The organism is Streptomyces kunmingensis (assembly GCF_039533535.1).
Taxonomy (GTDB): domain Bacteria; phylum Actinomycetota; class Actinomycetes; order Streptomycetales; family Streptomycetaceae; genus Streptomyces; species Streptomyces kunmingensis.
On sequence record NZ_BAAATS010000025.1, the window covers coordinates 44,516 to 94,334 of the forward strand.

Genomic DNA, 49,819 nt, shown 5'->3' on the forward strand with positions numbered 1-49,819 from the left:
GGCTTTTCTCGGCGGTGATGTCCGACTGCCGCCCCTGGCCCGGGCGGCGGTGGGGAGCCGGTCACCGAGGAAGGACGCTAAACCTCGGCGTCACGGGTTGGCGTTGGATTGTTCGGAAGTGGCTCGTTTGTTACGGGTGGTGGCAGAGAGTGACAGCCGGTTGCCCGGGGGCGCCCGGCGAAGAGAGGAAAGGGGCGCCCCGCTAGGCTCCGGAGCCATGGACGTACTCATCCATTTCTTCGTCGGCCTGCACATCATCGGCATCGCCGCGCTCCTCGGCGGCTTCCTCACACAGATGTCGGCGATCAAGCAGGGCAACGCCCGTTTCAACAAGGCCATGCTGCACGGCGCCCTGACGATGCTGGTGACGGGCATCGCCCTGGTTGGCCTGAATCAGGCCGACGACAACACCGTGAACAACATCAAGATCGGTGTGAAGCTGGCCGTCCTGATCGTCGTCCTCGGCATCGTGTACGTGAAGCGCGACGAGGAGACGGCGGAGAAGGGCCTGTTCGCCGCGGTCGGCGGGCTGACCATGGCCAACATCTTCATCGCGGTGCTCTGGACCTGAGCGAAGGCGGGCCGAGGGACCTGACCGCCCCGGTCGCCACGACGAGCCAGACCGTCGCCGCGATCCACAGCAGCACCTGCCCCGGCGCCTTGAGCCAGGGCGTCTCCACGGCGGTGGCCACCGTCAGCGTCGCCACCGCCGTCATCCCCATCGGGAACACCGTCGACCAGCGCCGCACGTCGTACGTGAACCGCGGCTCCAGCACCTCCGCCACCGCGAGCACCACGTACCAGGCCACGTCCAGCGTCAGCAGCACCCCGCACATGTCGCGCAGCACCCCGGTGACATCGGAGTTCCAGAGGTCGCCGGCCCGCCCCGCCAGCACCAGCTTCGCCGCGGCGAGCGCCGAGATGGCCAGCGCCCCGCCCGCGACCCAGTGGTCCCCGGCGCCCGTGAGCACCTGCCGCCGGTCGAAGCGGGCGAACGCCGCCACGTACATCACGAGCCCGAACCAGAACACCACCACCGCCGCGTAGCCGAGCCACCGCACGCCCACGGCCGCCGACAGTGTCGCCCCGAGCACGGCGAGCCCCTGCGTGGCCACGCACGCGAGGAACACCGCCCCGGGCATCCGCCGCTTCCAGTGCCGTACGACGGCGACGAGCAGCCCCGGCCAGGCGAGCGCGGCGATCACCAGCAGCGCCGAGGCGAGCCACTGCCGGCCGAGCAGCGAGAACCGGGTGCCGAGCACACACGTCGCCGCGACGGCGGTCAGCGCGGGCGGGGAGATCGCCTCGTGCCGCCAGCGGCTGCGGTCGTGCATGAGGCGGAGCGTGAAGTCGGCCGCCAGAAGCACCCAGAGTGCGACGGCGAGCACCAGGAGGATGCCGGACAGGACGTCGTGGCCGGTCAGACGGAACCCGACCGAGACGATGCCGGTCGCCATCACGGCGGCGCCCGCGGCAGGCGGGAACCGGGACCCGAAGGGCCGCGGGGTCACGTTCGGACGGGAGTGCTGCACCGCCCGAACGTAACCACGACCGGCGTCAGGCGGGGCGCACCACGCTGTGGATCGAGCCGGTGCCGTCGTAGTAGATGGATTCCTCGCGGACGTAAGCGCCCGGCTTCGGCGCGTGGATCATCATGCCGTCGCCGAGGTAGAGACCGACGTGGCTGATGTCGTCGTAGAAGAACACCAGGTCACCGGGTTGTATGGCGGAGAGCGAGACGGTCGTGCCGAACTCCACCTGGTCCCAGGTGGTGCGCGGCAGAGTGATGCCGGCCGCCTTCCACGCCGCCTGCGTGAGCCCCGAGCAGTCGTAGGAGTCCGGGCCCGTGGCGCCCCACACGTACGGTTTGCCCTCCTGGGACTTGGCGAACGCGAGCGCCTTCGCGGCCTTGGCGGCGTAGCCGGAAGAACTGCCGGACGGCGTGCCGGAAGAGCCGCCGGACGAACCGGAACCCGAGCTCTCCTGCTGCGCCGCCTCCTCGGCCGCCTGCCGCTTCTTCTCCTCCTCGGCCTTCTGCTTCTCGGCGAGCTCCGCGGCCTTCTTGCGGGCCGCCTCTTCCTTCTTCTTCTCGATCGCCGCGAGCCGCTGCTTCTCCTCGGCGGTCAGCTTGGACAGCAGTTCACGCGCGTCGGAGAGCTTCGTCTGCACGCTCTGCTTCGAGGTGCTCAGCTCGGTCTGCGAGGAGGTGAGCTGCTGCAGGTTCTCCTGAGCCTCGGTGCGCTTCTTCGCGGTGGTGAGCTGCTGCTCCTGGTAGTTGTCGACGGCCTTCTTCTGGTCGGCCGTCATCCGGCTCATCAGCCGGTTCTGCGCGAAGTAGTCCTCGGGATCGTCCGCGAGGAACATCGTCGCGGTATCGCTGATCCCGCCCGTGCGGTACTGCTGGGCGGCGAACCGGCCCAGCTCCTGGCGGGCCGAGTTCATCTTCTCGGTGCGCTGCGCGATGTCGTCGAGCAGCTTGTCGACCTGCTTCTTCTTGCTGTCGGTCTGCTCCTTGGCGGAGTTGTACTTCTGCGTGGCGACCTCGGCCTGCCGGTACAGACTGTCGACTTTCTTCTGTACCTCCTCGAGGCTCGGCCGCTGCGGCTGCGCGGGCGCTGCCTGGGCCGTCTGCGAGAGGAGGGCGACCGAGGTGAGGGCGGCGGTCGTGATCCCGACCGCGGGAGTGGTGCGAAGGCCGCCGGTCATCCGGGACCGGATGCGCGGCTTGCGGTGCGACGCCAAGGAGGCGACTCCTTCCGTGGTCCGCCTACCGGGTTAGCTGTCGGGTTCGGGCGTACGGAAGGCTGCCCTACGGTCGACTGCCCGGCGCTGCGGGCCGTCGAGGCGATTCACCCCAAGGTCGGTTGGGTCCCCGGTTCCCTGCCTCGCGGCGTACGGGACTCAGCGGGGGCTGCCCGCTCGCCGCGGTGCTCGCGGTCGTGGGGACGGACTGCCCGCGCAGCACGGTAGCCAACTCGTGTTGCTGCTGTGAAGGTTGATGTTCGAAATGCCCGATACATTTTCGTGACCTTGGCTACTCCGCAGCCACTCCGGCGGCGCCTTCACCGTACTGTCATGCGGTCGTCACTGTGTGCGACCGCTTTGTCGTACGGGTTCGAGTACCGCCCTGACCTGCGCGTACGGGCTTTGTTGTGGAGGCGGGAGCGGCGTGTCAGTGGGGCGCCCTAAACTCGTAAGGCGATGAGCAGCCTCTTTGACGACAGCTTCCTGGCGGGCCTCCAGAACCGGACCGAGGAGCCCCCGCCGCCGCCCGACAGTGAGCACGAAGGACCGGCGCCGGAGCCGATCCCGGACGACCTGTTCGGCGGGAAGTTCGACGTGCCCCCGGCCAGGGACGCGTACTACCGTGACGGCGCGCCCCGGCCTGCCCTGGACCCGGCGGCCCTGCTCGACGGGCTGAACGAGAACCAGAGAGCGGCCGTCGCGCACGGTGGCTCCCCGCTGCTCATCGTCGCCGGTGCCGGCTCCGGAAAGACCCGCGTCCTCACCCACCGCATCGCCTACCTCCTCGCCGAGCGCGGCGTGCACCCCGGCCAGATCCTCGCGATCACCTTCACGAACAAGGCCGCGGGCGAGATGAAGGAGCGCGTCGAGGCCCTCGTCGGACCGCGCGCGAACGCCATGTGGGTGTCCACCTTCCACAGCGCCTGCGTGCGCATCCTGCGCCGCGAGTCGAAGAAGCTCGGCTTCACGTCGTCGTTCTCGATCTACGACGCCGCCGACAGCAAGCGCCTCATGGCCCTGGTCTGCCGCGACCTCGACCTGGACCCCAAGAAGTTCCCGCCGAAGTCCTTCAGCGCCAAGATCTCGAACCTGAAGAACGAGCTGATCGACGAGGAGGACTTCGCGAAGACGGCCGCCGACGGGTTCGAGAAGTCCGTCGCCCAGGCCTACGCGATGTACCAGTCGCGGCTGCGCGAGGCCAACGCCCTCGACTTCGACGACCTGATCATGACGACGGTGAACCTGCTGCGCGCGTTCCCCGACGTCGCCGAGCACTACCGCCGCCGCTTCCGGCACGTCCTCGTCGACGAGTACCAGGACACCAACCACGCGCAGTACGCGCTCGTGCGCGAGCTCGTCGGGCCGGCCCGGGACGCCGAGGGCAACGACGCCGATCCGGCCGAGCTGTGCGTCGTCGGTGACGCCGACCAGTCGATCTACGCGTTCCGCGGCGCCACGATCCGCAACATCCTCCAGTTCGAGGAGGACTACACGGACGCGACGACGATCCTCCTGGAGCAGAACTACCGCTCCACGCAGACGATCCTCAGCGCCGCCAACGCGGTCATCGAGCGCAACGAGTCGCGCCGTCCGAAGAACCTGTGGACGAACGCGGGCACCGGCTCCCAGATCACCGGCTACGTCGCGGACACCGAGCACGACGAGGCCCAGTTCGTCGCCGAGGAGATCGACCGGCTCACGGACGCGGGCGAGGCGAAGGCCGGCGACGTCGCCGTCTTCTACCGGACGAACGCGCAGTCCCGTGTCTTCGAAGAGATCTTCATCCGCGTCGGCCTGCCCTACAAGGTCGTCGGCGGCGTCCGCTTCTACGAGCGCAAGGAGGTCAGGGACGTCCTCGCCTATCTGCGCGTGCTGGCGAACCCCGAGGACTCCGTCCCCCTGCGCCGCATTCTGAACGTGCCGAAGCGCGGCATCGGCGACCGCGCCGAAGCCATGATCGACGCCCTCTCCCAGCGCGAGAAGATCTCCTTCCCGCAGGCCCTGCGCCGCGTCGACGAGGCGTACGGCATGGCGGCCCGCTCCACGAACGCGGTGAAGCGGTTCAACACCCTCATGGAAGATCTGCGGACCATCGTGGAGTCGGGCGCCGGACCGGCCACGGTCCTCGAGGCCGTCCTCGAACGCACCGGGTACCTCGCCGAGTTGCAGTCCTCCACCGACCCGCAGGACGAGACCCGGATCGAGAACCTTCAGGAACTCGCCGCCGTGGCCCTGGAGTTCGAGCAGGAATCCGCCCAGGGTGCGGAGGGTGCAGAGAGTGCGGACGCGGAAGGTGAGGGTACGGCGAGCAGCGGTGATCTGTCCGCGTTCCTGGAGCGCGTCGCGCTCGTCGCCGACTCCGACCAGATCCCCGACGAGGAGGACGACGGCAGCGGCGTCATCACCCTGATGACTCTGCACACCGCCAAGGGCCTCGAATTCCCCGTGGTCTTCCTGACCGGCATGGAGGACGGCGTCTTCCCGCACATGCGCTCCCTGGGACAGACCAAGGAACTGGAGGAGGAGCGCCGCCTCGCCTACGTCGGCATCACGCGCGCGCGGGAGCGGCTGTACCTGACCCGCTCGTCCATGCGCAGCGCCTGGGGACAGCCCTCCTACAACCCGCCGTCCCGCTTCCTGGAAGAGATCCCGGACACGCATCTGGAGTGGAAGCGCAAGGGCGGCTCCGCGCCCGCGCCCTCCACCAAGGGCATCGGCGGCGGCATCGCCGCCTCGCTGTCCTCGTCCCGCTCCCGTACGACACCCGCGTTCGCCACACGCCGCGCCAACGAGAAGCCCGTGGTGTCCGTCGCCGTCGGCGACCGCGTCACGCACGACCAGTTCGGCCTCGGCACGGTGGTGGGCGTGAGCGGATCGGGCGGGAACGCGGAGGCGACGATCGACTTCGGCGACCCGAAGCCGAAGCGGTTGCTGCTGCGGTATGCGCCGGTGGAGAAGCTGTAGTCAGAAGTCGTAGCCCGCGCTCGGAGGGTCCAGGCCCTCCGAGGAGAGGCTCTACGACGGGTCGAGGCCGTGGCTGCGCAGCCACGGCAGCGGGTCGATCGCCGAACCGCCGCCGGGTCGTACCTCGAAGTGCAGGTGCGGCCCGGTCGAGTTGCCCGAGTTGCCCGAGTGCGCGATCACGTCACCGGCCTTCACCGGTCCGCTCATCACCGTGTGCGAGGACAGGTGGCAGTACCACGTCTCGGTACCGTCCTTGGCGGTGACTATCGCCATGTTCCCGTACGCGCTGTTCCACTGCGTCCGCACGGTCCCGTCCGTCGCCGCCATCACCTCGGTCCCGTACGAGACGGGGAAGTCGATGCCGCTGTGCACGGACATCCAGTTGATGCCGGCCTGACCGTAGTAGGCGCTCAGCCCGTGCCGCTTCACCGGCAGCGCGAACTTGGGGCGCAGCGCCTCCTTGCGCGCGGCCTCATCGGCGGCCTTCTTGCGGTCGGCCTCCTGCTTCGCCTTCAGGTCGATCCGCTCCTGTGTGCGGCTCGCCCGGTCGGCGAAGTCACCCGCGTCCGCGGACAGATCCTTCAGCTGCGTGTCCAGCTTGTTGTTGGCAACGGAAGGTTTCACCGCGGTCGCGTCCGGCGCCGACATCGCCTGCGTCTCCCTGCCCTCGTCGTCGCCGCCGAAGGTGCCCACGGACGCCGCCGCGATCCCGGCCACCCCGACCACACATGCCGAAGGCACGGCGACGGTCAGCAGCGCGGAGCGCTTGGCGGGGGTGCGGCGGCGGGAGCGGGTGCCTCGGGGGGCCGGGGCGGGGGCGGGGGTGGAGGAGGAGGCGAGGGGGGCGAACTCTGGGGTTTCGGCGTCGGGTTCGGGCGCGGGTTCGGGTTCGGGTTCGTGCTCGTGTTCTTCGTGGACCTGGGGGTATTCGGCGGGGCTGTACTGCTCCGGCACGTAGTCGTGCACGGCTGTCCCGTCGGAGTTCCACGCCGTGGCGTCGTACGCGCCTGTGTCGTAGGGCGTCGTCCCGAAGACCGGAGTCTCGAAGGTCTGCGTCTCGAAGCTTTGCGTCTCGAAGCTTTGTGTCGCGAAGGTCTGTGTCGCGAAGGTCTGGGCTTCGGGGGGCTGCGTCCCGTAAGTCTGCGGGTCGTATGTCTGCGGGTCGTATGTCTGCGCGGGCCATTGGCCGGTGTGCTGCTGGTCGTAACCCGCGGAGTCCGCCGCCCACATGGCGGTCGTGTCGTACGTGCCCGTGTCGTACGCGCCCATCGCGTAGGCACCGGTGTCGTACGTGCCCGTGTCGTAGGCGCCCGTGTCGTACGTGGGCATGGTGTACGGCGACGTGTCGTACTGCTGCGGGGGCTGCGTGGACCACTGGCCCGTGTCGTACGAACCCGTGTCGTAAGAAGCCGTGTTGTAGGAACCCGTTTCGTGGGCACCCGTGGCGTACGCGTCGCCGCCCGGCATGTCACCGAAGAGCGGGTCGGTGGCGAAGCCGGTCGTGGAGTAACCGTCGTGCGCCGCGTGATGCGCGGTCCCCGACGGATGACGGTCGTTCACCAACTTCTCTTTCGCCTCGACAACAGGGGCTGCCAGAGCAGTGCGGCGACTGTACCCGGCAGTACGAGCGCACGACAATCTTCGGCAGGTTTCATGCCCCGCAGAATCGGGCAATCAGCCGCCTTTCGGTGAACTGTGGGCACAGCTTTGGCGCTGAGTTCGAGGTGCGTTCGACGATTCGCCGGATTTGCCCGACGCTGCGAGCGTGGCCTTCACGCCACCGTCAGACCGCCGACCGAGTCGGCGGCGTGTGCTCCCTCCCTCGTCGGGTCGGCGTCGAGCGCCTGACGGATGCCCGTCGCGACAGCGGGATGCACCGGAAGCGCCAGATGTCCGATGCCCGTCACCCGCACGTTCTGCGCGAGCAGATCCGCGTGGTCGACACACGCCGTCTCCAGCGGCACCATCAACTGGTCCAGATCGCTCCAGAAACTCACGAACCGCGTACGGCAACCGGGCGCCGGCCTCTTCAACTCCTCCACCACCGACGATCCCGGGCGCATCTGCCGCACGATCGGATGCGCGTCCGCCAGCGGCGCGACCCGCGTGCCCGCATGCGGGGTGCCGAGCGTGACGAGCATCCGCACCCGCTGGTCCCCGCCCAGGCACTGCACGTAATAACGCGCGATCAGCCCGCCCAGACTGTGCCCCACGATGTCGATCCGCTCCTGGCCCGTCCGCTCGCACAACTCCTCGACGTGCCGCCCCAGCAGAGCCGCCGCGGTCCTTATGTCGCAGGTCAGCGGCGAATAGTTGAGGCTCTCGATCTGCTGCCTGCCGTGCTGCGCCAGAGACCTGCGCAGCAGGACGAAGATCGAACGGTTGTCGATGAAGCCGTGCAGCAGCAGTACCGGGGGCTTCTCGGGAGCCGGCAGACGCGGCGCGTCCGCCAATCCGCCCATGCCCTTCAGTTCGGCGGGGGCGTCGGGGGTGGCGTTGCGCGTGGTGTCGGGGGAGGCGTCGTGCGTGGCGTCGTGCGTGGCTTTGTGGGGGAGGGTGGGGGGTTGGGCGTGGTCGACTTGGGTGCTGTGTGTGGCGTGTGCGGCGTGTGCGGCGTGTGCGGCGTGGTCGGTGTGCCCGGCGTGGTCGCCGAGACCGTTGAGTTCCGCCAGCTCCGCCGGTGTCAGCGCCGCGTCCTGTGACGACAGCAGCGGAAGCGCCCCCGGATGCCTTCGTTCCGGGAGGATGCCCGAGGGGTAGAGCAGCAGGTGCCCCGCCAGGATCGCCAGCTCGAGTGCCGTCGCCTTCAGCAGCGCGATCGACAGCCCGGCCAGTCTGGCCGGCAGCAGATGGCAGCGCGGGCGAAAGGGCAGGGTCCTTGTGACCTTCATCGGTCAGCCTCCCGTCGGCACACAGAGGGAGTCTCTGTCCCCCGTGTGCGCTCATGGGAAGCCGAACGAAGCAGGTCCCACGGTGGGGCCGACGTGTCAGCCCGCCGGTCCGTATGACGGCCTGGCGCAACGCGCCCGGCCATCCGCCGTGCCACCGTGCCGTGCGGCCGGCCGCACGGTGGCCCGGCGTCCTCGAAGCGGCTCCCCTCGCGCCTGTCCCGGAAGCGGCTGATCAGCCGGCTGATACGGGTGCGGCGCGCAGCGAACGTGTCCCACGTGTGATTTCCCCCTCGCCGTGCACCGTGAAACGGCCGGTTGCGGGATGCTGTGGATAACGTTCGTTCACTTCGGGTATCCGCTTCGGGTATCCGGAACCCGGGCCCCGGGTACCAAGGCTCCGGGAGTCAGTCACTTCATGGAGGCAGTGATGGGTGTGGCAGCCGGTCCGATCCGCGTGGTCGTCGCGAAGCCGGGACTTGACGGCCACGATCGCGGGGCCAAGGTGATCGCGCGGGCGCTGCGCGACGCCGGCATGGAGGTCATCTACACCGGGCTGCACCAGACGCCCGAGCAGATCGTCGACACCGCGATCCAGGAGGACGCCGACGCGATCGGGCTCTCCATCCTCTCCGGCGCCCACAACACCCTCTTCGCCCGCGTCATCGAACTGCTGCGGGAGCGCGACGCCGCCGACATCCAGGTCTTCGGCGGCGGCATCATCCCCGAAGCCGACATCCCGCCCCTCAAGGAACAGGGCGTCGCGGAGATCTTCACCCCCGGCGCGACCACCGCGTCCATCGTCGACTGGGTTCGGGCCAACGTGCGGCAGCCTGCCGGGGCGTAGCCCCTGCCGGGGGGTGGGATGGATCTGGGCTGGGCCGGGCTTGACGGGGCTTGGGTTTGGGTTTGGGTTCGGGATGGGCCGGGCTTGGGTTCGGGGTGGGCCGGGCTCGGGTTCGGGGTGGGCTTGGGTGCGGGCTCTGGTTCGGGTCGGTGTCAGGCGGGCGTCAGTTCCTGACGCATCGCTCTGCGTAGCCGCAACGTGCCCACCAAGCGCTGGAACGCCTCCGCCCAGTACCCCCCGGCCCCCGGCGCCGTGTCCTCCGTCTCCTCCACCGCGGCCGTGAGTCCCTCCAGGCGCACCGCCTCCTCCGGGTCCAGGCAACGCTCGGCCAGGCCCATCACCCCGCTGAAACTCCACGGGTAACTCCCCGCGTCCCGCGCGATGTTCAGCGCATCCACCACCGCCCGGCCCAGCGGAGGCGCCCACGGCGTCGCGCACACCCCGAGCAGCTGGAACGCCTCGGACAAGCCGTGCGCCGCGATGAACCCCGCCACCCACTCCGCCCGGTCCGCCGCCGGCAACGCCGCCAGCAGCTTCGACCGCTCCGCCAGCGAGACCGCCCCCGGGCCCGCCGCGTCCGGCGCCGTCGCGGACCCCAGCAGCGCCCGCGACCAGCCGATGTCCCGCTGGCGCACCGCGGCCCGGCACCACCCCGCGTGCAACTCGCCCCGCCAGTCGTCCGCCACCGGCAGCGCCACTATCTCCTCCGGCGTACGGTCGCCGAACCTCGCCGGCCAGCGGCCCAGCGGTGCCGCCTCTGTCAACTGGCCCAGCCACCACGACCGTTCGCCCCTGCCCGCGGGCGGTTTGGCCACCACCCCGTCCCGCTCCATCGCCACATCACACTCGTGCGGGGCCTCCACCACGACCGTCCCCGTCGTACGGTCCAGCGCCACACAGGACAGCGCCCGGTCCGCCATCCGGCCCGCCAGCGCCGAGTGCGGGAGCGCGGAGAGGAGTTCGGCCGCGGTCGCCCGGACATTGCGGCTGCGGTCGGTCAGCGCTCGCTCCAGGAACGGCTCGTCCGCGTCGTTCAGTCCCGTGCGCAGGGAGTCCAGGAACATCAGGCGGTCCTCCGCCCGCTCCTTGCTCCACGTCTTCTCGAGGAGGTCCCGGGCCGTCTCCGCGTTGTGCGCTCGGACCGCCGCCAGTAGCGCTACCCGCTCCGCGAACAGGCCCTCCTCCCACAGGCGTTCCACCTCCTCCGTCTCCTCCGGCGCGGGCAGCGCCGTGCCCGCGCCCGGCGTGGCGCGCAGCGCGAACTTCCAGTCCGGGTTGAGGCGCGCCAGCCATAGGGCGCGCGGGCCCGCGAACGTCAGCGCCCCCTGGCGCAGGTCCGTGCGGCCCCGGGCCGCGTCCAGCAGGGCCGGGAGGAGTTCGGGCGGGGGAGCGTAACCGTGGTCGTTGGCCGTGGCCAGCCACTGCGGGAGCAACTCCAGGAGGTCGGGTGCGGTGCCTCTGCGGGTGGGGGTGCCGGGGCGGTCGGTGAGCAGCATCGTCAGGCGGCTGCGGGCGGCTGACGGCAGTGCGGGGCGGGGGTCCGCGGGGGCGGGCTCGGGAAGGGTGGCTGCCGGGGCCGGGCGCAGGCCCGCTCGGCGTCGTACGGTCTGGGTCGCCGCCTCGTCGAGCAGGGCCTCCGGGGTGATGGTCGAACGGCGGTCCGTGCCCAGTAGGGCGGTTGTCACCAGGTCGTCCCAGGGTGTGGAGGTCGGGCTGCCGCCTGCCGTGCTGCCTGCCATGTTCGCTCCTCTGCTCTGCTGTGGGTCCGTCTGTTGTGGGTTGGGCGGGGCCGGGTCGGTGTACCTCCTCGGCCGGTTCGGTCTCCACGCCTGTCGTCCGCCGTTGGCGGGTGGGCCGGGACTGGGTTCCTGCGGAGTCCTGCGGGGGCACACCGACCCGTCCCCGCCCGTCCGTCTCGTACGCGTCTGCACGCCGGTGTCGCTGTCCGACCGGGCCGCCGTCTCCTACGTGGCTTGCCGTGCGTGGGGTTCCGTCAAGTGAGCGGGATGATCTCCGGGTTCTTCTGTGTCCAGGTCGACAGGGGGTGGAAGCCTGCGTGGCCGCATTCGCCGAAGACCGTCACCGGGGCTCCGCCTGACAGGGCTATGAGGCGCCATAGGTTTGGGGGCAGGGGTGTGGGGGTCGGTGTGGGTGCGCGGGGGGTCAGGGGGAGGGCGTATTTGCCTGCCGCGTCTGCCAGTTGCCAGCCGGTGCCGTCGGGTGTCCGTGTCGGTATGACCTCTGCCAGTGTCACCGGCCAGGAGTCCAGCCATGGATCTGCTGTGAGGGCCTGGCCGTATGCGGTCAGGGCTGTGTGTACGTCCACCCCGGTGGGGCTGTGGGTGCCTAGTGGTGATGGCGGTTGGGGTGGTGTTCCGTGGTGGGTTGTCAGGTCTGCTCTGTGGGTTGCTCCTGGGTGTGTTTTTAGTTCCGCGTCTATGGTCAGGCCCGGTGGTAGTGCCAGGGATGGTGCTCGGCCTGCCGCTCCGAAAGAGAGGAGCAGGGCCGTGCGGTCCGACTCCGTGCCGTGCAGCCAGATGCGGCGCGTGGTGAGGTGACCGTCCGTCCTGTCGTACTGGGACAGGATCAGCCAGCTGTCCCTGAGCGGTGGCTGTGTTGGTGGTGTTGCGGGGAGGCCTATGCGGGAGCGGACCGTTGTTGCCAGGGGCTCGGGGAGCGCTGACTGGTGCTGCCAGCCCTTGTTCAGCAAGTGGATGAGGGCGCACTCCTCGAGCAGGCGCATCGGCCAGCCCGGGCCCGATGCGGGAATCGCCCCCAGTTCGCGGACCCGCGCCGCCAGTCCGGGTGCCTGCGCGTCGACCATGCGGGCCGCCGTCTCCTCCCACAGCCCGTAACCCGCCTGCTCCGCCTGCGCCAGACCGCCCCGGAGCAGATCGGTGAGGCGCTGCTCCAACTCCGTGACACCCGCGGTGACCCGCTGTGCTCGGCGCTCCGCCCTGCGCCGTGCCGCCTCCGGGTCGGCCGGGCCGCCGGCGCTGTCCGGTGCTGTTGCCTCGGTTCTTTTCTGTGCCGCTCGGTTTTTGCGGTTCTCAAGCCATTGCTCGGTCCAGTCCGGGGCCTGGGCGGTCGGTACCTGTGTGGCTCCTGAGGCCCAGAGCAGGAGCAGTCCCAGCGCGTGTTTGCACGGGAACTTCCTGCTCGGACAGGTGCATTTGTACGCCGTGCCCGTCCCCGCCGGCCCACCGCCGGTGTCCACGATCGTCTGGTACGGCTTGCTGCCGCTGCCCTTGCACAGTCCCCATACCGCCCCCTCGTCCGAACTCCCGGTCTCCGACCAGGGCCCCGCCGCTCCGAGCTTGCTTCCCGCCTTGCGTGACGCGGCGTCAGGCGCCAGTGCCAGCACCTGATCCGTCGTCCAGCGCACCCCCTGCTGAGTCATGTCTTCGACGGTAGATCCTCCCACTGACAATTCCGGTCCACAGCCGTTTGAGCTGCGGGTATGTGGTGGGCGCCGGTGATTGTCAGTGGTGTGGTGCACCGTTGGATCCATCAGCGCGACGGAGGCGTCAGCTTCTCGTCGTGATGGTTCCCGTTGGGCGAAACAGAAGGTGGGGGAGAGCCATGACCGTTTCCGTCGAGGACCGGGCCGGGGAGCACGCCGAAGGTGAGGTGCTGAGGGCCCACGCCGAAGACGCGTTCGCGGGTGAACTCGCCGCGCTGGCCGCCCAGGACGACCGGCCGCGGCCCGCCCGCTGGCGTATGTCGCCCTGGGCCGTCGCCACCTATCTGCTCGGCGGCACCCTGCCCGACGGGACGGTGATCACGCCGAAGTACGTGGGGCCGCGCCGCATCGTCGAGGTCGCCGTGACGACGCTGGCGACCGACCGTGCGCTGTTGCTGCTCGGCGTGCCGGGGACCGCCAAGACCTGGGTGTCCGAGCATCTCGCCGCCGCCGTCAGCGGCGACTCCACCCTGCTCGTGCAGGGCACGGCCGGTACACCGGAGGAAGCCATCCGGTACGGGTGGAACTATGCGCAGCTGCTGGCCCACGGGCCGAGCCGGGACGCTCTCGTGCCGAGTCCTGTCATGCGGGCGATGGCGGAAGGCATGACGGCGCGGGTCGAGGAGCTCACGCGTATCCCCGCCGACGTGCAGGACACGCTCATCACGATCCTGTCCGAGAAGACCCTGCCGATACCGGAGTTGGGGCAGGAGGTTCAGGCCGTGCGCGGCTTCAACCTCATCGCCACGGCCAACGACCGGGACCGGGGGGTCAATGATCTGTCGAGCGCGCTGCGGCGCCGGTTCAACACCGTGGTGCTGCCGCTGCCCGCGAGCGTCGAGGCCGAGGTCGACATCGTCTCCCGTCGCGTCGAACAGGTCGGCAGGTCCTTGGAGCTGCCGAGCGCTCCCGACGGGATCGACGAGATCCGGCGGGTTGTCACCGTCTTTCGTGAGCTGCGGGACGGAGTGACCGCTGACGGTCGTACGAAGGTGAAGTCGCCCAGCGGGACCCTGTCCACGGCGGAAGCGATCTCCGTGGTCACCAACGGGCTTGCGCTGTCCGCCCACTTCGGGGACGGTGTGCTGCGCCCCTCGGACATCGCCGCCGGGATCCTCGGCGCCGTCGTCCGTGATCCGGCGGCGGACCGGGTCGTGTGGCAGGAGTACCTGGAGGCCGTCGTGCGCGAGCGGGACGGGTGGAAGGACTTCTACCGGGCCTGCCGCGAGGTGAGCGCATGACCGGGCCGCTGCTGCTCGGCGTCCGGCATCACGGGCCCGGATCCGCGCGGGCCGTGCGCCGCGCCCTGGACGCGGCCGGGCCGCCGGCCGTGCTGATCGAGGGCCCGCCGGAGGCCGACGCGCTGGTGCCGCTCGCCGCCGAGGAGGACATGCGGCCGCCCGTCGCGCTGCTCGCGCACGTCGTGGACGAGCCGGGGAAGTCGGCGTTCTGGCCGTTCGCCGAGTTCTCGCCCGAATGGGTCGCCATCCGATGGGCCCTTGGGAGTGGGGTGCCGGTTCGATTCATCGATCTTCCTGCCGCTCACAGTCTGGCGATGCGGGACGGCGAAGAGGCGGCCGAGGCAGCGGAGGACGTGCGCGTCGATCCCCTGCGCGTACTCGCCGAGACCGCCGGGTACGACGACGCGGAGCGCTGGTGGGAGGACGTCGTCGAGCACCGCGCGGGCGACGCCTTCGCCGCACTCGGCGAGGCCATGGGCGCGCTGCGGGAGTCCGACGGCGACGGCGGGCACGGGAACGATCTGGTGCGCGAGGCCCATATGCGGCTCCAAGTGCGTTCTGCTGTACGGGAGTTCGGTGAGAATGTCGCTGTGGTGTGCGGTGCGTGGCATGTGCCCGCACTGCGGCGGAAGACCACCGTCGCCGCCGACCGCGCCCTGCTCAAGGGACTGCCGAAGGCGAAGGTCGACCTGACCTGGGTGCCGTGGACCCACCGCAGGCTCGCCCGCACCAGTGGATACGGGGCCGGGATCGAGTCGCCGGGCTGGTACGGGCATCTGTTCAGCGTTCCCGACCGGCCCGTGGAGCGGTGGCTGACCAAGGTCGCGGGGCTGCTGCGCGACGAGGACCGGATCGTGTCGTCCGCCCATGTCATCGAGGCCGTGCGGCTCGCCGAGAGCCTCGCCGTGATGCGCGGGCGGCCGCTCGCCGGACTCACGGAGACCACCGACGCGGTGCGGGCCGTCCTGTGCGAGGGCTCGGACGTCCCGCTCTCCCTCATCCACGACAAGCTCGTGGTCGGCGACGTCCTGGGGGAGGTGCCCGAGGCCGCGCCCGCCGTCCCGTTGCAGCGCGACCTCACCCGGCTCCAGCGCAGCCTGCGCCTCAAACCGGTCGCGGCGGAGAAGGAGTTGGACCTGGATCTGCGAGGCGACACCGACGTCGCGCGCAGCCGCCTGCTGCACCGCCTGCGCCTGCTCGGCGTCGCCTGGGGCGAGCCGGCCAGATCGTCCCGCGGCTCCACCGGCACCTTCCGCGAGACCTGGCGGCTGCGCTGGGAGCCGGAGCTGTCCGTGCGGGTCGCCGAGGCCGGTATCTGGGGGACGACCGTGCTCGCGGCGGCGACCGCCAAGGCCGAGACGGATGCCGTCGCCGCCACCGCGCTCGCCGACGTCACCGCGCTCGCCGAGCACTGCCTGCTGGCGGGGCTGCCCGACGCGTTGCCCGTCGTGATGCGGATCCTCGCCGACCGCGCCGCGCTGGACGCCGATGTCGGCCACCTCGCCCAGGCCCTGCCCGCCCTGGTCCGCGCCCTGCGCTACGGCGATGTGCGCGGCACCGACACCGGCGCTCTCGCCGAGGTGGCGATCGGGCTGGCCGAGCGGGTCTTCGTCGGGCTGCCGCCCGCGTGCGTGGGGCTCGACACGGACGCGGCCGGCCAGCTGCGCGACCACGTCGACGGAGTGCACTCCGCCGTCGGCCTCCTGGAGGACGCGGCACTGCGCGAGCGCTGGCGGACCGTGCTGCGCACCCTCGCCGCGCGGGACAGCGTGGCCGGCGTGATCCGGGGCCGGTGCGCCCGCCTCCTGCTGGACGAGGGAGCACTCGACGACGACGGCGCCGCACGGCTGATGGGCCTCGCCCTCTCGCCCGGCACCCCGCCCGTCGATGCCGCCGCCTGGATCGAGGGCTTCGTCGGCGGCGGCTCCGGCGGCGGCCTCCTCCTCGTCCACGACGAGCGGCTGCTCGGCCTGGTCGACGCGTGGCTGACCGGGGTGTCGGGGGACGCGTTCACCGATGTACTGCCGCTGCTGCGCCGCACGTTCTCCGCGTACGAGGCCGGGGTGCGGCGCACCCTGGGGGAGCTGGTCCGCCGTGGCCCCGCGGGATCGGCGTCCGCCGGGGTGGGGGCGGTCTCCGGGTTCGCCGACGAGCTGGATCTGGAACGGGCCGACGCGGTGGTGCCAGTGGTTCGGATGTTGCTGGGTGCCGGTGCCGGTGCCGATGCCGGTGCCGTTGCCGGAGCTGGAGCTGGAGCTGGAGCCGTTGCCGGAGCTGGAGCTGGAGCCGTTGCTGGAGCTGGAGCCGGAGCCGGAGCTGGAGCGGGGGAGGGCGGGTGAGGAGCGGTGTGGCGGGGGTTCGTGGCCGGGCGCGGGTCGTGGTCCTGCTTCGCGCAGTTCCCCGCGCCCCTGAGATGCGCACTTCGTGCGCCATCTCATCGTCCCCGCAGCACCTTCAGGGGCGCGGGGAACTGCGCGACCAGCCACGACGGGACGACCGCAGTCGCGTACGTGGCGCACATGGCAGACGAGATGGCGCACCAACAACCTCGCGGGGGCGATGACATGACCACCAGCACAACCACCGGCGACGAACGGCTCAGGCGCTGGCGCCTCGTCCTGGGCGGCGACGCGGCCGACGGCACCGGCTGCCAACTGTCCGGGCAGGACGCCGCGATGGACGGAGCCCTCACCGCCCTGTACGGCTCGGGCCGCGGCGGACAACGCAACCCCGGTGGCAGCCGGAGCGCGGGACTCGGGGCCTCGGCCCCGTCCGTGGCCCGCTGGCTCGGCGACATCCGCACGTACTTCCCGTCCTCCGTCGTCCAGGTCATGCAGCGCGACGCGATCGACCGGCTCGGCCTGTCCACGCTGCTGCTCGAACCGGAGATGCTGGAGGCCGTCGACGCCGACGTGCACCTCGTCGGCACCCTCCTCTCGCTGAACAAGGCGATGCCGGAGACCACCAAGGAGACGGCCCGCGCAGTGGTCCGCAAGGTCGTCGACGACCTGGAGAAGAAGCTCGCCACGCGCACCCGCTCCACCCTCACCGGCGCCCTCGACCGCAGCGCCCGCATCAGCCGGCCCCGCCACCACGACATCGACTGGAACCGCACGATCGCGGCCAACCTCAAGCACTACCTGCCCGAGTACCGCACGATCGTGCCCGAGCGGCTCATCGGGTACGGGCGGGCCGCCCAGTCCGTCAAGAAAGAGGTGATCCTCTGCATCGACCAGTCGGGCTCGATGGCCGCGTCCGTCGTCTACGCCTCCGTGTTCGGGGCGGTGCTCGCCTCCATGCGCTCCATCCAGACGCGGCTCGTCGTCTTCGACACGGCCGTCGTGGACCTCACCGACCAGCTCGACGACCCGGTAGACGTCCTCTTCGGCACCCAGCTCGGCGGCGGCACCGACATCAACCGGGCGCTCGCCTACTGCCAGTCGCAGATCACCCGCCCCGCCGAGACCGTCGTCGTCCTCATCTCCGACCTCTACGAAGGCGGTATCCGCGACGAGATGCTGAAGCGGGTCGCCGCGATGAAGGCGTCCGGGGTGCAGTTCGTGACGCTGCTCGCGCTCTCCGACGAAGGGGCGCCCGCCTACGACCGGGAGCACGCGGCGGCGCTGGCCGCGCTGGGGGCACCCGCGTTCGCCTGCACCCCCGACCTGTTCCCCGAGGTCATGGCAGCGGCCATCGAGAAACGACCGCTGCCCATACCCGACTCGGCGGCCGAAACCGGGGGAGCGGCAGCAAACCGGATATGAGTACCCATCGGTAACACGGGGCTTGCGCAGGCGCCCTCGTCCCGTGCGAGGATCTGCGCACCGTGACGACTCCGACCGTTCCTGCCGCCCCCGCCGAGCGCCTGCCGCGCCCGGCGGCGCGGCGACATGCGCTGCAACTGGCACTGTTGCTCGGCGGATTGATCGGCCTCGGGTTTCTCTGCGGCGGGCAGGCCCACGCGGACGACGCCTCCGGCACCCTCGGGCCGCTTCACGTCGCCCCGCACCACACCGTGCCGCACCACACCGTGCCGCATCACACCGCGCTGCGTGAGGCCGCGGGCGGATCCGTACAAGACGTGCGCACGGTGCACGACCGGGTCTCCGGCGACATCCGTGCGGAGGTCGTCGACCCCGTGCGGGAGAAAGTCGTGCGGCCGGTCCTCGAGACCGTGGGCCAGGTGACCGAGCCGGTCGGCGGGCTGACCGGGCGGGTCGTCGGTGGCATCGCCGCGGCGACCCCGCGACCGCTGCCGGACGGGCCGCCGGCCCTGCCCGAACTCCCCGGGCTCCCCGGACTCCCGGAACTTCCCGAGCTCCCGGGCGTACCCGGGCACTCCGGCCCCGTACCCGCACCAGCACCGGCCCCGCCCGCGGAGCCCGCACCCACCGCACCCGTCGCCACGCAGCCCGTCCACGGCCCCGCGGCCGAGCACGAGAAGCACCAAGCTTCCCGTCCGTCTGCCGCGCGGGTGGCGGGGCCGAAGGCGTACGACTCCGCGTGGCTCGGGGACGTACAGCGGAACGGCGCGCACCACGCCTCCGCGGCGCGGCACACCGCCGCACCGCAGCCGGCCGCGCCCGGTGCACCGCCGCGTCCCGACGGCGCACTCGTGGCCAACACCTCGGCGGGTGACGGGAACTCGACGCGGCACGGCGAGGTGCACGCGGCCGCGTTCGGCAGCCGGGTGCCCGTGCTGTTGCCGCCCGGCGCGTTCGCGTCGGGCGTCGCCGCGCCGGTGGCCGACCGGTATCGCGGCATTCCCGAATTCCCTGGCTAGGGCAGCCCTCTCCCCGCACGTGACCTGTCGCGCGGGGGCGGAACAGGTCTGCCCGACACCCCGGAAATCGCCGGAATTCGAAGGAACTACGTACGCATGAACAAGAACCTCCGCCGCTCCATCGTCATAGCCGCGGGCGTCTCCGGCGCCTGGGCCCTCGGCTCGGCCGTGGCCAGCGCCGATGAACTGCCCGCCCACTCGCTCTCCGTGCCGGACGTGGCCGGCGACACCGTCGCCGATGTCGCCGACGCCGCTCATCTCGCCGATGTCGCCGATGTCGCCGATGTCGCCGACGTCGCCGACGTGCAGGACACCGCGTCGCACCTGACGCAGGGAGCCACCAAGGCGACCGACGGCAAGCTCAGCGGCAGCAAGCTCACCGACGGCAAGCTCAGCGGCAGCAAGCTCACCAAGCCGGCCGAGTCCGTCGTCACCGCCGGCAAGGCCACCGCCGACACCAAGGTCGCCGAGACGGTCAAGTCCGCTGCCACCGCCCAGGACGGCGTCGACTACCTCTTCGGCCCCCTGTCCACCTTCGCCGCCGAAGACGTCACCGCCGCGGCCACCCCGATCGCCGACGAGACCGCCGCCGCCGTTCTGCCGCCCGTCGCGGCGACCGCCGTGCACGGCGTGCTGCCCGTCGCCGGCCAGGCCGTCGGTGACGTCGGTGTGCTGGCGGGCGGCGCGGTCGGGGACGTCACGCCGTTCGCGACCGGCCTGGTCGGACAGCAGGTGGGTCCCTTCGCCACGGGCGTGACCGGCGAGGTGCAGCCCCTGGCCAACGGCGTCGTCGGCACGGTCGGCCCGCTCGCGCAGGGGCTGGTCGTAGGAGACGTGGCGCCGTTCGCGGGCGGCGTCGTGGACTCCGTGGACCCCCTCGTGCAGACGGTCGTCGACCACGTGCGGCCGGTCGTGCAGGGCGTCGGCACCAGCGCGCAGGGCCTGGCGCAGGGCGTCACCGGCGACGTGACGCCGTTCGCGTACGGCGTCGTCGGCGAGAACGTCGCCCCCTTCGCCCGGACCGTCGTCGGTGACGAGGTGGCGCCGCTCGCGTACGGCGTCACCGGCGACGTCACCCCCTTCGCGCAGGACCTGACCGGCACCGTCGTCGCCGACGTCCAGCCGCTCACCGGCAACGCCGTCACCGGCGTGCACGGCGTCGTCGGCGCCGTGGCGCCCAGCTACCTGCCCGGCATCTGACGGGCATCTGACCGACGCCGGTGAGCCGGGCCAGCCGAAATCCGTCGGCGCGGCCCGGCCGGAAACCGGCGTGCGGCGGGCGAATCCGTCGGGGACGGGATGCCCGCCTCGAGCCCCCGGTGAATGCATGCGTTCCGGGGGCTCCTCGGGTGGCCTCACCGTGCGTACCCCCGCACGGTGAGGCCGCGAACAAGTGCGAAACGCATCACAAACGGGACGCTCTGTGACCGGTATCACCGCTCAGGTGTGATCTGCGATTTAGGGCGCATCGCCGAGCGGCGATAACCTGCGAGACGGACATGCCGCGTACCCGGCCACTGTGTACGCCTCGTACGCCTCCCTTGTGACAGCGGAGTCACGTTGCCCATCGCGGCACGCCCACGCAGGAAGATCGAACCGCGAGATCACTGATAGGGACGGACGCGCGTGGACCTGTTCGAGTACCAGGCGAGGGACCTCTTCGCCAAGCACGGTGTACCGGTGCTGGCCGGTGAAGTCATCGACACGCCTGAGGCAGCCCGCGAGGCGACCGAGCGGCTGGGCGGCAAGTCTGTCGTCAAGGCCCAGGTCAAGGTCGGTGGCCGAGGCAAGGCCGGTGGCGTGAAGCTGGCCGCCACCCCCGACGAGGCCGTCGCGCACGCGACGAACATTCTCGGCATGGACATCAAGGGCCACACGGTCCACAAGGTGATGATGGCCGAGACGGCTCCGGAGATCGTGGAGGAGTACTACGTCTCCTTCCTCCTGGACCGCACCAACCGCACCTTCCTCTCCATCGCCTCCGTCGAGGGCGGCATGGAGATCGAGGAGGTGGCGGTCGAGCGCCCCGAGGCCGTCGCCAAGACGCCGATCGACGCCAACGAGGGCGTGACCCCCGCGGTCGCCCGCAAGATCGTCGAGGACGCGAAGTTCCCGGCCGAGGTGGCCGACAAGGTCGCCGACGTGCTGGTGACGCTCTGGAAGACCTTCATCGAGGAGGACGCCCTCCTGGTCGAGGTCAACCCCCTCGCCAAGGTCGCCTCCGGCGACATCATCGCCCTCGACGGCAAGGTGTCCCTGGACGAGAACGCCGACTTCCGGCACCCCGACCACGAGGCGCTGCAGGACAAGGACGCGGCCGACCCGCTCGAGGCCGCTGCCAAGGAGAAGGGCCTCAACTACGTCAAGCTCGACGGCGAGGTCGGCATCATCGGTAACGGTGCCGGTCTGGTCATGTCGACGCTGGACGTCGTCGCGTACGCCGGTGAGAACCACGGCGGCGTGAAGCCGGCCAACTTCCTCGACATCGGTGGCGGCGCCTCCGCCCAGGTGATGGCGAACGGCCTGGAGATCATCCTCGGCGACCCGGACGTCAAGTCCGTGTTCGTCAACGTCTTCGGCGGCATCACCGCCTGTGACGAGGTCGCCAACGGCATCGTGCAGGCGCTCGCGCTCCTCGAGGAGAAGGGCGAGAAGGTCGAGAAGCCCCTCGTCGTCCGCCTCGACGGCAACAACGCCGAGCTGGGTCGCAAGATCCTCTCCGACGCCAACCACCCGCTGGTGCAGCGCGTGGACACCATGGACGGCGCGGCCGACAAGGCCGCCGAGCTCGCGGCCGCGAAGTAAGGGACGAGGGACAGAACAGCCATGGCTATCTTCCTCAACAAGGACAGCAAGGTCATCGTCCAGGGCATGACCGGTGCCACGGGCATGAAGCACACCAAGCTCATGCTCGCCGACGGCACGAACATCGTCGGCGGTGTGAACCCCCGTAAGGCGGGCACCGAGGTCGACTTCGACGGCACGTCGATCCCCGTCTTCGGCTCCGTCACCGAGGCGATCGAGAAGACGGGCGCCAACGTGTCCGTCCTCTTCGTCCCGCCGGCCTTCTCCAAGGCCGCCGTGGTCGAGGCGATCGACGCCGAGATCCCGCTCGCCGTGGTCATCACCGAGGGCATCGCCGTCCACGACTCCGCCGCGTTCTACGCGTACGCGAAGTCCAAGGGCGACAAGACCCGGATCATCGGCCCGAACTGCCCCGGTCTCATCACGCCGGGCCAGTCGAACGCCGGCATCATCCCGGGCGACATCACGAAGCCGGGCCGCATCGGCCTGGTCTCGAAGTCCGGCACGCTGACGTACCAGATGATGTACGAGCTGCGTGACATCGGCTTCTCGTCCGCCGTCGGCATCGGTGGCGACCCGGTCATCGGCACGACGCACATCGACGCGCTCGCCGCGTTCGAGGCCGACCCCGAGACCGACCTCATCGTCATGATCGGTGAGATCGGCGGCGACGCCGAGGAGCGCGCGGCCGACTTCATCAAGGCGAACGTGACGAAGCCGGTCGTCGGTTACGTCGCGGGCTTCACCGCCCCCGAGGGCAAGACCATGGGCCACGCCGGCGCCATCGTCTCCGGCTCCTCCGGCACCGCCCAGGCGAAGAAGGAGGCCCTCGAGGCCGCCGGCGTCAAGGTCGGCAAGACCCCGACCGAGACGGCGAAGCTGGCGCGCGAGCTGCTCTCGTAACCAGCCGCTGTACGCAGATCAGTGGGCCCGCACCGGTGACGGTGCGGGCCCACTGCTCGTTCGCCGACCCACTGCTCGTTCGCGGGCCTCTTGCTCATTCGGCCACGGGTGCGAGGCGCCCGGGACCGCCGCTCAGCTTCGCCCGCAACTGGCCGCGCAGCTGGAGGTCCTGTGGCGTGAGCCGGTCGGGGCCGGTCAGCGCGGGCACACCGCTGACCGGGGCACCGGGCGCGGGCACCGGCACGTAGTGCGTGGGAGCCGCCCGCACCGTCAGCGCCGTCGCCCCGACGATCAGGGTCGTGACGACGATCGCGGCCCGCGTCCAGAACCGGGTGCGCTTCTCGCCGACGTCCCGCACGAACGTCGCCTTCGGCGCGTCGAGCTTCTCCGCGCCCGCCAGCTCGGTCAGCCGCCGGTGCAGCTGCTCGGGGACGGCCAGCTCCGGCAACTGCTCGGCTACGGCCTCACGGGCGTGCAGGATGCGGTTGGCGGCGGCCGGCGTGCTGGCCTCCGTCTCGGCGGCGGTCTCCGGCAGGTCGAGGCCCACCCAGTCGTAGAGCAGCAGGGTGCGCCGGTAGACGGGCGGCAGGCTCTGCAGTACGTCGAGGAGCTTGCGGTCCTCCGCGTCGGCGGGCGGCGCGTCCGGGTGGCGGTGGGCGGGGCGCAGCCGGTGCCAGGGCGACATCGCGTACTCGTACGCCGCCGCGCGCACCCAGCCCACCGGGTCCGGGTCGACCGCGACCTCGGGCCAGCGCTGCCAGGCCAGCTGGAAGGCGCGCTCGACGGACTCACGGGCCAGGGCGCGACGGCCGGAGAGCAGGTAAGTCTGGCGGACCAGGAGCGGTGCGGCGTGCGTGTAGAGAGCGTCGAACGCCACCGCCGGCGCCCGGGTGAGCGGTTGCTCCGCCGACTGGCTCTCCGGCTGCCTCCGCTTCTCCGGCTGCGTCCGCTGCTCGGGCTCCTGAACCCGTTCGGCCCTGCTGACCTGCGCCTTCGGTCGCTTCACAAGGGCGGGGGCCGGGCCCGGTGATGTCAGGAGCTTCGCGTACGTCTCCCTCTTACGGCCCCCGGGAGAGGTGCGGCCCGACTCCCAGGCACGGACCGTCTCGCGCGTCACACCGAGCCGGGCCGCGAGCTGCGCCTGGGTCAGCGACTGCGCCTCACGGAGCCTGCGGCGCTCCTTCGGCGTCGGGAGTGGGGCGGCAGCGCTCTGCGTCATGAGGAACTCCACACACCCTTTCGCGCGAAAAAGTACATAAACGTATCTTGAGCGACACATCCGTACTTCGCCTGTTACGCGGTGAAAGCGCGTGTCGTTGGGAGCATGGCCCCGTGACGCAGATGACCGGCCGTGGAGTGTCGTTGCCCGTGCTGCTGACCCGTGTGCGGGAACGACCACCGGGGCCCGCAGCCGGGATGTTCGGCGGAGTCGTCGCGGCGGGCCTCGGGCTCGGCATGTTCGCGGTCCTCGTGATCGCGATGTGGATCAGTTCGCCCTACCCCGACAGCGGGCCCGGCGGCGCCCTGCACACCGCCGCCGCGCTGTGGCTGCTCGCGCACGGCACCGAGATGATCAGGACGGACACGCTGTCCGGTACACCCGCGCCGTTGGGTCTCAGTCCGCTGCTGCTCCTGGCGCTGCCCGTCTGGCTGGTGCACCGGGCCGCACGGGACGCCGCGGAGCCCGAGGAGGAGGGGGCGCCGCAGGGGTCGGCCACCGGAGTGTGGGCCGGCGTCGCGTGTGGCTACCTGGTGATCGGCGCCGTGGCCGCCTGCTACGCGTCCGGCGGCGAACTGCGGCCCTCCTGGGGCAGCTGCGTGGCGCACCTCGTCTTGGTCGCCGTGGCCGCGTCCGGGTCCGGGGTGTGGACCGCGTACGGCCGGCCGGGCGGCCCGCTGCCCCTGGCGCTGCGCCGGTCCCTGGACGTGTTGCCGCGGGTACTCGTGCGGGACGTCCTGCCGGTCGCCGCACGGGCCGCCGCCGCCGGGGCCCTCGTCCTGGTCGCCGGGGGCGCGCTCCTGGTGGCGGCGGGGCTGGTGTGGCACGGGGGAGCGGTGCGGGAGTCGTTCCAGCAGCTGACGGCGGCCTGGTCGGGGCGGATCGCGGTGCTGCTGCTCTGTCTCGCGCTGGTGCCGAACGCCGCGATCTGGGGCGCCGCGTACGCGCTGGGGCCCGGGGTCGTGCTCGGTGCCGGGCACACGGTCGGGCCGCTCGGCAGCACGCGCGGCTCGCTCCTGCCCGCCCTTCCGCTGCTCGAGGCGGTGCCGGCGGCGGGGCCGGGATCGCCGCTGACCTGGGCGGTGGGTGCGGTGCCCGTGGCGGCGGCGGTGACCGTGGCGTGGTTCGTGGTGGTGGCGGGCGAGCGGGCCGCCTGGACCACGGGGCGGGTCGCGTACGCGATGTGCGTGGCGGCCGCGCTGTGCGGGACGGCGCTGGCCGTGCTCGCCGTGGCGGCGGGCGGCGCGCTGGGCGTCGAGGCCCTTGCCGCGTTCGGGCCCGTCGGCTGGCTGACCGGGCTCGCCGCGGCGGCGTGGACCGGCGCGGTGGGCGTACCGGTGGCGCTGGTGGTGTGGTGGTGGCGCGGGCGGGAGTCCGTGGTGCGGCCCCGGATGTCCGCGTGGGCGACGGCGGTGACGGCCGGGAGGAAGCCCACCTCCGTCCCCACCTCCGTCCCCACGCCCGTCCCCACGCCCGTCCCCGCGCCCGCGCCGGAGTCCGGACTCGCGTATGACGTCGTAGGGCGCGAACAAGACACCGTAGGGCGCGAACTCGTCGCGAACGACGACGACTTCGGCGGCAACGACTTCGGCGGCAACGGCTTCGGCGAGAACGGCTTTGGCGAGGAGGCCCTCGATGAGGACGGCTTCGAGGCCTACGACTTCTTCGACGAAACGTCGCGCGAGGCGCCGGCTCCGGACCGGCAGGCCGGTCCGGAGTCCTGACGTACCGTCAGCGCGTGCCCAGGAGCGGGCGGAGTTCCTTCGGGAGGAGGTCCTCGCAGGACTCGTTCGCCGAGTTGGTCAGGGCGTCCGCGCGGCACTCGTAGTAGTCGCTGTAGACCAGCTTCGCCGCGAACATCGACGCCACCATGGCCAGCGCCAGCGCACCCGTCACGAGTCCGCTGATCGCCGCCGTCGTCTGCGGGCGGGTCGTCCCGGGGGCGGCGGCCGGCGCGGGGGCGTCCGGGTCCGGGGTGCGGGGCTTCGCGCGCAGGGCGCTGATGCTCCAGTACAGGGCGAGTGCGCCGAGCAGCAGGGCCACGTACGGCCAGGCGAACAGGGCGAAGAAGAAGCCCCACATGCCGGACAGGAGTGCGTAGCGCGCGCGGCGCTGGGCCGGGTCCGTCGGGTCCCAGCGCATGCCGCCGGAGCCGGGGCCCTGGCCGGGGCTCTTTCCTTCGGGGCCGCCCTGTCCGCCGCCCCCGCTGCCGGGACGGTCGCCGAAGCGGCCGCCCTGGGCGCGGCCCGGCTGGCGGTCGCTCCACTGGCTGCCCCAGGAGGAGTGGCCGCCGCCGTCCCCCGCGGGGTCCTGGCCCTCCGGGCGGCGCGGCTGCCACGGGCGGTCGGGGGCGTCCTCGGGCGGCGGGGCGAACGGGTTGTCCGCCCGGGCGTCCCCGGAGCCCTTGCCCGCGCCGGATTCCTTGGTCCCCTTGGAGCCCGCGGTGTCCGTGGTGTCCGGGGTGCTCGTGTCCGGGGACTCATCGGAGCCGGTGGAACCAGCGGAGCCGGTGGAACCAGCGGGACCGGTGGAGTCCGTGGACGGCGACGGCGGCGTGGGTCGGCCTTCGCGCAGCAGGACGGCGCCGGTGGGCAGCGTGAGGCGAAGGCTTCGGTCCGGCATCAGGTGTGCGTCTTCCCCTAGGTCGTCGGTCGGGTCGCTGGTGCGGGTTGGTTCGTTCTTTACGTCAACGTTCCATGCCCGCCCGGCGTTCCGCGCCGGGGCTGGGTCTTGCGGGATCTTGCTCGGTGTTCCTGGACGCTGACGCTACCTCCCGGTCACGCCCCCGTCCCGTGGGGGCCGCCGGGAGTGCCGGTATCGTTGCTGACGGTCGGCGGCTTCGTAGGGTTCCCCGTATATGCGGGTGCGAAGCTTTCGTAGGAACGCACAAGCCGAACGGGCAAGCCGAACGAACGAGCCGACCGTGCGAAGAAGCTTTCCCAGAACGAGAAAGGGCCCCGCCGTGGCCAAGGCCAAGCGCCTCGTCGTGCTGGTCTCCGGATCAGGTACGAATCTGCAGGCACTGCTGGACGCCATCGAGGCGCAGGGGACGGACGCGTACGGGGCGGAGATCGTCGCGGTCGGCGCGGACCGCGACGGCATCGCCGGTCTGGAGCGTGCCGAGCGCGCCGGGCTCCCGACCTTCGTGTGCCGGGTCAAGGACCACGCCGCGCGCGAGGACTGGGACCGGGCGCTCGCCGAGGCGACCGCCGCCCACGAGCCGGACCTGGTGGTCTCGGCGGGCTTCATGAAGATCGTGGGCAAGGAGTTCCTCGCGCGCTTCGGCGGGCGGTTCGTGAACACGCACCCGGCCCTGCTGCCCAGTTTTCCCGGTGCTCACGGTGTGCGCGACGCTCTCGCGTACGGCGCGAAGGTCACCGGATGCACCGTCCACTTCGTCGACGACGGCGTCGACACCGGCCCGATCATCGCCCAGGGCGTGGTCGAGATCGTGGAAGAGGACTCGGACGACGGTGAGAGCGCTCTGCACGAGCGCATCAAGGAAGTCGAGCGCACGCTGCTCGTCGATGTCGTGGGGCGACTGGCCCGTAACGGCTACAGCATTGAGGGACGAAAGGTAGTTATCCCGTGACCGCCGAGAGCAACAAGCGGCCCATCCGCCGGGCGCTGGTCAGCGTCTACGACAAGACCGGTCTGGAGGAGCTGGCGCGCGGGCTCCACGAGGCGGGCGTCGAGCTGGTGTCCACCGGTTCGACCGCGGCGAAGATCGCCGGCGCCGGGGTGCCGGTCACCAAGGTCGAGGACGTCACCGGCTTCCCGGAGTGCCTCGACGGCCGCGTGAAGACGCTGCACCCGAAGGTGCACGCGGGCATCCTCGCCGACCTCCGCCTGGAGGACCACCAGAAGCAGCTCGCCGACCTCGGTGTGAAGCCGTTCGAGCTGGTCGTCGTGAACCTGTACCCGTTCAAGGAGACCGTCGCCTCGGGCGCCACTCCCGACGAGTGCGTCGAGCAGATCGACATCGGCGGTCCCTCGATGGTCCGCGCCGCCGCCAAGAACCACCCGTCGGTCGCCGTGGTCACCAGCCCGCAGCGGTACGCCGATGTCCTCGCGGCCGTGAAGGACGACGGGTTCGACCTGACCACCCGTAAGCGGCTCGCGGCCGAGGCGTTTCAGCACACGGCCGCGTACGACGTCGCCGTCGCCTCCTGGTTCGCGGCCGACTACGCCGCCGCCGACGACAGTGGCCACCCCGAGTTCCTCGGCGCCACGTACGCGCGCAAGAACGTCCTTCGTTACGGCGAGAACCCGCACCAGGGTGCCGCCCTGTACGTCGACGGCACCGGCGGCCTCGCCGAGGCGGAGCAGCTGCACGGCAAGGAGATGTCGTACAACAACTTCACGGACACGGACGCCGCTCGCCGTGCCGCGTACGACCACGACGACCCGTGCGTCGCGATCATCAAGCACGCCAACCCCTGCGGCATCGCCGTCGCCGCGAACGTCGCCGAGGCGCACCGCAAGGCGCACGCCTGTGACCCGGTCTCGGCGTACGGCGGCGTGATCGCGGTCAACCGGCCGGTCACCAAGGAGATGGCGGAGCAGGTCGCCGACATCTTCACCGAGGTCATCGTCGCGCCCGACTACGAGGACGGCGCCCTCGAAGCCCTCACCAAGAAGAAGAACATCCGTGTTCTGCGGGCCCCGAACGGGCCGTCCGCGACGGTCGAGACGAAGCAGATCGACGGCGGCGCGCTCCTCCAGGTCACCGACCGGCTCCAGGCCGACGGCGACAACCCGGCGTCCTGGACCCTCGCGACCGGCGACGCGCTGTCGCAGGGCGAGCTGGACGAGCTGGCGTTCGCGTGGAAGGCGTGCCGCGCCGTGAAGTCCAACGCGATCCTGCTCGCCAAGGACGGCGCCTCGGTCGGCGTCGGCATGGGCCAGGTCAACCGGGTCGACTCCTGCAAGCTCGCCGTCGAGCGGGCGGGCGAGGAGCGGGCGCGCGGTTCCTTCGCCGCCTCGGACGCGTTCTTCCCGTTCCCGGACGGGCCGCAGATCCTCATCGACGCCGGGGTGAAGGCGATCGTGCAGCCGGGCGGTTCGATCCGTGACGAGCAGGTCGTCGAGGCCGCCAAGAAGGCGGGCGTGACGATGTACTTCACGGGGACGCGCCACTTCTTCCACTGAGTCACCCGTACGCGCAGAGGGCCCGCCGGTCACCGACCGGCGGGCCTTCTGCGTGACAGCCGGGGGCTCAGCCCTTCACGTACACGACGACCGTGCTCGCGACCTTGTCGTGCCAGCCCTGCCTGCGGCCGGACTTGTCCCAGAACGGGGACAGGTACACGAGGAGCGCGCCGATACCGCAGGCGAAGCTGCCGACCGTCGGGATGATCCAGCGCAGGAAGCCGCCGCCGATGCCCGGCTTCGCACCGGTCTCCGCCTTCAGGACGCGGATGCCGACGGCCATCTTGCCCAGCGTGGCGCCGACGAAGGCGGTCAGCAGGACCTCGTAGAGCAGGACGAGGAGCATGAAGATGCCGGCGATCGGCAGGGTCGAGGACTGGAAGTCCGACGTGGCGTTGTTCACACAGGTGTCGAACGCCGACGAGTTGGCGTCACAGGCCTGCACCGCGTCGAGGAAGTCGCTGAACTTCGGCACCAGGAACACGAGGTAGACCACGAAGAACAGCGCGCCGTCGATCAGACGGGCGCCGAGCCGGCGGCCCATCGTGGCGAGCGGCGGCACACCGGGCGGCATGCCCGGTCCCGGCATCCCCGACTGCTGCGGGTACGACGGATAGGACTGGCCGGGCTGTTGCGGATAGCCGTAGCCCTGCGGCGGCACACCCTGCGGTGCCTGCTGGCCGTACGGGTTCGGCTGGGGCGGTTGCTGGCCGTATGGATTGTTCGGGGCGCCGTGACTCATGGCGGGATTCCTCCGGGACGACGTCGGGGACGGCGCGGACGTGCGGAGGAAATGAACGGAAATGTTGCCGCATACGCGGACTGCCCCCCTGCCGCTGTCCGCGGCACTGCGCGGATCATGCTCCTGAATCGGACATGGTCCTGTCCAGTAGGCCTCCAGGGCTGTTGTGCAAGTGCAACTTGGGTGAAGCAGGGCCGCCCTGAAAGAATGGGCACCATGACCGCCCAGATTCTCGATGGCAAGGCCACCGCAGCCGCGATCAAGTCCGAACTGACCGCCCGCGTGGCGGCCCTGAAGGAGAAGGGGGTCACGCCCGGGCTCGGCACCGTCCTGGTCGGCGAGGACCCCGGCAGCCAGAAATACGTGGCAGGAAAGCACCGCGACTGCGCGCAGGTCGGCATCGCCTCCATCCAGCGCGAACTGCCCGCCACGGCGACGCAGGAGGAGATCGAGGCGGTCGTCCGCGAGCTGAACGAGGACCCGGCCTGCACCGGCTACATCGTCCAGTTGCCGCTGCCCAAGGGCATCGACGAGAACCGCATCCTGGAGCTGATGGACCCCGCCAAGGACGCGGACGGTCTGCACCCGATGAACCTCGGCCGTCTCGTCCTGAACGAGCCGGCGCCGCTGCCCTGCACCCCGTTCGGCATCATCACGCTGCTGCGCAAGCACGGCGTCGAGATCAAGGGTGCCGAGGTCGTCGTGGTCGGCCGCGGCGTGACCATCGGCCGCCCGATGCCGCTGCTGCTCTCCCGCAAGTCGGAGAACGCGACGGTCACCCAGTGCCACACCGGCACCCGTGACCTCTCCGCGCACCTCAGGCGTGCCGACATCATCGTGGCCGCCGCGGGCGTGCCGCACCTGATCAAGCCCGAGGACATCAAGCCGGGCGCGGCCGTGCTCGACGTCGGTGTCTCGCGCGACGAGAACGGCAAGATCGTCGGCGATGTGCACCCGGGTGTCGCCGAGGTCGCCGGCTGGATCTCCCCGAACCCCGGCGGAGTGGGCCCGATGACCCGCGCCCAGCTCCTCGTGAACGTGGTCGAGGCCGCCGAACGGGACGCGAACGGTGTCCGCTGACGCCTCGGGGGGCGCCGCCAGGGACGTCACCAAGGACGCCCCCGGGGGTGCTTCCGGGAGCGCCTCCGAAGGTGCCTCCGAAGGTGCCCCCGGGGGCGCCTCCGGGGAGGCGGCGAAGCGGCAGCCGCGGCGTTTCCCGCTGTGGACGCGGGACACCGCCCGTCCCGAGGGCGGCGGCCGCGCCGCCCCCGGTGACGCCCCCGCGCCCGCCCGCCAGTGGCCGCTCATCGCCGTGCTCGTGCTGGCCGGGCTGGGGCTGCTGATCACTGCCTTCGGCCTGTTCCGCGTCGGTACGATCCTGGTCGGCGTGGCGCTGCTCGGCGGCGCCGTGATGCGCTGGATGCTGCCGTCCGTCGGCATGCTCGCGGTGCGCTCGCGGTTCACGGACATGCTCACGTACGGGATTCTCGGCCTCGCCATCGTGCTGTTGTCGATGATGGCGCAGCCGGACCCCTGGCTGAAGATCCCCTTCTTGCAGGACACGCTGCACTTCACTGTGCGGTGAGGCGAGCGGGGTTGTGACGCAGGCCCTGAAGGGCCGCGTGTGACGTGCGGGGTCTCCCAGGCGGAGGCCCCGCGTCCTTGTGTGGCGGTCTCCGGTCAACTTCGGGAAGGTTGTCGGAAGACGGCGGACACCGCACATAGCCTGGGAAAACGGGATCGTCCAGGACGACCCGGACCCGGATCGTGCGAGGGGGCGCGCTCCGGTGATCGCGTTGTCGAACGCAGTCGAATGCCCCCGTGCGCCCCCGGCCCGGGAACTGACATCCTGGCTACGCACATCCCACTGGGTAGCCAGTGGAGACCGGGGCCAGAGAGCGGCGCGGGGGGATTCAGGCACGTATGGGGGGAATAGGGGGAATGCAATGCCTCGTTGGAGGGCGCTACCGGACGAACTGGACCCGGAGGTCAAGGAGTTCGCCAGCCAGTTGCGCCGGCTGGTGGACCGCAGCGGACTCGGGATCGCCGCACTGGCGGACCGCACCGGGTACAGCAAGACCTCGTGGGAGAGGTATCTGAACGGACGGCTGCTCGCACCCAAGGGCGCCATCGTGGCGCTCGCCGAGGTGACCGGCACCAACCCCGTCCACCTGACCACGATGTGGGAGCTCGCGGAGCGTGCCTGGAGCCGTTCCGAGATGCGCCACGACATGACCATGGAGGCGATACGGATATCCCAGGCGCGCGCCGCGCTGGGGGAGTTCGGAGGGCCGACCGCGCCGGCGGGCAGCCGTGGTGACGGAGGCAGAGGCAGCGGCGGTGGCGGCGGGCGGAACGGGAGCGCGACCGCCTCCCGGGTCGCCGGAGTCGCCGGGGCCGCCGGCCCCGCGGGTGTCCCGCCGACCGTGCCGCCGCAGGCTTCTGCGCCGCGTGCCGACCAGTTCGGGCCTGCCGGACCCGTCGGGCCCGTCGCACCGCCCGCCGCTCCGCCAGGAGGTTCCGGCAGCGGGGGCAAGCGCCGGCTGACCATGTTCCTCGCGGGAGTCGTGGGCGCGGCGATCGTCGTGCTCGTCGCCTACGTCCTGACCAGCGGCGGCGACAAGGGCAAGAACGAGAACGCCGGGCCTTCGTCGTCCCCGACCAGCAGCGCGCCCCAACTGCCCGCGGGCGTCCAGTGCGTGGGCGCCGGCTGCACGGGCAAGGACCCCGAGGCCATGGGCTGCGGCGGCGACCTCGCCGACAGTCCCACACGGGCCGTGGTCGGCGCGGTCACCGTCGAGGTCCGATACAGCAAGACGTGCAAGGCGGCCTGGGCGCGGATCCAGGGTGCGACGCCCGGGGACAGCGTGCAGCTCAGGTCGAGTGCCGAGTCGTCGAAGAAGGGCCTGGTCGGCGACGCGGACACGGACGCGTACACGCCGATGGTGGCGGTGGGGTCGGCCTCCGACGCGAAGGCGTGCGCCACGCTCGCGTCCGGCCAGAACGGCTGCACCGAGTAGCTCGGCCGAGTAGCTCGAGCGGGTGGTCCGGGGCGTCTCTTGCGCGGGGTCCGGCGCGTTCCTCGAAAGGGCATGCATGAGGGCTTTCTTTCGGGGAAGGCGCACCGGTACCCCCACGGGATGGTCACACGGTGACACCCACGGCGGCCGCCGATCGCCCCTCCCCCCGGGCCGGCGGCCGCCGCCCCCTGTCCGGGCCCGGGGCCGCTCCTCTGTCCGGGCATGCGGACTCGCTCTGTGGGGTGAGCCACACGCACCGGTAGGTCCGGTGGGGGCGGGGCGCGATAGCCTGACGAGCGGATCTCTTGATGCCGAGAGATCGATCAAAAGACCTGCTGTCATACGGAGAACGCCATGACCCGCACTCCCGTGAACGTCACCGTCACCGGCGCCGCCGGCCAGATCGGCTACGCACTGCTTTTCCGCATCGCCTCCGGCCAGCTGCTCGGCGCGGACGTGCCGGTCAAGCTGCGCCTCCTGGAGATCACCCCGGCGCTCAAGGCCGCCGAGGGCACCGCCATGGAGCTCGACGACTGCGCCTTCCCGCTGCTCCAGGGCATCGAGATCACCGACGACCCGAACGTCGCCTTCGACGGCGCCAACGTGGGCCTGCTGGTGGGTGCCCGTCCGCGCACGAAGGGCATGGAGCGCGGCGACCTGCTCTCCGCCAACGGCGGCATCTTCAAGCCGCAGGGCAAGGCCATCAACGACAACGCCGCGGACGACATCAAGGTCCTCGTCGTCGGCAACCCGGCCAACACCAACGCCCTCATCGCCCAGGCCGCCGCGCCGGACGTACCGGCCGAGCGCTTCACCGCCATGACGCGCCTCGACCACAACCGCGCGCTGACCCAGCTCGCGAAGAAGACGGGCTCGACGGTCGCCGACATCAAGCGCCTGACGATCTGGGGCAACCACTCGGCCACCCAGTACCCCGACATCTTCCACGCCACGATCGGCGGCAAGAACGCCGCCGAGGCCGTGAACGACGAGAAGTGGCTGGCCGACGAGTTCATCCCGACCGTCGCCAAGCGCGGCGCCGCGATCATCGAGGCGCGCGGTGCGTCGTCGGCCGCGTCGGCCGCCAACGCCGCGATCGACCACGTGTACACGTGGGTCAACGGCACGGCCGAGGGCGACTGGACCTCCATGGGTATCCCCTCGGACGGTTCGTACGGCGTCCCGGAGGGCCTGATCTCCTCGTTCCCCGTCACCACGAAGGACGGCAAGTACGAGATCGTCCAGGGCCTGGACGTCAACGAGTTCTCGCGGGCGCGGATCGATGCGTCTGTCGCCGAGCTGGCGGAGGAGCGCGAGGCTGTGCGGGGTCTCGGCCTTCTCTAGCCCTCGCCGGACTGCTGCGCTCAGCCGCCCACGGCGGGTCTTCGGACTCGCCGTGGGCGGTTTGTGTTGTGGCCCCCTGTGGGCGGATGCGTTGCAGGGCGGCTGCGGCCCGGTGTGGCCTCTCGCGCAGTTCCCCGCGCCCCTGGTGCATGCGGCTTCGCCGCAGCCCCATGGGCGCACGCAGTGCGCCCTTCAGGGGCGCGGGGAACTGCGCGACCAGCCACGACGGCGCCGCACCCACTCCGGACACCGCCGGCCGGCACCCGCCTGGGCGTGACCCCGGTATCCGACAGCCACGGCCACCGTCGCAAGCAGCGTCACCACCCCGACCCCGCCCAGCGCCGACGACATGCCCGACGAGAAGTCCGCCCGCCGTCCCGCACCATGGACGCATGATCAAGAAGTCGAGCCGTGAGCTGAACGTCCTTGTCCTGCGCGACACCGACCGCGTCGCCGACGCCGTGCAGGAAGCCCTCCGGACGGCACCCGACGCCGAACGGGCCGGCCTGGAGCGAGCCGCCGCCCTCATCGCCGAGGCCGCCGCCCGCAGCGACGCCGAGCTGCGCGGCGACTGGGTGCGCGCGCACCTCACGGCGGCCGGACACGACGGCCCCGCCGACTCGGTCCAGGCGATCAAACTCCTGCGCCAGGCCGAACCGACCCTGAGCCTGTACGCGGCGGTCCGTCTGGCGAAGGACGCGGCGGGCAGCGAGCAGCGCCCTCGGTGACGTACGCGGCGGGCAGCGTTCAGCACCTTCGGTGAAGGACGCGGGCGCCGCCGCCTCAGCCGGTCAGCTGCCCCGCCAGCCAGTCCGCCGCCCCCGGCAACCACTGCTCCCGTACGTTCCCCAGCAGGTGGTCGCCGCCCGGCACCGAGTGGTAGATCCCGTGCGGGGCCTCGGCGGCGAGCCGTTCCCCGTTCTCCACCCCGGGGATCGCGTCGTCCGCCCCGTCGACGACGAGCAGCGGCACCGCGATCCGCCCGGCCGTGCCCCGCAGGTCGACGCCGGCGAGGAACTTCCGCGCGGCGTCCCGCGACCCGGCCCGCTGCGTCAGCGTCTCCCGCACGAACGGCACCGTGTCGTCCCAGCCGGTCAGCCGGTACGGCCCGCTGACCGTGACGGCCGCGCGGATCCGCGGTTCACGGGCGGCGCCCAGGGCCGCGTAGTAGCCACCGAGGCTGAGCCCGACGACGCCGACGGGGACCGGGCCGAGCCGCTCGTGCAGCGCGTCGACGAGCCGGGTCAGGACGTGCTCGTACTCCGAGGTGACCGTGGTCGTCGCCGCCCGGACGCCCTGGCCGGGCCCGTCCATCGTGAACACGGCGCTGCCACGCGCGAGCAGCGCCTCGGTGACGTCGTGGAACTCCTCCTTGGACGAGTCGAGGCCCGGCACCACGACGACCACGCCACCGCCACCGCCACCGCGCCCGCTCCCGGCGCCGCGCAACCAGCCCGCGTACGACGCGTCCTCGATGCGTACGGCGTCCGGTTCGAGGAGGGCGAGTGCGCGGCCCATCGCCGCGTCGGCCTGCGCGGCGGCGTGCGCGGTCGCCTCGCGGTCCGGGTGGGGGAGCAGCACGGCACAGTGGAACCAGCGGGCGGCCCGGCGATACGCCTCCCCGGCGGAGCGGACCGCGCCCCGCCCCTCGTACCGCTCACCGTCGGCCAGGTGGTCGCGTGCCGCACGGACGAAGGCGGCCGGCCAGTCATGCAGGTCATCGAGGCCGCTCGTCACCCGCTCGTACGCGAACGGATCCAGGCCCGCCCCGTACGTGCGTGAACGGTTCTGGCCGATGAAGTCCGGGAGTATGCCGGGGAGCCGGAAGAACGTGTCGTGGGTGCCCGGCCGGGGCGTCGTCGGAGCGTCCCACCGTGGTGCAACCGGGCCGGAGCCGCGGGAAGCGTGGCTGCCTGCGAGGGCCTTGCCCGGGGGTACGTGAGCTCTCATGCCCGTAGTGCACCGGGTGCGGGGCCGGGCGGTCCAACAACCGGGCACCGGGTATGACAACCACCGGTTGTTCCCGCGGGTCCGTTTCCTAGGGTGTGCGCATGGAACCCGTTGCCGCTTCCGCCGCCGGTCCCGGCCTCGATCCTGCCCTCGGTCTCGATGTCGATCTCGATCTCGCGCAGGTCCGTGCGTTCGCCGCCGTCGCCGACGAGCGGCACTTCGGGCGGGCCGCCGCCCGGCTCGGCATCACGCAGCAGGCCCTGTCCAAGCGGGTCGCCCGGCTGGAGGCGACGCTGGGCGTACGGCTCTTCGAACGCGGGACGCGCGGGGCACGCGGACCCGGAGCACCCGGAGTCGAGCCGACCGAGTACGGCGTCCGGTTCCTGGAGCCCGCGCGGCAGGTCCTCGACGCGGGCCGGGCCGCCGTCCTCGCCGTGCGGGATGCCCCGGCGAGGCCCCTGCGCATCGACGTATGGGGTCATCTCTACGCGCCCCTGCGCACCGTCGCCGCCCTGATCGAGGCCGCGCCGGCGCTCGACGCCGAACCCGGGGCGGGCCGTGACTACCCGGCCGTCGCGGAGGCCCTGATGCGGGGCGCCCGCGGAGGCGCCGACGCCGGGTTCGGCCGGGTGCACGCGCTGCCCGGCGGGGACGCGGCCCTGGTGCGCCGCCTCGTGCGGCTGGAACCCGTCGACGCGGTGCTCAGTGCCCGGCACCCGCTGGCCGGCGCTGCCGTGCTGCGCCCCGCCGACCTGCGCGACTCCGTCCTGCGCTACCCGGCGGAGACGGTGCGTCTCGACTTCCTCACCCGGTTCGCGGACCGCTTCGGCGTCGCCGCGCGCGCGGGCGGACCCAACCTCGGCCTGGAGTCCTTCCTGGCCCGTCTGCGCGAGGAACCGGCGTCGTTCACGCTGTTTCCCGCCGATGTGCCGCTGCCCGACGACCCCGGCCTGCGTGTGGTGCCCCTCGTCGACCCGACCCCGCTGTACGCCTGGTCGCTCGTGTGGCCCGCCGGGCGTGAGCATCCGGGGATCGCCGAGCTGCTGCGCGTCAGTGCCCGGCTGGCGGCCGAGCGGCGCTGGCTGGACCACGACCCGGTACGCGACTGGCTGCCCGACACCGACAGGCCTTGAGGGACAGAACATCCCCCATGGCGCGTTTCCCCTCATTCTCCGGTGCCTACGGTGACGCCGCGCACTTCCGGCCACGTATTGCGCATGCTTTCCGCACCCCCGGGCAGGGACATCCGGCATCACGGCAGAGCGCACCGAGGGGTGCATCTGTGGTGCTCGGGGGAGAGAACCGGAACGGAAGGCAAAGCAGGACGTGTCAGTACAACGCACCATCCATGTCGGCGGAGAGTGGCGCGGCGCCGCGTCGGGAGCCACCCGCGAGATTCTCGACCCCGCGGACGCCAAGCCGTTCGCGGTGATCGCCGAGGGCGGTGCCGAGGACGCGGACGCCGCGATCGCCGCCGCCCGCCGCGCCTTCGACGAGGGCCCCTGGCCGCGGACGCCCGTCGCCGAGCGTGCCGCACTGCTGCGCCGCGTCGCCGACCTCCTCGTCCGTGACCGGGAGAAGATCGGCCTCCTGGAGAGCCGGGACGCAGGCAAGACCGTCGAGGAGGGCCGCGTCGACGTCGACTGCGTCGCCGACGCCTTCCGGTACTTCGCCGATCTCGCGATCGGTGAGGGCGCCGGACGCGTCGTCGACGCGGGTTCCGAGGAGATCCACAGCGTCGTCGTGCACGAGCCGGTCGGCGTCTGCTCGATGATCACGCCCTGGAACTACCCCCTGTTGCAGGCCAGTTGGAAGATCGCTCCGGCGCTCGCCGCGGGCAACACCTTCGTCATCAAGCCGAGCGAGATCACTCCGCTGACCACGGTCGTGCTCGTCGAGCTGCTGGTGGAGGCCGGGCTGCCGGCCGGCGTCGCCAACATCGTCACGGGCCCCGGCGCCTCGGTCGGCGCACGCCTCGCCGACCACCCCGACGTCGACCTGATCTCCTTCACCGGCGGTCTGCTCAGCGGAACCAAGGTGGCCCTGGCCGCCGCCGCGGACGTCAAGAAGGTCGCCCTGGAGCTCGGCGGCAAGAACCCGAACGTCGTCTTCGCCGACGCCTGCGAGACCGAGGACGGCTTCGACACCGCCGTCGACCAGGCACTCAACGCCGCGTTCATCCACAGCGGCCAGGTCTGCTCCGCCGGCTCCCGCCTCATCATCGAGGAGTCCGTGCGCGAGCGCTTCGTCGCCGAACTCGCCCGCCGCGCAGGCAAGATCCGCCTCGGCCGCGGCACCGAGGACGGCGTGGAGTGCGGGCCGCTCGTCAGCGAGCAGCAGCGCGACAAGACCGAGTCGTACGTCGCCTCCGCGCTCGCCGAGGGCGCCGTGCTGCGCAGCGGCGGCAAGCGCCCGGAGCCGAGCGCGGTCCGGCCCGCCGACGGCTACTTCTACGAGCCGACCGTCCTCGACCAGTGCCACCGCGAGATGCGGGTCGTGCGCGAGGAGACGTTCGGGCCGATCCTCACCGTCGAGACCTTCCGCACCGAGGACGAGGCCGTCGCCCTCGCCAACGACACCGAGTACGGTCTCGCCGGCGGCGTCTGGACCGCCGACGCGGGCCGCGCCCGACGGGTCGCCGGCCGGCTGCGCCACGGCACGGTCTGGATCAACGACTTCCACCCCTACCTGCCGCAGGCCGAGTGGGGCGGCTTCGGGAAGAGCGGCGTGGGCCGCGAGCTGGGCCCCGCCGGACTCGCCGAGTACCGCGAGGCCAAGCACGTCTACCAGAACCTGGCGCCGAAGCCGGTGCGGTGGTTCGCGGGCTGACCCCGCCCCCTTCGGACCTACGCCCTCATTACGCGAAGTACCTTGCGACGCCTAGGAGTTGACGCATGCCTGAGAACCCCGGACAGCCCCAGAATCCCGGTCCGCCCGACGCCGCGTACGACTACGTGATCGTCGGTGGCGGCACCGCCGGATCCGTGATCGCCTCCCGGCTCACCGAGGACCCGGACGTCACCGTCGCCGTCATCGAGGGCGGCCCCAGCGACATCGACCGCGACGACGTCCTGACCCTGCGCCGCTGGCTCGGCCTGCTCGGCGGCGACCTCGACTACGGCTACACCACGACGGAGCAGCCGCGCGGCAACTCGCACATCCTGCACAGCCGCGCCAAGGTGCTCGGCGGCTGCTCCTCGCACAACACGCTCATCTCGTTCAAGCCGCTGCCCGGCGACTGGGACGAGTGGGCCGCGGCCGGCGCCGAGGGCTGGGACCACAAGGCGATGGACCCCTACTTCGCCAAGCTGCGCAACAACATCGTCGCCGTCGACGAGAAGGACCGCAACGCCATCGCCCGCGACTTCGTCGAGGCGGCACAGACGGCGACCGGCGTCCCGCGCGTCGAGGGCTTCAACAAGGGTCCCTTCAAGGACGGCGTCGGCTTCTTCGACCTCGCGTACCACCCGGAGAACAACAAACGGTCGTCGGCCTCGGTGGCGTACCTCCACCCCCACATGGAGGCGGGCGACCGCCCCAACCTGACGCTGCTGCTCGAGACGTGGGCGTACAAGCTCGACTTCGTCGACGGCGTACGGGCGCGCGGTGTGCACGTGCGTACGAAGGACGGCGAGGAGACGCTCATATCCGCGCGCCGCGAGGTCATCGTGTGCGCCGGAGCCGTCGACACGCCCCGCCTGCTGCTGCACTCCGGCGTCGGCCCCAAGGCAGACCTGGAGAAGCTCGGCATCCCGGTCGTGCACGATCTGCCGGGCGTCGGCGAGAACCTGCTCGACCACCCCGAGTCCGTCATCGTCTGGGAGACCGACGGTCCGATCCCCGACAACAGTGCGATGGACAGCGACGCCGGTCTGTTCATCCAGCGCGACCCCGAGGCCGCCGGGCCCGACCTGATGTTCCACTTCTACCAGATCCCGTTCACGGACAATCCGGAGCGGCTGGGGTACGAGAAGCCCGGGCACGGGGTGTCCATGACGCCGAACATCCCCAAGCCGCGCAGCCGTGGGCGGTTGTACCTGACCAGCGCCAACCCCGAGGACAAGCCCGCCCTCGACTTCCGCTACTTCACGGACGAGGACGACTACGACGGGCAGACCCTCGTCGACGGCATCCGCATCGCCCGCGAGATCGCGAAGACGCAGCCGCTGGCCGGCTGGCTCAAGCGCGAGGTGTGCCCCGGCCCGGACGTCACCGGTGACGAGGAGCTCAGCGAGTACGCCCGCAAGGTCGCCCACACCGTCTACCACCCCGCAGGCACCTGTCGTATGGGCGCCAAGGGTGATGAACTCGCGGTGGTAGACCCCGAGTTGAGGGTGCGCGGGCTGCGTTCCATCCGAATCGCCGACGCGTCCGTCTTCCCGATGATGCCCGCGGTGAACCCGATGATCGGGGTGCTCATGGTCGGGGAGAAGTGCGCCGAACTGCTGGGTGGTGATGCGTGATGAGTACGCAGACTGTGGTGAAGGACCCTGCCCCGAACGGGAACGGGAAGGGGAGTGCCGGCTCCGCCGAGACCGTCTTCTCCGTCCGCAACCTGTGGAAAGTGTTCGGCCCGAAGTCCGAACGCGTCCCGGACGACGCCGCACTCGCCGGCCTGAGCGCCGCCGAACTGCGCTCCCGCACCGGCTGCACCGCCGCCGTGCGCGACGTCTCCTTCGACGTCGAGCGCGGCGAGGTCTTCGTGGTCATGGGCCTGTCCGGCTCGGGCAAGTCCACGCTGGTGCGCTGCCTGACCCGCCTCATCGAACCGACCTCCGGTTCCCTGTCCATCGACGGCGAGGACGTCCGCGCCATGGACAAGAGCCGACTGCGCGCACTGCGCCGCCACCGCGCCGCCATGGTCTTCCAGCACTTCGGCCTGCTGCCGCACCGCACCGTCCTCGACAACGTCGCGTACGGGCTCGAGATCCAGGGTGTCGGCCGCGCCGAGCGCCGGGCGAAGGCGATGGAGGTCGTCGCCAAGGTGGGCCTGGAGGGCCTCGAACAGCGTCGGCCCGGTCAGCTGTCGGGTGGCCAGCAGCAGCGCGTGGGCCTCGCCCGTGCCCTCGCCGTGGACCCCGAGGTCCTGCTGTTCGACGAACCGTTCAGCGCGCTCGACCCGCTGATCCGGCGCGACATGCAGGAGGAGGTCGTGCGCCTGCACCGCGAGGAGGGCCGCACGATGGTCTTCATCACGCACGACCTCAACGAGGCGCTCCGCCTCGGCGACCGCATCGCCCTGATGCGCGACGGCCGCATCGTCCAGCTCGGCACCCCCGAGGAGATCGTGGGCGCGCCCGCCGACGACTACGTCCGGGAGTTCGTCCGCGACGTCCCCCGCGAGCAGGTCATGACGGTCCGGCGCGCCATGCGCCCCGCCGACACCGACGAGGCCGGCCGCGGCGGCCCCGAGATCGCCCACGACGCCACGGTGTCCCAGGCGATCGAGGCGGTGGCGCGCAGCGGGTTCGCCGTACGGGTGATGGACGACGGCCAGTGCGTCGGCGTGGTCGACCACGAGCGGCTGCTCGGAGTAGTGGCCGGCACGATGGCGACGGAGACCGCGACCGCGACGGAGACGGGGACCGTGACGGAGACGGCGACCGTGACCGAGACGGCGACCGCGGCCCCGGGCGCCGATGAGCCGGCTGCCGAGCCCGGAGCAGCCCCGACCACGGAAGAGGCGGCGCCCGCACAGCCCGCTCCGCGTCCCGACGGCGAGGAGGCGGTCTGACATGACAGCTGCCGTCACCGTCGCCCCCGCCAAGGACACCCCGGCCCGCTGGAGCGGCCTGCTCCGCAACCGCGTACTCGGCAAACTCCTGCTCCTGGCCGTGGCCACCGCGGTCATCGCCCCGATCCTCAACGCCCGCTGGGCAAGCGGCAGCTGGCCGGGCGCCCTCACCGTCGACCTCACCGAGCCGCTCGCCAAGGCCAGCGACTGGATCATCGACAACCGGGACAGCCACCCGGTGTTCCTCTACTTCCTCGGCCACATCAGCAACGCGGTCGTCATCTCCATCCGCGCCGTCTACCTCGTACTGCTCGCCGCCGGCTGGGCCGGCGTGACCGCCGCGATGGGGCTGATCGCGTGGCGCGTCGCGGGCCGGCGCCTCGCCGCCTCCGCCGTGCTCGCCTTCCTCGCGTGCGGCGCCCTCGGCATGTGGGTGCCCACCGTGCAGACGCTGGCGTTCATGGTCGTCGCCGTGTTCGTCTCGGTCGTCCTCGGCGCCGTCCTCGGCCTCGCCGCGGGCCTGAACGACCGTATGTACCGCGCCCTGCGCCCGGTCCTCGACACCATGCAGGTCTTCCCGGCCTACGCGTACCTCCTCCCGGTCGCCCTCGTCTTCGGCATCGGCGTACCCGCCGCGGTCCTCGCCACCGTCGTCTACGCCGCCCCGCCCATGGCCCGCCTCACCGCGCTCGGCCTGCGCTCCGCCGACAGCGGCGTCATGGAGGCCGTCGCCTCACTCGGCGCCACCGGCCGCCAGCGCCTGCTGACCGCCCGCCTCCCGCTGGCCCGCAAGGAACTCCTCCTCGGCCTCAACCAGACGATCATGATGGCCCTCTCCATGGCCGTCATCGCCTCCGTCATCGGCGCCGGCGGCCTCGGCGACCGCGTCTACCAGGCGCTCGCCTCCGTCGACGTCGGCGCCGCACTCGCCGCCGGCATCCCGATCGTGCTGCTCGCCGTCGTCCTCGACCGTGTCACCAGCGCGGCCGGGGAGAGACTCGGCTCCCACGAACCCCCGGCCCCCTGGAAGTGGGGCGTCGTCGCCGGCGGCACCGTCGTGGTCGCCCTCGCGGCCCGCCTCGCCGACCGCCTCGACTGGCCCGACTCCTGGGTCGTGAACATCGCCACCCCGGTCAACGACGCCGTCGACTGGATGACCGACCACCTCTACACCGGCGTCCCCTACGTCGGCGGCACCGCCGACTGGGCCGGGCACTTCACCACCTGGATCCTCGACCCGTTGCGCTCCGGCCTGACCTGGCTGCCCTGGTGGTCGGTGCTGCTGATCGTCGCCGCGCTCGCCTGGCTGATCGGCACCTGGCGCACCGCCCTGACCGCCGTGCTCGCCATGGCCGCGATCGGCGTACTCGGCGTCTGGAAGCCGTCCCTGGACACGCTCTCCCAGGTCCTCGCCGCCGTCGCCGTGACCCTGGCCCTCGGCTTCGCCATCGGCATCGCGGCCGCCCGCAGCGAACGCCTCGAACGCATCCTGCGTCCCGTCCTCGACGTCTTCCAGACCATGCCGCAGTTCGTCTACCTGATCCCGGTCGTCGCCCTCTTCGGTGTCGGCCGCGCCCCCGCGGCCGCCGCGGCCGTCGTCTACGCGCTGCCCGCCGTCGTCCGCATCACCGCTCAGGGCCTGCGCCAGGTCGACCCGGCCGCCATGGAAGCGTCCCGCTCGATGGGCGCCACCACCGCCCAGCAGCTGCGCCAGGTCCAACTCCCGCTCGCCCGCCCGGCGTTGCTTCTCGCCGTCAACCAGGGCGTCGTCCTGGTCCTCGCCGTCGTCATCATCGGCGGCCTCGTCGGCGGCGGCGCGCTCGGCTACGACGTCGTCTTCGGCCTCGCCCAGGGCGACCTCGCCACGGGCCTCGTCGCAGGCGCCGCGATCGTCTGCCTCGGCCTGATGCTCGACCGGGTCACCCAGCCGACGGAACGCCGCACCCGCGCCGGAAGGAAGGCCTGAGCCATGCGAACTCGTCGGACTCACAGGTCACTCGCCGCTGTCGCCGGGGCGGGCGCGCTGCTGGCCGTCACCGGCTGCGGCGCCGCCGACATGACCAAACAGGCGTCCCCCTACGCCAACGCCCAGGGCGCCAAGACGGTGACCCTCTCCGTCCAGTCCTGGGTCGGCGCCCAGGCCAACGTCGCCGTCGCCCAGTACCTCCTGGAGCACGAACTCGGCTACCGAGTCGACACCGTCCAGGTCGACGAGGTCCCCGCCTGGGACGCCCTCAGCCAGGGCCGCGTCGACGCGATCCTGGAGGACTGGGGCCACCCCGACCAGGAACAGCGGTACGTCGAGGACAAGAAGACCATCCGGAACGCCGGCGACCTCGGCGTCACCGGACACATCGGCTGGTTCGTCCCCACGTACTTCGCCGAGCAGCACCCCGACGTCACGAACTGGAAGAACCTCAACAAGTACGCCGACCAGCTGAAGACCGCCGAGAGCGGCGGCAAGGGACAGCTCCTGGACGGCTCCCCGTCCTACGTCACCAACGACAAGGCCCTGGTCCAGAACCTGAAGCTGGACTACCAGGTCGTCTTCTCCGGCTCCGAAGCCGCGCAGATCACCCAGATCAAGCAGTTCGCCAAGCAGAAGAAGCCGTTCCTGACGTACTGGTACCAGCCGCAGTGGCTCTTCAAGAAGGTGCCGATGACGGAGGTGAAGCTGCCCGCCTACAAGGAGGGCTGCGACGCCGACCCGAAGAAGGTCGCCTGCGCCTATCCGCAGACCCCGCTGCAGAAGTACCTCAACGCCGACTTCGCCAAGGACGGCGGCGAGGCCGCGGCCCTCCTGAAGAAGTTCCGCTGGACGACGGAGGACCAGAACGAGGTCTCCCTCATGATCGCCGAGCAGAAACTCTCGCCGGACGACGCGGCGAAGAAGTGGATCGACGCTCACCGGTCCACCTGGCAGGCGTGGCTGCCCGAATAACGGGGCAGATTCCTCAGTGCCGGGTGCCTTTCCTGACGGGGGCACCCGGCACGGTCGTGCGGGGGATGCGCCTGTCAGGCGAGGGTGCCCGCGATCTCCCGCAGCGCGGCGGTCGCCCTCCGCTGCAGTCCGGGCCCGAACGTGACCCGCGTCGCCCCCAGCTCACCCCACTCCCGCGGCGAAGGCCCCCCGGGCGGCGCTCCGACGTTGACCGGCCCCTCGATCCCGGCCCGCAGCCGGGGCAGCACCTCGGCCGGCGCCCCGATCGGGTACACGCAGTCCGCGCCCGCGGCCACGAACAACCGCGCCCGCTCGATCGTCTCCTCGACCGGATCGCCGACGCCCTTGACGAGGAACGCGTCGATCCGCGCGTTGAGCACGATCCGGTCGCCCGCGGCCGCCCGTACCTCGGCCAGCCAGTCGGCCTGCCGCCGCGCGTCCTTGAGGACCCGGCCCGGGTGAGCCGGGCCCGAACCGGCCGTGGAGGCAGGCAGATCCGGGACGGAGTCCTCGAGGTTGCACCCGACGGCCCCCGTCTCCAGGAGCCGCTCCACGAGCTCCTTCGGCGCGATCCCGTACCCGGCCTCGATGTCCGCGGACACCGGCACCGACACCGACCGCACGATGCGGGCTACCGCGGCGAACATCTCGTCCGCCGGCGTCCGCCCGTCCTCGTACCCGAGCGACGCGGCGATCCCCGCGCTCGGCGTCGCCAGAGCCGGGAACCCGGCCTCCTCGAAGACCCGCGCGCTCGCCGCGTCCCACGGCCCGGGCAGGACCAACGGGTCACCGGGCGAACGGTCGTGATGCAGGGCACGGAAGACCTCCACGGGGGCCCTGGCCCCCTGCGGCCCGTCCGGGTTCACCACGCGGGTCCTCCCGGTGCGATACGACGGCTGACCATCAGCCGGTTCCAACTGTTGATCGCCGCGATCGACGCGATCAGATGGGCCAGCTCGGTCTCACTGAAGTGTGCGGCGGCGAGCTCGTACGTCTCGTCGGGCACGAACCCCTCCGTGAGAACCGTCACCGCCTCCGTCAGCGCGAGCGCCGCCCGCTCCCGCTCGCTGAACAACTCGCCCGCCTCGGCCCACGAGTTGAGCAGCGCGATCCGCTTCGCGCTCTCCCCGTTCTTCTCGACAGCGACGTCGACGTGCATGTCGAGGCAGAACGCGCACTCGTTGATCTGCGAGGCCCTGATCATCACCAGCTCGGCGAGGACCGGATCCCCTAGCCCCTTCTTCGCCGCCGCGCCGAGCGCCACCATCGCGTCGCGAACGCCGGGGTCCAGCTGCGTCATGCGCGCGCTCACTTGAAGTCCCCCGCCTTGTAGTGCCCCGGTGCCTGGCGCGTCGAGACCCCGAAGCGGTTCCACGCGTTGATCGTGGTGATCGCCGCGATCAACTGGCTCAGCTCCTTCTCGTCGTAGAGCTTCGCCGCCCTCTCGTACACGTCGTCCGGAACGAAGCCGTCCGTGAGCACCGTGATCGCGTCGGTCAGCTCGATCGCCGCGATCTCCCTCTCGGTGTAGTAGTGCTTCGACTCCTCCCAGGCGGCGAGCTGGATGATCCGCTCCACGCTCTCACCTGCGGCAAGAGCATCCTTGGAGTGCATGTCCAGGCAGAGCGCACACCGGTTGATCTGCGACGCCCGGATCTTGACCAGCTCGTACGTCACCGGGTCGAGGCCGCGTCGAGCCGCCGCGTCGAGCCGCACCATCGCCTTGAAGACCTCGGGGGCGTGCTGGGACCAGGCGAGCCGGGGCGTGTGCTCGTGCACGAACTCCTTGCCGGCCCCGGCCGTGTTCCCGGTGCTCTCGTCGGTCCTGCTCTCGTGCGCGTCGCTCTCGTGTGTCGTCATGCCTCGACCCTACGAACGGATTAGCCCAGAGGTATGGTCCATTCCCATGGCGGAAACCTGGGCCACTTCGCCCTCCGGACAGGCCCTCGGCATCGACCTCCATATCGAGCCCACCGGCTCCGGCCTGCGACGGGGCCTGACCGACGCCCTCCGTGAAGCCGTCCGCGGCGGACGCCTCGCCCCCGGCACCCGGCTGCCCGCCTCCCGCACCCTCGCCGTGGACCTGGGCATCGCCCGCAACACCGTCGCCGACGCCTACGCCGACCTTGTCGCGGAAGGCTGGCTCACCGCCCGCCAGGGCTCCGGCACCCGGGTCGCCGAACGCCCCGTCGAGGCCCCGCGCGCCGTCCACACCCCCGGCCGCCGCACCCCGGGCAAGCTCCTCCACGACCTGCACCCCGGCACCCCCGACCTCGCCTCCTTCCCTCGTGCCGAGTGGCTCAAGGCCTCCCGCCGGGCCCTGACCGCGGCCCCGAACGAGGCCCTCGGCTACGGCGACCCCCGCGGCCGTCCCGAACTGCGCACCGCCCTCGCCGGCTACCTCGCCCGCGCCCGCGGCGTCCACGCCGACCCCGGCCGCATCATCATCTGCGCCGGCTTCGTGCAGGGCCTGACACTGCTCGGCGAGGTACTGCGCCGCCGGGGTGCACGCGACATCGCCGTGGAGACGTACGGCCTCGACGTCCACTGGAACGTCCTGACCCGCGCAGGCCTGCACACCCACCCTCTCCCGCTCGACGAACTGGGCACCGACACAGGGGGGTTGGATGCCTGGAGCGGCGGGGGCCCGGGTGCCGCCGTCGGCGCGGCCCTGCTGACACCCGCCCATCAGTTCCCCATGGGCGTCCCGCTCCACCCGGACCGGCGGGCGGCCATCGTCGACTGGGCGCGTCGCACGGGAGGGCTCATCCTGGAGGACGACTACGACGGCGAATTCCGCTACGACCGTCAGCCCGTAGGAGCCCTCCAGGGACTCGACCCGGAGCGGGTGGTCTACCTCGGCACGACGAGCAAGTCACTCGCCCCCGGGCTGCGGCTGGGCTGGATGGTCCTCCCGGCGGCTGTCGTCGACGAGGTCGTCGAAGCCAAGGGGGCCACGGACTGGTCGTGCGGCGTCCTCGACCAGCTGACCCTCGCCGAGTTCCTGGGCTCGGGCGCCTACGACCGCCATCTGCGCAGCGCCCGCCTGCGCTACCGCCGGCGCCGCGACCAGCTCGTCGCCGCCCTCGCCGAACGTGCCCCCGCCGTCCACGCCACCGGTATCGCCGCCGGCCTGCACGCGGTCCTCCAACTCCCGCCCGGCACCGAGCAGTCCGTGGTCCGCGCCGCCGCCTGGCAGCGCCTGGGCGTCGCGGGCCTCTCCAGCTTCCGCCACGAGGACGCCGCCGACCCGGCCGCCCTGCTCGACGCCCTGGTCGTCGGCTACGGAACCCCACCCGACCACGCCTGGAACGGCGCCCTGGACGCCCTGTGCCGCGTACTCCCGTAGCGCGGGCTCGCCACCCGCTGCGCGGCCGTCCTCCGCGTTCTTCTACGCTGACCGCCGACACTTGGCACGACGTGCCGGGGCGACCGCGGGGGAGTGAACCAAAGGTGGAGAAACGACGGCGACTGCGGTCGAGCACGGTGGTGCTCGGCGGCATGGGTGTGCTGGCCACGGCCCTGACCTCCTGCGGCTCCGACCCGGACCGGCGCTGCGTGGACCGGGACAGCTACGACACGCTCAGCGGGTACAAGGTCGTCGGCGACCAGTACTGCAAGAGCGGCTCGGGCACGAACACGTCCGGCAAGGGCCGCAAGAGCGGCACCGGCAAAAGCGGTCGGGTCGACGGCGCCTGGTACTACGACTCCGACGTCAGCGGCCGGCGTGCCGACAACGGCACCTTCAGCCGCGGCGAGGCCGTCGACCGGGGCGGCTTCGGCTGCTCGGGCTCCGGTTCCGGGGGCGGCTGAACCGGATGCGGCGCCACACCATCCGGCCCCGCGACGGCTGGCAGCAGACCGTCGAGGAACAGGGGCTGATCTACCCGCTCACCCGCTACCCGGACGACTCCCTGCGCCCCTACTGGGACGAGAGCGCCTACTACGCGTTCTCCCTGCCCGAGGTGGAGGCCCTCGAGGAGGTCGTCGAGGAGCTGCACGAGATGTGCCTGGACGCGGCCGAGCACCTCGTCGCCCAGGACCGCCTCGCCGACCTGGGCATCACCGACCCCCGCTTGGCGTCCCTCGTCCGGGAGTCCTGGCGCCGGCGCGCGGAACTCCCCTCCGTGTACGGGCGGTTCGACCTCTGCTACGACGGCCGCACCGATGCCCCGGCGAAGCTCCTGGAGTACAACGCCGACACCCCCACCTCCCTCGTCGAGGCCGCCGGCCCCCAGTGGTTCTGGATGGAGGAGCGCTTCCCCGGCGCCGACCAGTGGAACTCCCTCCACGAGCGCCTGGTCGACGCATGGAAGAAGCAGGCCGCGCTCCTGCCTCCCGGCAACCCTCTGCACTTCGCGCACTCCGCCGCCGACGAACTCGGCGAGGACCTGATGACCGTGGCCTACCTGCGCGAGACCGCCGAGCAGGCCGGACTGCACACGGAAGCCATCTCCGTGGAGGACATCGGCTGGGACCCGCTGTCGCGGCGCTTCGTGGACAAGAAGCTCCGCTTCATCCGCAGCTGTTTCAAGCTCTATCCCTGGGAGTGGCTCACCACCGACCGCTTCGCCCCCCACGTCCTGGACACCCTCGACAACGGCGGCGGCACCGGCACCACCCTGTGGATCGAGCCCGCTTGGAAGATGCTCCTGTCCAACAAGGCGTTGCTGGCGGTGCTCTGGGAGCTCTTCCCGGGCCACCCGAACCTCCTCCCCGCCTATCTGGACGGGCCACGCGAACTCGCCCACACCACCGGATACGTCGCCAAGCCCCTCCTCGGCCGCGAAGGCGCCGGTGTCACGCTCCATGGACCCGGCGGCGCACCCGCTGAACCGGCGCCAGGGCAAGAAGCCTGCTGCTATCAGGAGCTGAGCCCACTGCCCGACTTCGACGGCAACCGGGTGGTGCTCGGTGCCTGGGTCGTGGAGAACGAGGCGGCGGGCCTCGGTATCCGCGAGTCCTCGGGCCCGGTCACCGACGAGTACGCCCGCTTCCTGCCCCACGTCATCCTCTAGGGCCAATGCCGTGACTCTGTTGGTGATCTTGTCGGGGTGCTGACGGCGGTCGCTGGCGGTG

Annotated in this window: 41 protein-coding genes and 1 riboswitch; of the genes, 27 read left to right on the plus strand and 14 right to left on the minus strand. The window is 71.5% G+C overall.

Features of this window, described 5'->3' with window-relative positions:
• Window positions 1–217: 217 nt before the first annotated feature.
• Window positions 218–571, plus strand: a complete 354-nt coding sequence (locus tag ABD366_RS28120; protein WP_324774337.1) for a hypothetical protein — start codon at window positions 218–220, stop codon at window positions 569–571.
• Here ABD366_RS28120 and ABD366_RS28125 read toward each other — a convergent pair.
• Together ABD366_RS28125 and ABD366_RS28130 are read right to left on the minus strand one after the other, a co-directional pair.
• On the minus strand, window positions 549–1,532 hold the full coding sequence (locus ABD366_RS28125) for a tellurite resistance/C4-dicarboxylate transporter family protein (protein WP_324774334.1): 984 nt from the start codon (window positions 1,530–1,532) through the stop codon (window positions 549–551). The genes ABD366_RS28120 and ABD366_RS28125 overlap by 23 nt on opposite strands.
• A 25-nt stretch (window positions 1,533–1,557) precedes the next feature.
• Window positions 1,558–2,742 (minus strand): C40 family peptidase, encoded by a 1,185-nt coding sequence (locus ABD366_RS28130; protein WP_411293855.1) that lies wholly within the window; start codon window positions 2,740–2,742, stop codon window positions 1,558–1,560.
• Between the two features lie 7 nt (window positions 2,743–2,749).
• Window positions 2,750–2,917: riboswitch (cyclic di-AMP (ydaO/yuaA leader) on the minus strand.
• A 284-nt stretch (window positions 2,918–3,201) separates the two neighbouring features.
• Between ABD366_RS28130 and pcrA the strand changes: the two genes are divergently transcribed.
• Entirely contained in the window at window positions 3,202–5,709 is a 2,508-nt protein-coding gene (gene pcrA / locus ABD366_RS28135; protein WP_324774332.1) for a DNA helicase PcrA, read from the plus strand.
• Window positions 5,710–5,760: 51 nt separating this feature from the next.
• Here the strand turns inward: pcrA and ABD366_RS43550 are convergent, their stop codons facing one another.
• The 3 genes from ABD366_RS43550 to ABD366_RS28145 all read right to left on the minus strand — a co-directional run bounded on the left by ABD366_RS43550 (window position 5,761) and on the right by ABD366_RS28145 (window position 8,600).
• Window positions 5,761–6,357, minus strand: a complete 597-nt coding sequence (locus tag ABD366_RS43550; protein ID WP_425576979.1) for a M23 family metallopeptidase — start codon at window positions 6,355–6,357, stop codon at window positions 5,761–5,763.
• On the minus strand, window positions 6,266–6,892 hold the full coding sequence (locus ABD366_RS43555; protein WP_411293857.1) for a pentapeptide repeat-containing protein: 627 nt from the start codon (window positions 6,890–6,892) through the stop codon (window positions 6,266–6,268). Before ABD366_RS43555 ends, ABD366_RS43550 begins: the two co-directional genes overlap by 92 nt.
• A 589-nt stretch (window positions 6,893–7,481) precedes the next feature.
• Complete coding sequence (locus ABD366_RS28145; protein WP_324774328.1) at window positions 7,482–8,600, minus strand: lipase family alpha/beta hydrolase; 1,119 nt, start codon at window positions 8,598–8,600, stop codon at window positions 7,482–7,484.
• A gap of 427 nt (window positions 8,601–9,027) precedes the next feature.
• On the opposite strand from ABD366_RS28145, the gene icmB reads away from it, so the two are divergent.
• The gene (icmB, locus tag ABD366_RS28150; RefSeq protein WP_324774326.1) at window positions 9,028–9,444 is read left to right on the plus strand and encodes a coenzyme B12-dependent isobutyryl CoA mutase small subunit; all 417 of its coding nucleotides are present in this window, start codon (window positions 9,028–9,030) and stop codon (window positions 9,442–9,444) included.
• A 152-nt stretch (window positions 9,445–9,596) separates the two neighbouring features.
• On the opposite strand, the gene ABD366_RS28155 is transcribed toward icmB, so the two are convergent.
• Entirely contained in the window at window positions 9,597–11,183 is a 1,587-nt protein-coding gene (locus tag ABD366_RS28155) for a DUF5691 domain-containing protein (RefSeq protein ID WP_324774324.1), read from the minus strand.
• Window positions 11,184–11,437: 254 nt separating this feature from the next.
• Window positions 11,438–12,844 (minus strand): SWIM zinc finger family protein, encoded by a 1,407-nt coding sequence (locus ABD366_RS28160; protein ID WP_324775777.1) that lies wholly within the window; start codon window positions 12,842–12,844, stop codon window positions 11,438–11,440.
• Between the two features lie 182 nt (window positions 12,845–13,026).
• On the opposite strand from ABD366_RS28160, the gene ABD366_RS28165 reads away from it, so the two are divergent.
• The 7 genes from ABD366_RS28165 (at window position 13,027) to sucD (ending at window position 22,639) form a co-directional block, all read left to right on the plus strand.
• Window positions 13,027–14,148: an ATP-binding protein gene (locus ABD366_RS28165; RefSeq protein ID WP_324775775.1), complete on the plus strand. Its 1,122-nt coding sequence runs from the start codon at window positions 13,027–13,029 to the stop codon at window positions 14,146–14,148.
• Complete coding sequence (locus ABD366_RS28170) at window positions 14,145–16,487, plus strand: DUF5682 family protein (protein WP_324775773.1); 2,343 nt, start codon at window positions 14,145–14,147, stop codon at window positions 16,485–16,487. The genes ABD366_RS28165 and ABD366_RS28170 overlap by 4 nt, the downstream gene beginning before the upstream one ends.
• A 225-nt stretch (window positions 16,488–16,712) precedes the next feature.
• On the plus strand, window positions 16,713–17,912 hold the full coding sequence (locus tag ABD366_RS28175) for a VWA domain-containing protein (protein WP_324775771.1): 1,200 nt from the start codon (window positions 16,713–16,715) through the stop codon (window positions 17,910–17,912).
• Between the two features lie 62 nt (window positions 17,913–17,974).
• Entirely contained in the window at window positions 17,975–18,931 is a 957-nt protein-coding gene (locus ABD366_RS28180) for a hypothetical protein (protein ID WP_324775769.1), read from the plus strand.
• A 96-nt stretch (window positions 18,932–19,027) separates the two neighbouring features.
• Window positions 19,028–20,131, plus strand: coding sequence for a hypothetical protein (locus tag ABD366_RS28185; protein WP_324775767.1), 1,104 nt, complete (start codon window positions 19,028–19,030; stop codon window positions 20,129–20,131).
• A 426-nt stretch (window positions 20,132–20,557) separates the two neighbouring features.
• Window positions 20,558–21,736 (plus strand): ADP-forming succinate--CoA ligase subunit beta, encoded by a 1,179-nt coding sequence (gene sucC, locus ABD366_RS28190; RefSeq protein ID WP_324775765.1) that lies wholly within the window; start codon window positions 20,558–20,560, stop codon window positions 21,734–21,736.
• Window positions 21,737–21,757: 21 nt separating this feature from the next.
• Window positions 21,758–22,639 (plus strand): succinate--CoA ligase subunit alpha, encoded by an 882-nt coding sequence (gene sucD / locus ABD366_RS28195; protein WP_324775763.1) that lies wholly within the window; start codon window positions 21,758–21,760, stop codon window positions 22,637–22,639.
• A gap of 94 nt (window positions 22,640–22,733) precedes the next feature.
• Here sucD and ABD366_RS28200 read toward each other — a convergent pair whose 3' ends face one another.
• Window positions 22,734–23,858: a sigma factor-like helix-turn-helix DNA-binding protein gene (locus ABD366_RS28200; protein ID WP_324775761.1), complete on the minus strand. Its 1,125-nt coding sequence runs from the start codon at window positions 23,856–23,858 to the stop codon at window positions 22,734–22,736.
• A 122-nt stretch (window positions 23,859–23,980) separates the two neighbouring features.
• Between ABD366_RS28200 and ABD366_RS28205 the strand changes: the two genes are divergently transcribed.
• Window positions 23,981–25,582 (plus strand): cell division protein PerM, encoded by a 1,602-nt coding sequence (locus ABD366_RS28205; RefSeq protein ID WP_324775782.1) that lies wholly within the window; start codon window positions 23,981–23,983, stop codon window positions 25,580–25,582.
• A 7-nt stretch (window positions 25,583–25,589) separates the two neighbouring features.
• On the opposite strand, the gene ABD366_RS28210 is transcribed toward ABD366_RS28205, so the two are convergent.
• On the minus strand, window positions 25,590–26,480 hold the full coding sequence (locus tag ABD366_RS28210; RefSeq protein WP_324775759.1) for a hypothetical protein: 891 nt from the start codon (window positions 26,478–26,480) through the stop codon (window positions 25,590–25,592).
• Between the two features lie 340 nt (window positions 26,481–26,820).
• Between ABD366_RS28210 and purN the strand changes: the two genes are divergently transcribed.
• Complete coding sequence (gene purN, locus ABD366_RS28215; protein WP_324775757.1) at window positions 26,821–27,450, plus strand: phosphoribosylglycinamide formyltransferase; 630 nt, start codon at window positions 26,821–26,823, stop codon at window positions 27,448–27,450.
• Window positions 27,447–29,009 (plus strand): bifunctional phosphoribosylaminoimidazolecarboxamide formyltransferase/IMP cyclohydrolase, encoded by a 1,563-nt coding sequence (gene purH, locus ABD366_RS28220; protein WP_324775755.1) that lies wholly within the window; start codon window positions 27,447–27,449, stop codon window positions 29,007–29,009. Before purN ends, purH begins: the two co-directional genes overlap by 4 nt.
• A 67-nt stretch (window positions 29,010–29,076) precedes the next feature.
• Here the strand turns inward: purH and ABD366_RS28225 are convergent, their stop codons facing one another.
• Complete coding sequence (locus tag ABD366_RS28225) at window positions 29,077–29,751, minus strand: RDD family protein (protein WP_324775753.1); 675 nt, start codon at window positions 29,749–29,751, stop codon at window positions 29,077–29,079.
• Between the two features lie 216 nt (window positions 29,752–29,967).
• On the opposite strand from ABD366_RS28225, the gene ABD366_RS28230 reads away from it, so the two are divergent.
• The 5 genes from ABD366_RS28230 to ABD366_RS28250 all read left to right on the plus strand — a co-directional run bounded on the left by ABD366_RS28230 (window position 29,968) and on the right by ABD366_RS28250 (window position 34,843).
• Window positions 29,968–30,831, plus strand: a complete 864-nt coding sequence (locus ABD366_RS28230; RefSeq protein ID WP_324775751.1) for a bifunctional methylenetetrahydrofolate dehydrogenase/methenyltetrahydrofolate cyclohydrolase — start codon at window positions 29,968–29,970, stop codon at window positions 30,829–30,831.
• Window positions 30,821–31,336 carry a DUF3017 domain-containing protein gene (locus tag ABD366_RS28235; RefSeq protein WP_324775749.1) on the plus strand — a complete coding sequence of 172 codons (516 nt, stop codon included), beginning with the start codon at window positions 30,821–30,823 and terminating at the stop codon, window positions 31,334–31,336. Before ABD366_RS28230 ends, ABD366_RS28235 begins: the two co-directional genes overlap by 11 nt.
• A gap of 361 nt (window positions 31,337–31,697) precedes the next feature.
• Complete coding sequence (locus tag ABD366_RS28240) at window positions 31,698–32,771, plus strand: XRE family transcriptional regulator (RefSeq protein ID WP_324775747.1); 1,074 nt, start codon at window positions 31,698–31,700, stop codon at window positions 32,769–32,771.
• Window positions 32,772–33,125: 354 nt separating this feature from the next.
• Window positions 33,126–34,115: a malate dehydrogenase gene (locus tag ABD366_RS28245; RefSeq protein WP_324775745.1), complete on the plus strand. Its 990-nt coding sequence runs from the start codon at window positions 33,126–33,128 to the stop codon at window positions 34,113–34,115.
• Between the two features lie 392 nt (window positions 34,116–34,507).
• On the plus strand, window positions 34,508–34,843 hold the full coding sequence (locus tag ABD366_RS28250; protein ID WP_324775743.1) for a hypothetical protein: 336 nt from the start codon (window positions 34,508–34,510) through the stop codon (window positions 34,841–34,843).
• A 55-nt stretch (window positions 34,844–34,898) separates the two neighbouring features.
• On the opposite strand, the gene ABD366_RS28255 is transcribed toward ABD366_RS28250, so the two are convergent.
• Entirely contained in the window at window positions 34,899–36,065 is a 1,167-nt protein-coding gene (locus ABD366_RS28255) for an alpha/beta hydrolase family protein (protein ID WP_324775741.1), read from the minus strand.
• Window positions 36,066–36,166: 101 nt separating this feature from the next.
• On the opposite strand from ABD366_RS28255, the gene ABD366_RS28260 reads away from it, so the two are divergent.
• The 6 genes from ABD366_RS28260 to ABD366_RS28285 all read left to right on the plus strand — a co-directional run bounded on the left by ABD366_RS28260 (window position 36,167) and on the right by ABD366_RS28285 (window position 44,740).
• Window positions 36,167–37,198, plus strand: coding sequence for a LysR family transcriptional regulator (locus tag ABD366_RS28260; RefSeq protein ID WP_324775739.1), 1,032 nt, complete (start codon window positions 36,167–36,169; stop codon window positions 37,196–37,198).
• 193 nt (window positions 37,199–37,391) lie between these two features.
• Complete coding sequence (locus tag ABD366_RS28265; protein ID WP_324775737.1) at window positions 37,392–38,894, plus strand: aldehyde dehydrogenase family protein; 1,503 nt, start codon at window positions 37,392–37,394, stop codon at window positions 38,892–38,894.
• Between the two features lie 65 nt (window positions 38,895–38,959).
• Entirely contained in the window at window positions 38,960–40,528 is a 1,569-nt protein-coding gene (locus tag ABD366_RS28270) for a GMC family oxidoreductase (RefSeq protein WP_324775735.1), read from the plus strand.
• Window positions 40,528–41,799 carry a quaternary amine ABC transporter ATP-binding protein gene (locus ABD366_RS28275; protein WP_324775733.1) on the plus strand — a complete coding sequence of 424 codons (1,272 nt, stop codon included), beginning with the start codon at window positions 40,528–40,530 and terminating at the stop codon, window positions 41,797–41,799. The genes ABD366_RS28270 and ABD366_RS28275 overlap by 1 nt, the downstream gene beginning before the upstream one ends.
• 1 nt (window position 41,800) lies before the next feature.
• A complete protein-coding gene (locus tag ABD366_RS28280; RefSeq protein WP_324775731.1) occupies window positions 41,801–43,765 on the plus strand; it encodes an ABC transporter permease in 1,965 nt (654 codons plus the stop codon).
• 3 nt (window positions 43,766–43,768) lie between these two features.
• Complete coding sequence (locus tag ABD366_RS28285; protein WP_324775729.1) at window positions 43,769–44,740, plus strand: ABC transporter substrate-binding protein; 972 nt, start codon at window positions 43,769–43,771, stop codon at window positions 44,738–44,740.
• 74 nt (window positions 44,741–44,814) lie between these two features.
• Here the strand turns inward: ABD366_RS28285 and ABD366_RS28290 are convergent, their stop codons facing one another.
• Genes ABD366_RS28290 through ABD366_RS28300 form a run of 3 tightly spaced genes read right to left on the minus strand, consistent with a single transcriptional unit; the run spans window position 44,815 to window position 46,600 of the window.
• Window positions 44,815–45,609, minus strand: a complete 795-nt coding sequence (locus ABD366_RS28290; RefSeq protein ID WP_324775727.1) for an isocitrate lyase/PEP mutase family protein — start codon at window positions 45,607–45,609, stop codon at window positions 44,815–44,817.
• Window positions 45,603–46,040: a carboxymuconolactone decarboxylase family protein gene (locus tag ABD366_RS28295; protein ID WP_324775725.1), complete on the minus strand. Its 438-nt coding sequence runs from the start codon at window positions 46,038–46,040 to the stop codon at window positions 45,603–45,605. Before ABD366_RS28295 ends, ABD366_RS28290 begins: the two co-directional genes overlap by 7 nt.
• An 8-nt stretch (window positions 46,041–46,048) precedes the next feature.
• On the minus strand, window positions 46,049–46,600 hold the full coding sequence (locus ABD366_RS28300; protein ID WP_324775723.1) for a carboxymuconolactone decarboxylase family protein: 552 nt from the start codon (window positions 46,598–46,600) through the stop codon (window positions 46,049–46,051).
• Window positions 46,601–46,646: 46 nt separating this feature from the next.
• Between ABD366_RS28300 and pdxR the strand changes: the two genes are divergently transcribed.
• From pdxR to ABD366_RS28315, 3 genes are all read left to right on the plus strand, one after another.
• A complete protein-coding gene (gene pdxR, locus ABD366_RS28305) occupies window positions 46,647–48,089 on the plus strand; it encodes a MocR-like pyridoxine biosynthesis transcription factor PdxR (RefSeq protein WP_324775721.1) in 1,443 nt (480 codons plus the stop codon).
• Window positions 48,090–48,241: 152 nt separating this feature from the next.
• Window positions 48,242–48,553, plus strand: a complete 312-nt coding sequence (locus tag ABD366_RS28310; RefSeq protein WP_324775780.1) for a hypothetical protein — start codon at window positions 48,242–48,244, stop codon at window positions 48,551–48,553.
• A 5-nt stretch (window positions 48,554–48,558) separates the two neighbouring features.
• A complete protein-coding gene (locus ABD366_RS28315; RefSeq protein ID WP_324775719.1) occupies window positions 48,559–49,758 on the plus strand; it encodes a glutathionylspermidine synthase family protein in 1,200 nt (399 codons plus the stop codon).
• The last annotated feature ends 61 nt before the right edge of the window (window positions 49,759–49,819 follow it).

Coding starts and splice junctions, on each gene's coding strand:
- ABD366_RS28120 (WP_324774337.1), top strand. CDS start 218: ATGGACGTACTCATCCATTTCTTCGTCGGCCTGCACATCATCGGCATC.
- pcrA (WP_324774332.1), top strand. CDS start 3,202: ATGAGCAGCCTCTTTGACGACAGCTTCCTGGCGGGCCTCCAGAACCGG.
- ABD366_RS43550 (WP_425576979.1), bottom strand. CDS start 6,357: ATGTCGGCGCCGGACGCGACCGCGGTGAAACCTTCCGTTGCCAACAAC.
- ABD366_RS43555 (WP_411293857.1), bottom strand. CDS start 6,892: ATGGCCCGCGCAGACATACGACCCGCAGACATACGACCCGCAGACTTA.
- ABD366_RS28145 (WP_324774328.1), bottom strand. CDS start 8,600: ATGAAGGTCACAAGGACCCTGCCCTTTCGCCCGCGCTGCCATCTGCTG.
- icmB (WP_324774326.1), top strand. CDS start 9,028: ATGGGTGTGGCAGCCGGTCCGATCCGCGTGGTCGTCGCGAAGCCGGGA.
- ABD366_RS28155 (WP_324774324.1), bottom strand. CDS start 11,183: ATGGCAGGCAGCACGGCAGGCGGCAGCCCGACCTCCACACCCTGGGAC.
- ABD366_RS28160 (WP_324775777.1), bottom strand. CDS start 12,844: ATGACTCAGCAGGGGGTGCGCTGGACGACGGATCAGGTGCTGGCACTG.
- ABD366_RS28165 (WP_324775775.1), top strand. CDS start 13,027: ATGACCGTTTCCGTCGAGGACCGGGCCGGGGAGCACGCCGAAGGTGAG.
- ABD366_RS28170 (WP_324775773.1), top strand. CDS start 14,145: ATGACCGGGCCGCTGCTGCTCGGCGTCCGGCATCACGGGCCCGGATCC.
- ABD366_RS28175 (WP_324775771.1), top strand. CDS start 16,713: ATGACCACCAGCACAACCACCGGCGACGAACGGCTCAGGCGCTGGCGC.
- ABD366_RS28185 (WP_324775767.1), top strand. CDS start 19,028: ATGAACAAGAACCTCCGCCGCTCCATCGTCATAGCCGCGGGCGTCTCC.
- sucD (WP_324775763.1), top strand. CDS start 21,758: ATGGCTATCTTCCTCAACAAGGACAGCAAGGTCATCGTCCAGGGCATG.
- ABD366_RS28200 (WP_324775761.1), bottom strand. CDS start 23,858: ATGACGCAGAGCGCTGCCGCCCCACTCCCGACGCCGAAGGAGCGCCGC.
- ABD366_RS28205 (WP_324775782.1), top strand. CDS start 23,981: ATGACCGGCCGTGGAGTGTCGTTGCCCGTGCTGCTGACCCGTGTGCGG.
- ABD366_RS28210 (WP_324775759.1), bottom strand. CDS start 26,480: ATGCCGGACCGAAGCCTTCGCCTCACGCTGCCCACCGGCGCCGTCCTG.
- ABD366_RS28225 (WP_324775753.1), bottom strand. CDS start 29,751: ATGAGTCACGGCGCCCCGAACAATCCATACGGCCAGCAACCGCCCCAG.
- ABD366_RS28230 (WP_324775751.1), top strand. CDS start 29,968: ATGACCGCCCAGATTCTCGATGGCAAGGCCACCGCAGCCGCGATCAAG.
- ABD366_RS28240 (WP_324775747.1), top strand. CDS start 31,698: ATGCCTCGTTGGAGGGCGCTACCGGACGAACTGGACCCGGAGGTCAAG.
- ABD366_RS28245 (WP_324775745.1), top strand. CDS start 33,126: ATGACCCGCACTCCCGTGAACGTCACCGTCACCGGCGCCGCCGGCCAG.
- ABD366_RS28250 (WP_324775743.1), top strand. CDS start 34,508: ATGATCAAGAAGTCGAGCCGTGAGCTGAACGTCCTTGTCCTGCGCGAC.
- ABD366_RS28255 (WP_324775741.1), bottom strand. CDS start 36,065: ATGAGAGCTCACGTACCCCCGGGCAAGGCCCTCGCAGGCAGCCACGCT.
- ABD366_RS28260 (WP_324775739.1), top strand. CDS start 36,167: ATGGAACCCGTTGCCGCTTCCGCCGCCGGTCCCGGCCTCGATCCTGCC.
- ABD366_RS28270 (WP_324775735.1), top strand. CDS start 38,960: ATGCCTGAGAACCCCGGACAGCCCCAGAATCCCGGTCCGCCCGACGCC.
- ABD366_RS28275 (WP_324775733.1), top strand. CDS start 40,528: ATGAGTACGCAGACTGTGGTGAAGGACCCTGCCCCGAACGGGAACGGG.
- ABD366_RS28280 (WP_324775731.1), top strand. CDS start 41,801: ATGACAGCTGCCGTCACCGTCGCCCCCGCCAAGGACACCCCGGCCCGC.
- ABD366_RS28285 (WP_324775729.1), top strand. CDS start 43,769: ATGCGAACTCGTCGGACTCACAGGTCACTCGCCGCTGTCGCCGGGGCG.
- ABD366_RS28295 (WP_324775725.1), bottom strand. CDS start 46,040: ATGACGCAGCTGGACCCCGGCGTTCGCGACGCGATGGTGGCGCTCGGC.
- ABD366_RS28300 (WP_324775723.1), bottom strand. CDS start 46,600: ATGACGACACACGAGAGCGACGCGCACGAGAGCAGGACCGACGAGAGC.
- pdxR (WP_324775721.1), top strand. CDS start 46,647: ATGGCGGAAACCTGGGCCACTTCGCCCTCCGGACAGGCCCTCGGCATC.
- ABD366_RS28310 (WP_324775780.1), top strand. CDS start 48,242: ATGGGTGTGCTGGCCACGGCCCTGACCTCCTGCGGCTCCGACCCGGAC.
- ABD366_RS28315 (WP_324775719.1), top strand. CDS start 48,559: ATGCGGCGCCACACCATCCGGCCCCGCGACGGCTGGCAGCAGACCGTC.